At 44.4% G+C, this 57,438-nt stretch carries 54 protein-coding genes and 2 pseudogenes (1 of these 56 cut by a window edge); 32 read left to right on the top strand and 24 right to left on the bottom strand.

The genetic code is table 11. The features are described 5' to 3' along the window. Nucleotides 1–1,185 precede the first annotated feature (1,185 nt). Nucleotides 1,186–2,787 (bottom strand): mechanosensitive ion channel family protein, encoded by a 1,602-nt coding sequence (locus OCU46_RS16465; RefSeq protein WP_141270522.1) that lies wholly within the window; start codon nucleotides 2,785–2,787, stop codon nucleotides 1,186–1,188. A 428-nt stretch (nucleotides 2,788–3,215) separates the two neighbouring features. Between OCU46_RS16465 and coxB the strand changes: the two genes are divergently transcribed. The 4 genes and pseudogenes from coxB (at nucleotide 3,216) to OCU46_RS16445 (ending at nucleotide 7,475) form a co-directional block, all read left to right on the top strand. After that, nucleotides 3,216–4,319 (top strand): cytochrome c oxidase subunit II, encoded by a 1,104-nt coding sequence (gene coxB, locus OCU46_RS16460; protein WP_244311365.1) that lies wholly within the window; start codon nucleotides 3,216–3,218, stop codon nucleotides 4,317–4,319. Between the two features lie 68 nt (nucleotides 4,320–4,387). Beyond that, nucleotides 4,388–5,947: pseudogene (gene ctaD / locus OCU46_RS16455) on the top strand (cytochrome c oxidase subunit I); the annotation flags it as partial. 17 nt (nucleotides 5,948–5,964) lie between these two features. Continuing rightward, nucleotides 5,965–6,603 carry a cytochrome c oxidase assembly protein gene (locus OCU46_RS16450; protein ID WP_141270528.1) on the top strand — a complete coding sequence of 213 codons (639 nt, stop codon included), beginning with the start codon at nucleotides 5,965–5,967 and terminating at the stop codon, nucleotides 6,601–6,603. Further along, entirely contained in the window at nucleotides 6,600–7,475 is an 876-nt protein-coding gene (locus OCU46_RS16445; protein WP_141270530.1) for a cytochrome c oxidase subunit 3, read from the top strand. The genes OCU46_RS16450 and OCU46_RS16445 overlap by 4 nt, the downstream gene beginning before the upstream one ends. Before the next feature lie 17 nt (nucleotides 7,476–7,492). Here the strand turns inward: OCU46_RS16445 and OCU46_RS16440 are convergent, their stop codons facing one another. Next, on the bottom strand, nucleotides 7,493–7,714 hold the full coding sequence (locus OCU46_RS16440) for a DUF2909 domain-containing protein (protein WP_141270532.1): 222 nt from the start codon (nucleotides 7,712–7,714) through the stop codon (nucleotides 7,493–7,495). A 25-nt stretch (nucleotides 7,715–7,739) separates the two neighbouring features. On the opposite strand from OCU46_RS16440, the gene OCU46_RS16435 reads away from it, so the two are divergent. Genes OCU46_RS16435 through cyoE form a run of 4 tightly spaced genes read left to right on the top strand, consistent with a single transcriptional unit; the run spans nucleotide 7,740 to nucleotide 11,002 of the window. Beyond that, nucleotides 7,740–8,456 (top strand): SURF1 family protein, encoded by a 717-nt coding sequence (locus tag OCU46_RS16435; RefSeq protein WP_244311366.1) that lies wholly within the window; start codon nucleotides 7,740–7,742, stop codon nucleotides 8,454–8,456. Between the two features lie 2 nt (nucleotides 8,457–8,458). After that, entirely contained in the window at nucleotides 8,459–9,019 is a 561-nt protein-coding gene (locus tag OCU46_RS16430; RefSeq protein WP_141270536.1) for a hypothetical protein, read from the top strand. A gap of 40 nt (nucleotides 9,020–9,059) precedes the next feature. Further along, the gene (locus OCU46_RS16425) at nucleotides 9,060–10,109 is read left to right on the top strand and encodes a COX15/CtaA family protein (RefSeq protein ID WP_141270538.1); all 1,050 of its coding nucleotides are present in this window, start codon (nucleotides 9,060–9,062) and stop codon (nucleotides 10,107–10,109) included. Beyond that, the gene (cyoE, locus tag OCU46_RS16420; RefSeq protein WP_141270540.1) at nucleotides 10,106–11,002 is read left to right on the top strand and encodes a heme o synthase; all 897 of its coding nucleotides are present in this window, start codon (nucleotides 10,106–10,108) and stop codon (nucleotides 11,000–11,002) included. The genes OCU46_RS16425 and cyoE overlap by 4 nt, the downstream gene beginning before the upstream one ends. 116 nt (nucleotides 11,003–11,118) lie before the next feature. Here the strand turns inward: cyoE and OCU46_RS16415 are convergent, their stop codons facing one another. Then, nucleotides 11,119–12,063: an NAD(P)H-dependent oxidoreductase gene (locus OCU46_RS16415; RefSeq protein WP_141270542.1), complete on the bottom strand. Its 945-nt coding sequence runs from the start codon at nucleotides 12,061–12,063 to the stop codon at nucleotides 11,119–11,121. Nucleotides 12,064–12,182: 119 nt separating this feature from the next. Here OCU46_RS16415 and OCU46_RS16410 point away from each other — a divergent pair, with 119 nt between their 5' ends. From OCU46_RS16410 to OCU46_RS16390, 5 genes are all read left to right on the top strand, one after another. Further along, nucleotides 12,183–13,094 carry a LysR family transcriptional regulator gene (locus OCU46_RS16410; protein WP_141270544.1) on the top strand — a complete coding sequence of 304 codons (912 nt, stop codon included), beginning with the start codon at nucleotides 12,183–12,185 and terminating at the stop codon, nucleotides 13,092–13,094. A gap of 199 nt (nucleotides 13,095–13,293) precedes the next feature. Further along, on the top strand, nucleotides 13,294–13,680 hold the full coding sequence (locus tag OCU46_RS16405; RefSeq protein WP_141270546.1) for a VOC family protein: 387 nt from the start codon (nucleotides 13,294–13,296) through the stop codon (nucleotides 13,678–13,680). Between the two features lie 197 nt (nucleotides 13,681–13,877). Next, complete coding sequence (locus OCU46_RS16400; protein ID WP_141270548.1) at nucleotides 13,878–15,338, top strand: alkaline phosphatase family protein; 1,461 nt, start codon at nucleotides 13,878–13,880, stop codon at nucleotides 15,336–15,338. Between the two features lie 273 nt (nucleotides 15,339–15,611). Beyond that, nucleotides 15,612–16,373 carry a 2-dehydro-3-deoxy-D-gluconate 5-dehydrogenase KduD gene (kduD, locus tag OCU46_RS16395; protein ID WP_141270550.1) on the top strand — a complete coding sequence of 254 codons (762 nt, stop codon included), beginning with the start codon at nucleotides 15,612–15,614 and terminating at the stop codon, nucleotides 16,371–16,373. Nucleotides 16,374–16,515: 142 nt separating this feature from the next. Continuing rightward, nucleotides 16,516–17,151, top strand: coding sequence for an RpiB/LacA/LacB family sugar-phosphate isomerase (locus tag OCU46_RS16390; RefSeq protein ID WP_141270552.1), 636 nt, complete (start codon nucleotides 16,516–16,518; stop codon nucleotides 17,149–17,151). Between the two features lie 67 nt (nucleotides 17,152–17,218). Here the strand turns inward: OCU46_RS16390 and OCU46_RS16385 are convergent, their stop codons facing one another. After that, a complete protein-coding gene (locus tag OCU46_RS16385) occupies nucleotides 17,219–18,247 on the bottom strand; it encodes an NADP-dependent oxidoreductase (RefSeq protein ID WP_141270554.1) in 1,029 nt (342 codons plus the stop codon). 124 nt (nucleotides 18,248–18,371) lie between these two features. Next, nucleotides 18,372–19,097, bottom strand: coding sequence for a MipA/OmpV family protein (locus OCU46_RS16380; protein WP_141270556.1), 726 nt, complete (start codon nucleotides 19,095–19,097; stop codon nucleotides 18,372–18,374). A 288-nt stretch (nucleotides 19,098–19,385) separates the two neighbouring features. Here OCU46_RS16380 and OCU46_RS16375 point away from each other — a divergent pair, with 288 nt between their 5' ends. From OCU46_RS16375 to soxR, 3 genes are all read left to right on the top strand, one after another. After that, a complete protein-coding gene (locus tag OCU46_RS16375; RefSeq protein WP_141270558.1) occupies nucleotides 19,386–20,582 on the top strand; it encodes an iron-containing alcohol dehydrogenase in 1,197 nt (398 codons plus the stop codon). After that, nucleotides 20,579–20,809 carry a hypothetical protein gene (locus OCU46_RS16370; RefSeq protein WP_141270560.1) on the top strand — a complete coding sequence of 77 codons (231 nt, stop codon included), beginning with the start codon at nucleotides 20,579–20,581 and terminating at the stop codon, nucleotides 20,807–20,809. Before OCU46_RS16375 ends, OCU46_RS16370 begins: the two co-directional genes overlap by 4 nt. Before the next feature lie 68 nt (nucleotides 20,810–20,877). Continuing rightward, nucleotides 20,878–21,336: a redox-sensitive transcriptional activator SoxR gene (soxR, locus tag OCU46_RS16365; RefSeq protein WP_141270562.1), complete on the top strand. Its 459-nt coding sequence runs from the start codon at nucleotides 20,878–20,880 to the stop codon at nucleotides 21,334–21,336. Here soxR and OCU46_RS16360 read toward each other — a convergent pair. Continuing rightward, entirely contained in the window at nucleotides 21,333–21,686 is a 354-nt protein-coding gene (locus tag OCU46_RS16360) for a DUF4156 domain-containing protein (RefSeq protein WP_141270564.1), read from the bottom strand. The genes soxR and OCU46_RS16360 overlap by 4 nt on opposite strands. A 182-nt stretch (nucleotides 21,687–21,868) precedes the next feature. Here OCU46_RS16360 and OCU46_RS16355 point away from each other — a divergent pair. Both OCU46_RS16355 and OCU46_RS16350 read left to right on the top strand, forming a co-directional pair. Continuing rightward, nucleotides 21,869–22,369: pseudogene (locus OCU46_RS16355) on the top strand (GNAT family N-acetyltransferase); the annotation flags it as partial. A 57-nt stretch (nucleotides 22,370–22,426) separates the two neighbouring features. After that, nucleotides 22,427–22,879 (top strand): HAD family hydrolase, encoded by a 453-nt coding sequence (locus OCU46_RS16350; RefSeq protein WP_338155904.1) that lies wholly within the window; start codon nucleotides 22,427–22,429, stop codon nucleotides 22,877–22,879. A 7-nt stretch (nucleotides 22,880–22,886) separates the two neighbouring features. Here the strand turns inward: OCU46_RS16350 and OCU46_RS16345 are convergent, their stop codons facing one another. The 6 genes from OCU46_RS16345 to OCU46_RS16320 form a co-directional block, all read right to left on the bottom strand. Next, on the bottom strand, nucleotides 22,887–23,420 hold the full coding sequence (locus OCU46_RS16345) for a dihydrofolate reductase family protein (protein ID WP_141270568.1): 534 nt from the start codon (nucleotides 23,418–23,420) through the stop codon (nucleotides 22,887–22,889). Nucleotides 23,421–23,482: 62 nt separating this feature from the next. Then, entirely contained in the window at nucleotides 23,483–24,799 is a 1,317-nt protein-coding gene (locus tag OCU46_RS16340; RefSeq protein ID WP_141270570.1) for an ABC1 kinase family protein, read from the bottom strand. A gap of 229 nt (nucleotides 24,800–25,028) precedes the next feature. Next, nucleotides 25,029–26,480 (bottom strand): catalase KatE2, encoded by a 1,452-nt coding sequence (katE2, locus tag OCU46_RS16335; RefSeq protein WP_167495354.1) that lies wholly within the window; start codon nucleotides 26,478–26,480, stop codon nucleotides 25,029–25,031. Between the two features lie 188 nt (nucleotides 26,481–26,668). Then, the gene (locus tag OCU46_RS16330) at nucleotides 26,669–27,544 is read right to left on the bottom strand and encodes a radical SAM protein (RefSeq protein WP_141270572.1); all 876 of its coding nucleotides are present in this window, start codon (nucleotides 27,542–27,544) and stop codon (nucleotides 26,669–26,671) included. A 261-nt stretch (nucleotides 27,545–27,805) separates the two neighbouring features. Then, on the bottom strand, nucleotides 27,806–28,285 hold the full coding sequence (locus OCU46_RS16325) for a peroxiredoxin (protein ID WP_141270574.1): 480 nt from the start codon (nucleotides 28,283–28,285) through the stop codon (nucleotides 27,806–27,808). Between the two features lie 104 nt (nucleotides 28,286–28,389). Beyond that, nucleotides 28,390–29,241, bottom strand: coding sequence for a GNAT family N-acetyltransferase (locus OCU46_RS16320; RefSeq protein WP_141270576.1), 852 nt, complete (start codon nucleotides 29,239–29,241; stop codon nucleotides 28,390–28,392). A gap of 155 nt (nucleotides 29,242–29,396) precedes the next feature. Here OCU46_RS16320 and OCU46_RS16315 point away from each other — a divergent pair, with 155 nt between their 5' ends. Then, nucleotides 29,397–29,960: a sugar O-acetyltransferase gene (locus OCU46_RS16315; protein WP_141270578.1), complete on the top strand. Its 564-nt coding sequence runs from the start codon at nucleotides 29,397–29,399 to the stop codon at nucleotides 29,958–29,960. A 322-nt stretch (nucleotides 29,961–30,282) separates the two neighbouring features. Here OCU46_RS16315 and OCU46_RS16310 read toward each other — a convergent pair whose 3' ends face one another. Together OCU46_RS16310 and OCU46_RS16305 are read right to left on the bottom strand one after the other, a co-directional pair. Then, nucleotides 30,283–31,938 carry a cellulose binding domain-containing protein gene (locus tag OCU46_RS16310; protein WP_141270579.1) on the bottom strand — a complete coding sequence of 552 codons (1,656 nt, stop codon included), beginning with the start codon at nucleotides 31,936–31,938 and terminating at the stop codon, nucleotides 30,283–30,285. A 135-nt stretch (nucleotides 31,939–32,073) separates the two neighbouring features. Then, on the bottom strand, nucleotides 32,074–33,366 hold the full coding sequence (locus OCU46_RS16305; protein ID WP_208733527.1) for an extracellular solute-binding protein: 1,293 nt from the start codon (nucleotides 33,364–33,366) through the stop codon (nucleotides 32,074–32,076). 379 nt (nucleotides 33,367–33,745) lie between these two features. On the opposite strand from OCU46_RS16305, the gene OCU46_RS16300 reads away from it, so the two are divergent. The 6 genes from OCU46_RS16300 (at nucleotide 33,746) to OCU46_RS16275 (ending at nucleotide 39,963) form a co-directional block, all read left to right on the top strand. After that, a complete protein-coding gene (locus OCU46_RS16300; RefSeq protein WP_141270583.1) occupies nucleotides 33,746–34,627 on the top strand; it encodes a carbohydrate ABC transporter permease in 882 nt (293 codons plus the stop codon). Between the two features lie 3 nt (nucleotides 34,628–34,630). Continuing rightward, the gene (locus OCU46_RS16295) at nucleotides 34,631–35,548 is read left to right on the top strand and encodes an ABC transporter permease subunit (RefSeq protein WP_141270585.1); all 918 of its coding nucleotides are present in this window, start codon (nucleotides 34,631–34,633) and stop codon (nucleotides 35,546–35,548) included. 1 nt (nucleotide 35,549) lies between these two features. After that, entirely contained in the window at nucleotides 35,550–36,644 is a 1,095-nt protein-coding gene (locus OCU46_RS16290) for an ABC transporter ATP-binding protein (RefSeq protein WP_141270586.1), read from the top strand. A gap of 9 nt (nucleotides 36,645–36,653) precedes the next feature. Then, the gene (locus OCU46_RS16285; RefSeq protein ID WP_141270587.1) at nucleotides 36,654–37,469 is read left to right on the top strand and encodes an inositol monophosphatase family protein; all 816 of its coding nucleotides are present in this window, start codon (nucleotides 36,654–36,656) and stop codon (nucleotides 37,467–37,469) included. A gap of 10 nt (nucleotides 37,470–37,479) precedes the next feature. Further along, complete coding sequence (locus OCU46_RS16280; protein WP_141270588.1) at nucleotides 37,480–38,619, top strand: ROK family protein; 1,140 nt, start codon at nucleotides 37,480–37,482, stop codon at nucleotides 38,617–38,619. 120 nt (nucleotides 38,620–38,739) lie between these two features. Beyond that, nucleotides 38,740–39,963, top strand: a complete 1,224-nt coding sequence (locus OCU46_RS16275; RefSeq protein WP_141270589.1) for an MFS transporter — start codon at nucleotides 38,740–38,742, stop codon at nucleotides 39,961–39,963. A 403-nt stretch (nucleotides 39,964–40,366) separates the two neighbouring features. Here the strand turns inward: OCU46_RS16275 and def are convergent, their stop codons facing one another. Next, complete coding sequence (gene def / locus OCU46_RS16270; protein ID WP_141270590.1) at nucleotides 40,367–40,870, bottom strand: peptide deformylase; 504 nt, start codon at nucleotides 40,868–40,870, stop codon at nucleotides 40,367–40,369. Between the two features lie 385 nt (nucleotides 40,871–41,255). Beyond that, nucleotides 41,256–42,101, bottom strand: coding sequence for an enoyl-CoA hydratase/isomerase family protein (locus OCU46_RS16265; RefSeq protein ID WP_141270591.1), 846 nt, complete (start codon nucleotides 42,099–42,101; stop codon nucleotides 41,256–41,258). A 286-nt stretch (nucleotides 42,102–42,387) separates the two neighbouring features. Between OCU46_RS16265 and OCU46_RS16260 the strand changes: the two genes are divergently transcribed. The 3 genes from OCU46_RS16260 to OCU46_RS16250 all read left to right on the top strand — a co-directional run bounded on the left by OCU46_RS16260 (nucleotide 42,388) and on the right by OCU46_RS16250 (nucleotide 44,642). Further along, nucleotides 42,388–43,377: a zinc-dependent alcohol dehydrogenase family protein gene (locus OCU46_RS16260; RefSeq protein WP_141270592.1), complete on the top strand. Its 990-nt coding sequence runs from the start codon at nucleotides 42,388–42,390 to the stop codon at nucleotides 43,375–43,377. 126 nt (nucleotides 43,378–43,503) lie between these two features. Beyond that, nucleotides 43,504–44,409: a LysR family transcriptional regulator gene (locus OCU46_RS16255; RefSeq protein WP_141270593.1), complete on the top strand. Its 906-nt coding sequence runs from the start codon at nucleotides 43,504–43,506 to the stop codon at nucleotides 44,407–44,409. Next, nucleotides 44,406–44,642 (top strand): hypothetical protein, encoded by a 237-nt coding sequence (locus OCU46_RS16250; RefSeq protein ID WP_141270594.1) that lies wholly within the window; start codon nucleotides 44,406–44,408, stop codon nucleotides 44,640–44,642. Before OCU46_RS16255 ends, OCU46_RS16250 begins: the two co-directional genes overlap by 4 nt. A 55-nt stretch (nucleotides 44,643–44,697) precedes the next feature. On the opposite strand, the gene OCU46_RS16245 is transcribed toward OCU46_RS16250, so the two are convergent. From OCU46_RS16245 to OCU46_RS16230, 4 genes are all read right to left on the bottom strand, one after another. Next, nucleotides 44,698–45,183: a DUF3299 domain-containing protein gene (locus OCU46_RS16245; RefSeq protein WP_141270595.1), complete on the bottom strand. Its 486-nt coding sequence runs from the start codon at nucleotides 45,181–45,183 to the stop codon at nucleotides 44,698–44,700. A 58-nt stretch (nucleotides 45,184–45,241) separates the two neighbouring features. Continuing rightward, entirely contained in the window at nucleotides 45,242–46,834 is a 1,593-nt protein-coding gene (locus OCU46_RS16240; protein ID WP_141270596.1) for a CehA/McbA family metallohydrolase domain-containing protein, read from the bottom strand. Between the two features lie 290 nt (nucleotides 46,835–47,124). Then, nucleotides 47,125–48,666, bottom strand: coding sequence for a glutamate synthase-related protein (locus OCU46_RS16235; RefSeq protein WP_141270597.1), 1,542 nt, complete (start codon nucleotides 48,664–48,666; stop codon nucleotides 47,125–47,127). 101 nt (nucleotides 48,667–48,767) lie between these two features. Next, nucleotides 48,768–50,081: a ferredoxin reductase family protein gene (locus tag OCU46_RS16230; protein ID WP_141270598.1), complete on the bottom strand. Its 1,314-nt coding sequence runs from the start codon at nucleotides 50,079–50,081 to the stop codon at nucleotides 48,768–48,770. Between the two features lie 333 nt (nucleotides 50,082–50,414). On the opposite strand from OCU46_RS16230, the gene OCU46_RS16225 reads away from it, so the two are divergent. The 3 genes from OCU46_RS16225 to OCU46_RS16215 all read left to right on the top strand — a co-directional run bounded on the left by OCU46_RS16225 (nucleotide 50,415) and on the right by OCU46_RS16215 (nucleotide 53,234). After that, nucleotides 50,415–51,308: a homocysteine S-methyltransferase family protein gene (locus OCU46_RS16225; RefSeq protein ID WP_141270599.1), complete on the top strand. Its 894-nt coding sequence runs from the start codon at nucleotides 50,415–50,417 to the stop codon at nucleotides 51,306–51,308. Next, complete coding sequence (locus tag OCU46_RS16220; RefSeq protein WP_141270600.1) at nucleotides 51,305–52,846, top strand: BCCT family transporter; 1,542 nt, start codon at nucleotides 51,305–51,307, stop codon at nucleotides 52,844–52,846. Before OCU46_RS16225 ends, OCU46_RS16220 begins: the two co-directional genes overlap by 4 nt. Before the next feature lie 85 nt (nucleotides 52,847–52,931). Beyond that, complete coding sequence (locus OCU46_RS16215) at nucleotides 52,932–53,234, top strand: DUF1330 domain-containing protein (protein ID WP_141270601.1); 303 nt, start codon at nucleotides 52,932–52,934, stop codon at nucleotides 53,232–53,234. 38 nt (nucleotides 53,235–53,272) lie between these two features. On the opposite strand, the gene OCU46_RS16210 is transcribed toward OCU46_RS16215, so the two are convergent. The 4 genes from OCU46_RS16210 to OCU46_RS16195 all read right to left on the bottom strand — a co-directional run bounded on the left by OCU46_RS16210 (nucleotide 53,273) and on the right by OCU46_RS16195 (nucleotide 56,384). Next, nucleotides 53,273–53,923, bottom strand: a complete 651-nt coding sequence (locus OCU46_RS16210; RefSeq protein ID WP_141270602.1) for an START domain-containing protein — start codon at nucleotides 53,921–53,923, stop codon at nucleotides 53,273–53,275. Next, entirely contained in the window at nucleotides 53,920–55,083 is a 1,164-nt protein-coding gene (locus OCU46_RS16205) for a glycosyltransferase family 2 protein (RefSeq protein ID WP_141270603.1), read from the bottom strand. Before OCU46_RS16205 ends, OCU46_RS16210 begins: the two co-directional genes overlap by 4 nt. Before the next feature lie 184 nt (nucleotides 55,084–55,267). Next, entirely contained in the window at nucleotides 55,268–55,903 is a 636-nt protein-coding gene (locus tag OCU46_RS16200; protein ID WP_141270604.1) for an HD domain-containing protein, read from the bottom strand. Nucleotides 55,904–55,913: 10 nt separating this feature from the next. Then, complete coding sequence (locus tag OCU46_RS16195; RefSeq protein ID WP_141270605.1) at nucleotides 55,914–56,384, bottom strand: ASCH domain-containing protein; 471 nt, start codon at nucleotides 56,382–56,384, stop codon at nucleotides 55,914–55,916. A gap of 266 nt (nucleotides 56,385–56,650) precedes the next feature. Here OCU46_RS16195 and OCU46_RS16190 point away from each other — a divergent pair, with 266 nt between their 5' ends. After that, nucleotides 56,651–57,438, top strand: the 5' portion of a protein-coding gene (locus OCU46_RS16190) for a LysR family transcriptional regulator (protein ID WP_141270606.1). The gene runs 25 nt beyond the window's last position; only the first 788 of its 813 coding nucleotides appear in the window; it begins with the start codon at nucleotides 56,651–56,653; its stop codon lies off the right edge, out of view.

The following is a 57,438-nucleotide window of genomic DNA, read 5'->3' as shown; positions in this document are numbered from 1 at the left end:
TTGGCTCAGCTAGGTCAAGATATTCGCAAACTGTGACAATAAACCGGTGCCTTCCAAAGACATAAAGGTAAGATCTTCCACTATTCTTGTGCGAGATCTCTTACAAAGTCGTAGGAGAATAGGATTATCTCAACCAGAAAATAACGTATGAATATACTTAACTCATTGAATTTATAGTGATTGGTGGATAATCCAACAATTTTTCTGTTGAGTGAAAGTCTCACATCTATTGTTAGTAAGGCCAAAAACGACGAAACTTAAGTTGTCAGCAGGAAGCAGACACTATGGATTCTTCAGGATGGAGAGCAACGACTAGGATTGTCGTTGAAAAAGGACATAGGACATTGTACGGATACAGAAGTTACTAGGATGGTAACTTGCAAAGGAAAGCAATGGACACCTCTAGGATAGAGGAAAGGAACAAACATCAGGATGATGTAAAGGACACCGCTCAAGGAACAAGTGAGTGATACCAGTAAGGATATTGGTCAGCCAGGATAAGGCATTGGACACCGCTAGGAAGGCGAGAAAGGATTAAGCTTAGGATAAGCACACTATCATGGATTAGATGCATGGAGCACTTTTAGTAGCCGGACTGCTGCGAGTAAGACTATAACCCCGATGGGCGCAAGCCCTCGGGGTTTTTCTTTGTCTGGAGTTTGTGTTTTGTGACAATTAATCAAACGTCATCTCAGGAAATTCCATGGGAATTTATCTGGGACCTTAGAGAGTGCCTAATCGGGCAATGTGCATCCGAAGGTTCTGGATAAGCTCATTCGAGCTTTCCAGAATGACGGGTTTAGGTGATTCGCGTTGTGATCATAAATCAAACGTCATCACGGAAAATTTCGAAGAAATTTATCTGGGACCTTAGAGAGTGACTAATCAGACAATGTGCCCCCGAAGGTTCTGGATAAGCTCATTTGAGCTTTCCAGAATGACGGGTTTAGGTGATTCGCATCGTTATCATAAAGTGAACGTCATCCCGGAAAATTTCGAAGAAATTTATCTGGGAACTTGGAGAGAGCCTAATCGAGCAATGTGCCTCCGAAGGTTCTGGATAAGCTCTTTTGAGCTTTCCAGAATGACGAGTTTAGGTGATTAGCATTGTGATCATAATTAAACGTCATCCCAGAAAATTCCATAGGAATTTATCTGGGATCTTAACTCAAGCAATGATCGCCCTTACGAGTTCTCTGTCTTGAAAATATGCACATCGCGTTGAGGGAACGGTATGGTAATGCCATTCGCGTCAAACTGGCGTTTAATCTCTTCGGTTACATCCCAGTACACATCCCAGTAATCATCTGTTCTTACCCATGGGCGAACGATTAGGTCAACAGACGATTCGTTTAGCGTGTGCACCCTTACGTTCAACTCAGGATTTTTAAGTACTCTGTCGTGGTTTTCTAAAACTTTAACCGCAATTTCTTTTGCAAAATCAAAATCATCGGAATAGGCAATACCAAATACCATATCGACACGACGAACGCGCTCTGAGGTCATATTGTTGATGACATCACCCCAGATTTTGTTGTTTGGAATCACTAGGGTTTGGTTATCTAGAGTACGGATTGTGGTTGATACCAAGCTCATGTGACTGACGTTGCCTTGAATCCCTGCAACTTGAACTAAGTCTTTCACATCAAATGGGCGATAGATAAGGATCATAAGCCCTGATGCAAAGTTAGACAGGGTGTCTTGCAATGCAAAGCCAATGATGACACCTGCAACCCCGAAACCAGTAAGTAGAGGCCCAAGGTTGATGCCGACCTGAGACAGAGCGATCAGCAAGCCAATAAAGGTTACGGCTTTAGCAACGATGGAGATAAAGAAGTCTTGCATCAACACACTAAAGTCCATCTTCGAGTGCGATACACTTTTCTTGACTAGATTGGCAACAACCCTCGATAGGATTCGAGTTACCCACAAAATTGCCAAGAACACGAGTAACTTAACCACAATTGACGGAGAGTTATCTAGCGCCCAATCTTTAAATGAATCAAGCCATTCAGTGAGCAAACCAAATGCTACGTTCACATCCAGTACGTCCGCATTAATGTCACCTGTCATGGCAAATAAGGTTTGCTTGTACTCTGTAACATCGAGTCCAAAATCAGACATTAAGGTAACAGTGTTATTCATGCTTGAGAGCAAGAAGCGTTGTAACTGTGAAAGAGCAAAAATTTGCTTCTCTAGGTCTGGTTTATCCGCTTCAATGGTGTAGTTCATGCGCTCATCAAGTGCCGTTTTTCGGCTGTCTAAATAGATGACGATGTCGTATAGCACCTCACTACGTTTCTGAAGATCTTGCTTGAAGCCTGATTCGTCTAATTTTATGCCTAGGGTTTTAGCCCAACCAAAAGTAGTCGCGAGTTCAGTGTAATAAATATCGACACTACTGATCCTTTGTTGAGTTAAAAACTGGTATTCCGCCTTTTTGGCAGCATCAGCATCCCGAGTATTGCTAAACAGGGTTTCGGCTTGTTTATCTGCATGCACTATTAACATTTGTAGCATGCTCGCCTGAGCTGGGATAAGAGTTTTTAGCTCTTTTGCATCAGGAGATTGCGCTACTAAGTTTGAAATATTTTCCCTCAGTACAGCATTCTTGCGTCGTAAGACGTCTTCAAGAAAAAGCGCTTGCTCTCCTTTAGCTGCCTCTATCTTTTCCAGTTGAGCTGTAAATTGCTGTTGTTGCTGTAACAAATGGCTGCTATCAGCTGCTAGGGCAATACCAGCAAATAAATTGCACAGTAAAACCAACAATAGTAATCCTTTACGCATGATGAGATCTCTTTGAAATTGTTATAAAAAATATGAGGTTACAGATGAGCTACCTTAGCTGGGAGTATAGTTAAACTTTGGTCTGTTCGCTGTGTAATAACAGCGAATTTCGCTGATTTCTTGAATGTTATCCAATCTAAACTAGCATTTATTAACAATAATGTAACATGGTTGTATCGTAGGGTTGCTCAGATAATCCATCGAGTGTGTGATGAATCTTTTAGGGTGCGCATACCTGACCTCTGTCGTTCAGATATGCATTGACGTTCAAATGTTCTGATGAGCTGGGTAAATTCCGGCCTCAACATTGGCTCACCAGGAGGGTGATACGCCTAATGCGAGACCATAAAGTAATGCGATCATTCGTGAGAGTAGTCGACCGGCTACGCGTGTGGTTTTTCAGCTTGTGTTGCGGGGTGCTTTTGGGCATGCCGAGCATGGTTGCGGCTGAAAATACTGCTTCTTCCTTCAATATGACCCAAGGCGTAACAGAGATAAGTGGCAAGGTGTATCACTTACACATGCTTATTTTTTATATCTGTGTCGCGATAGCTGTCGTGGTATTTGGAGTGATGTTCTACTCCATCATCAAGCATCGTAAATCCAAAGGCGCAGTCGCCGCTAATTTCCATGAAAGCACCAAGGTCGAGATTATCTGGACCATCATTCCAATCCTTATTCTTATCGGTATGGCTATCCCCGCGACTAAGACGCTAATTGAGATGGAAGACACTAGCGAGTCTGATATTACGGTTAAGATCACCGGATCGCAGTGGAAGTGGCATTACAGTTACTTTGACCACGATGTTGAGTTTTTTAGTTACCTTTCCACTAGCAATGAACAAATTGAGGGTACGGACGAGAAGGGAGAGCATTATCTTCTTGAGGTGGATAACGCGTTGGTGCTTCCGATAGGCAAGAAAATTCGCTTCTTAATGACGTCTGATGATGTGATTCACTCTTGGTGGGTGCCTGATTTTGCTGTGAAAAAGGACACTATCCCAGGCTTCATCAATGAGGCATGGACCAAGATTGATAAACCGGGAATCTATCGCGGGCAGTGTGCAGAATTATGTGGTCGTAACCATGGCTTTATGCCCATCGTAGTTCAAGCTGTGGAGGCTGCAGAGTTTGATGAGTGGATAGCGGCTAAAGAACAAGAACTGGCGGCAGCCAAATTAGAAGAGCAAAAAGCCCTAGAAAAAACGTTGAGCATGGATGAGTTGATGGCATTGGGTAAAGACGTTTACGAAGGTCGTTGCGCAGTTTGTCACCAGAGCAATGGTTTAGGTGTTGCGAATGTATTCCCTGCGATGAAAGGCAGTGCAGTAGTACTTGGGGACGTGAATGGTCATATCGACATTATCGTTAACGGTGTCAATGGTACTGCGATGCAAGCATTTGGCACTCAGTTAACCGCAGAAGAGATCGCCGCTGTTGTAACTTATGAGCGCAACGCTTGGGACAACAATACGGGTGATATAGTGCAAGCTTCCGATGTTAGTACACAAATGAATGCAGAGGGTGAGTGATGAAAGAGTTCGATAAAACCTCTACCTATGAGAGCACTGCCACCGATGATCTTAATGCGGGTGGAAGTGCTGATCATGATCATCATGGACCTGCGAAAGGTTTAGCACGTTGGATTTACTCAACAAACCATAAAGATATAGGAACGCTATACCTATGGTTTAGCTTGATCATGTTCTTCACCGGCGGTGCGATGGCAATGGTTATTCGCGCTGAGTTATTTCAGCCTGGCCTGCAACTCGTTGATCCTCAATTTTTCAACCAAATGACCACAGTGCATGGCCTAGTGATGGTGTTTGGTGCTGTTATGCCTGCCTTTACCGGCCTGGCTAACTGGATGATCCCTATGATGATAGGGGCGCCAGATATGGCCCTTCCGCGAATGAACAATCTGAGTTTTTGGATTCTGCCATTTGCTTTCTTAATTCTACTTAGCTCGCTGTTTATGCCGGGAGGCGGTCCTGATTTCGGTTGGACTTTCTACGCGCCGCTTTCTACCACTTACGGCCCAGACAGTACCGCTTTATTTGTTTTCTCTGTCCATATTATGGGTATCAGTTCCATCATGGGAGCGATCAACGTCATCGTAACCATCTTCAACATGCGCGCTCCGGGTATGACGCTGATGAAGATGCCCCTGTTCGTATGGACTTGGCTGATTACCGCATTCTTGTTGATAGCGGTAATGCCGGTGCTGGCGGGTGCTGTCACCATGGTTCTAACGGATAAGTACTTTGGTACCAGTTTCTTTGATGCGGCTGGTGGTGGTGATCCCGTGATGTTCCAACACATTTTCTGGTTCTTTGGGCACCCAGAGGTTTACATCATGATTTTGCCATCGTTTGGCATCATTTCAGCCATTGTCCCTGCGTTTAGTGGCAAGAAGTTGTTTGGTTATCACTCCATGGTATACGCAACGTGTTCTATCGCACTACTGTCATTCTTAGTGTGGGCACACCATATGTTTACCACTGGAATGCCGGTGTTTGCGGAGATCTTCTTTATGTATTGCACCATGTTAATTGCCGTGCCCACAGGGGTGAAGGTGTTTAACTGGGTCGCAACTATGTGGCGAGGAGCGCTTACCTTTGAAACGCCGATGCTGTTTGCTATCGCCTTTATTGTGTTGTTCACCATCGGTGGGTTCTCTGGGTTAATGCTGGCAATTGTCCCTGCTGATTTCCAATACCATGATACCTATTTTGTGGTGGCACACTTCCACTATGTCTTAGTGTCAGGAGCGGTGTTTTCTATTATGGCAGCGGCCTACTATTGGCTACCAAAATGGACGGGCAATATGTACAACCAGAAGCTGAGTCTACTTCATTTCTGGACATCGATTATCTCGGTAAACGTGCTGTTCTTCCCGATGCACTTCCTAGGATTGGCAGGTATGCCTCGTAGGATTCCTGATTACGCCATCCAGTTTGCAGATGTGAATCAGATAGTCTCCATTGGCGGTTTTGCGTTTGGATTATCGCAGCTGATATTCCTATGGGTGGTTATCAAGTGTATCCGAGGCGGTGAAAAAGCCCCAGCTAAGCCGTGGGAACGGGCTGAGGGTCTAGAGTGGACGGTACCGAGTCCAGCACCGCATCACACCTTCTCAACACCTCCTAAAGTGGACTAAACGTTATGAGCAAGGGAATGTCGAATAGGAAATTAACACTGGTACTGTGTGGGGCCACCGTTGCTATGTTTGGCTTTGGCTTTGCTCTTGTACCCTTGTACGACATCCTTTGTGAGCAATTGGGGATTAACGGCAAAACGTCTACAGTGGCAGTGCAAGAACCCGAAGCGATGCAAGTGGATGAATCTCGAACCATTAAGGTCGAATTTGTCTCGCATATCCCCCCTGGCTTACCTATTACTTTTGAGCCTCAATCTAAGGTGATGAAGGTGCACCCAGGACAGGTGATTCGCACAGCCTACATAGCAACCAACGAATCAAAAACTGCGTTAGTTGCTCAGGCTGTACCTTCGGTGTCTCCCGGATTAGGTGCAACACATTTCAATAAAATCGAATGCTTCTGCTTTAACCAGCAACCACTTAGTGCCAAGCAAGAGGCTGAGTTGCCACTGATTTTCTATGTAGAGCATGACCTACCAGATTCTATCCATACGCTCACTCTGTCTTATACGTTATATGACATCAGTGATAGCGTTGATGACAGTGACCAGAAACTCGCTTCCCTAGCTGTGCCAAACAAATTAGCTGTGCCAGACAAATTGGCTGTATCGGAGCAATTGGCGCAGACACATGACACGCAAGGAGATGCGTTATGAGTGACAAACACGAAACGTATTACGTTCCAGCCCAAAGCCAGTGGCCTTTAGTTGCTGCTTTTGCATTGTTTTTTGTTGCCGTTGGAGCCGGACTGACTGTTCAGACCATGAATGAAGGTGGTTTATTGGGGCCTTGGCTCTTAGCCATTGGCTTAGTCGGTTTGTTGGTGGTGTTAGCAGGTTGGTTCACCAACGTGGTTCAAGAATCCTTGTCCGGTTATTACAGCGCACAAATAGCACGCTCTTTTAGACAAGGTATGAGCTGGTTCATCTTCTCTGAGGTGATGTTCTTTGGTGCTTTCTTTGGTGCACTCTTCTATGCACGAATGTTCTCTGTACCTTGGTTAGGGGGCGCAGACAATAATGTGATGACCAACGAAGTGTTGTGGCCGACCTTTGAAGCTATGTGGCCGTTAACCTTGACGCCCGGTGGAGATACAACGCAAGCGATGGGCTGGCAAGGTTTACCGCTAAAGAACACCGTTATTTTGCTGCTTTCTTCTGTGACGTTACATATGGCTCACATTAGCCTTGAGCAAAACAAGCGTATGGCGCTGGTGGTGTGGTTGGAGTTGACCATAGTGTTGGCAGGATTTTTCCTTTTCTTCCAAGCAGAAGAGTACATCCATGCCTATCAGGATATGGGACTGACATTGCAGTCGGGTATCTATGGCAACACTTTTTTCTTGCTAACGGGTTTCCATGGGATGCACGTATTTATTGGTACGGTATTTCTCATCGTGCTGTTATTTAGAATCAGTAAAGACCACTTTACTCCTAAAGATCATTTTGGGTTTCAAGCAGGAAGTTGGTACTGGCATTTTGTTGATGTGGTCTGGCTGTGTCTGTTTATCTTCGTGTACGTCATATAAATATTAAGCTGAATTAGCTAATACGGCCGCTGATTTGGAACCACCCATCCGAGTTTCAACGCAAGGATCAAAAATAGGATAACGACAGCAGATAGCGCGACACGACGACCAAGATAGCGACTCATAGGTACCTTAGAATCAGGCTCTTCTCGCACCATGTGTATCATTGCAAGAGCCAGATTGAAGACGATAAACAGCAGTAAGAGGATGATGATTAATTTGAACAGCAGTGGTGACATCAGGTCTCCTAGGTCTTCAGCAAAAGTGCTGTGGATAGTAGCGACTGTCTTAACTGTGGTTCTGTTTTTGGTTCTGGTCAAACTGGGTTTTTGGCAATTGTCGCGCGGAGAGGAAAAGTTGCATCTCGAGCAACAGCTGCAAGATAGGGAGCAGATGACTCCTATGGTGATTGAGCAATTAGCAGCAATGGACAGTGAATATACCCTTACTGGGTTCCCTTTGCAGGTAGATGTTAGACCGGAAGCATTGCCCCTTATTTATATCGATAACGTGACGCACGAGGGAAGGGTGGGTTATACCGTATTGCAGCCAATGTCTGTCTATTATCAGGGGGAAAAGCAAATACTGCTGGTTGAGTTAGGGTTTGCCAAGGCTCCTTCAACGAGAGATAGATTACCACCAGTCAACAGCATTGGAGCTTCAGAAAATTTGGTCGGTCGTGTGTACGAGAGAAGTATTAACCCGTTAAGTAGCGATGTGATGCAAGAACCAATGCTTGAAGGGATTCGCATTCAAAACCTGAATATACAGCAATTATCTGAGGTGCTAGACACCCCCTTGTTTGGCTTTGTCCTTCAGCCCTTCGCCTTGCCAAGTAATCATTTACCGAGGATTTGGTCGCCTTATCCAATGACCTCACAGAAGCACTTTGGGTATGCATTTCAATGGTTTGGTATGGCAGTTGTTTATGCCCTTCTTGTTGTCTTGTTTGTGGTAAGAAAAAGAAAAGTTAAGGAATGACTATGCATAGCCAAACGATTAATCCTCCGCAAAAACAAGGGCGCTTAAAGCTACTGGCTTTGATCCTGATATTTACCTTACCTGTTATTGCCGCTCACCTGATATTGAATCAAGGATGGTATCAGGCCGGGGTTACCAACAAGGGAGTGCTTATTGAGCCGAGGTTCACCTTTGAATCTGCGGATCTTGTGAGCCCTGTGTCTGAAACCTGGCAGCTAGCCTTCATTGTCCCTGATAAGTGCGATCAAACCTGTGAACAAAGATGGCACTTATTGAATCAGAGTTATATTGCACTTGGTGCTTACAGTGAGCGCGTGGTGGTGACTTTATATGTGTCAGAAACCGCTGATAAGAGTTGGCTTGCCACTAACCAATCTAACTACCCCATTTTACAGTTGAACTCGAAGCCTGTTCCTGTTGAGTCGCAAGATTATTTACTGGTTGACCCATTGGGACAGTGGGTAATGCGTTACCCACAAGCTGAAGCGAGTGCGCTTGTCGCGCAAAATAAAGGACTGATCGCCGACGTACGCAAAATCCTTAAGCTTTCACGAGTAGGGTAATAGTCTGAGTATGCCAAAACGAGATAGGTAAGGAGAATATATGCAAGGACGCATTTCAATACAAAGATTGACCTGGTTAGCCTTAGCTATGACTTTTGTGGTGATTGCATTAGGTGCATACACTCGACTAGCAGACGCAGGTCTTGGTTGTCCTGATTGGCCAGGGTGTTATGGAAAAATTGCCGTGCCAATGCAACCCGAAGACATCGCTAAGGCAGAGATGTTGTTTCCTGAGCGAGCAGTAGAAACACACAAAGCATGGCTAGAAATGATACATCGCTACTTTGCAGGTACATTGGGCCTCGTGGTATTTGCTCTCTCTTTTCTTCTTTGGAAAAGTTCAGCTACTGGTAAAGTTTTCCCTATCGTATTGAGCGCGGTGATTATCGCTCAAGCTGCCCTTGGTATGTGGACCGTGACGCTGAAACTCATGCCTGTGATTGTCATGCTCCATCTGCTCGGTGGATTTACGCTATTCAGTCTTCTCGCCTTGCTCATGTGCCGATTGAGAAATACACAGAACGCTTCGATAAACTTGTCCCATTCATCATTGTCCACCCTGCGAGGCTTTACGGTATTTGCTACAGGGGTCTTACTTCTTCAGATCATGCTTGGAGGCTGGACATCATCTAACTATGCCGCCCTGATGTGCACGTCTTTACCAATATGCCAAGGTGATTGGCAAAATCACCTCGACTTTGGCAATGCCTTTAACTTCATCCAAACAGGCTTTGAAAATTATGAATTCGGGGTGCTGGATTACGGGGCGAGAATGACCATACATGTAACGCACAGGGTAGGGGCACTGATTACAACTTCTGCCTTGCTTTCGTTAATGGTGTTGTTGTGGCGCAGTTCATTGCCAGCGGCAAAGGTCTATATAAGAGCCATTGGCTTTGGCCTTGCGGTTCAGGTCTGGTTGGGCATCGCTAATGTTATTTTCCATCTTCCTCTTATCAACGCAGTAATGCATAACCTAGGCGCAGCACTGTTATTGGTAACCTTAGTTGCAACCAATCATTTCGTATGGGCTAGGGTGACTGCTTCTAACCCACTGACACAGGATTCTGAAAGGGAGTATTCAGTATGAGCAATCTTGCCGGTTCGCAAACACTAACGAGAACCAGAAGCACCTTTCAGAGTTACTATCAACTGACTAAACCTAAAGTGGTTGCGTTAATGTTGCTCACGGCTGTAGTGGGGATGTGTCTTGCGATGCCCGGTGCTTTGCCATTGCAGCAATCATTGCTCGGCTTATTGGGTATTGGTTTGATGGCGGGTTCGGCCGCAGCCTTTAATCACCTTATAGATCAACGTATCGACGCCATCATGGCGCGTACTTACAAGCGTCCTTTGCCTTCTGGTGACTTGTCCTCAGCCAAGGTATTTCTATTTGCGACCTCAATTGGCGTGGTTGGATTTATAATATTGGTGGCAGGGGTGAATACACTAACAGCGGTGCTCACCTTTGCGAGTTTACTTGGCTATGCCGTTATCTACACTCTATACCTCAAGCGCGCCACTCCGCAGAACATCGTGATTGCCGGAATCGCAGGTGCAATGCCACCACTTCTCGGGTGGGTGGCAGTGACAGGTGAGTTGCACGCGAACGCGTGGCTACTGGTTATGATTATCTTTATCTGGACCCCCCCTCACTTTTGGGCACTGGCTATCCACCGCAAGGATGATTACGCTAAGGCAGACATCCCAATGCTCCCAGTGACACACGGTGTTGAGTACACCAAAACCAGCATCTTGTTGTACACCATCTTGCTTGCCTTAGTGTGTGCGATGCCTGTTTTAGTTGGCATGAGCGGTCAGATTTATCTCGCAAGCTCAACCATTCTCAGTGCAGGCTTTATTTACCATGCTTGGAAGTTGAAATACAAAGCTGATAACAAACAAGCAATGGAGACCTTTAAATTTTCTATCTATCACTTGATGCTGTTGTTTGTCGCTTTGCTGGTGGATCACTACATTTAAAAAGGAGTCTCCGTTTCCTTCACGTCGCCCCCGAAATGTTCAACCGAAGCGCCTTCGAACACCAATACTAAAGGGTTCCCAAGAAAACATCTTGGGAACAACCACAAGGCGAACCTTTATCCTTGAAGCGGCTCTACAAGATAGCGAGTGATTACTAACTTGCTATCTTGAACCGCTAAATTCCATGTCTCATTGACCAATAAGTTGATGGATTCTCCGTCAAAGGTCTCTGCAATCAAACGGATCCGCAGCTCGGCTTTGATGTCACTGCCATTCTCGAACACTTTTACATCTTCCACTATATGCTGGCAATCAGGCTTGAACATGCTGCGCACGGTTTGGTACCAGTCGTTAAAGCCCGCATGGCCATTAAACTCCCCTTCAGGAGCAAACCAAGCGATATTCGCAGAGAGATTTTCTAGGAAGTAATCTCCATTTTCAGGCAATACATCTAGCTTTGCGAACCATTCCTTCACCAATTTTCTGACACGGTTTTCAGTTGAATCAACGAGGGCATCAATACGTGATACAAGTGTATTAGCGTGCTCCATGGCCTTTGTCTCTACGTCCTCTTGTGTATTGTATACGCCTGGAATAAAGACCATTCCGTGCGTATAGAGTGGCTTCTGAAAGTTCATTCCCGCTAGGTATGCGGTTTGTTGTAGTGGCATCATTAGTTGCTCGATACTAAAGTGGTTATAACCTAGTGGTTCATATGATTCACTTGGCCCGCCAATGGTGAACGAAAGCAAAAAATCTTTACCTTTCAGTTTGTCGCCCTTTGAGCCGTAGGCAAAATTGTAGCTAAAGACATCATCGATCCATTTCTTGAGCAATGCGGGTACTGAGTACCAGTAAAATGGGAACTGCAGCACTATGACATCCGCGTTAAGCAGTGCCTGTTGCTCAGCCTCAATATTGATTCGATAGTCGGGATAAAGCGTATCGAGACGACGAACCTCGACGTTGTGCACATTTTTTTCTGCCTGCTCTAGGATGACTTTATTTGTATAAGAAGCTTCTAGATTTGGATGACCAGAAATAACTAAAACCTTGCTCATTGTTCTACTCCATAAAGGGTTAACGCTTGAATTAGGAGTATTCTAGGTCTTCACTTATTGCGTGAGTAGAGCTATTTATTCTATTATTTAATTAGATAAAGCCTAACAATAGAACTGTGATGAAAAGAACGACATACAATCAGCTAGTCGCATTTCAAAGTATCGTAGAAGAAGGCAGTATTCGTGGTGCTGCTCGAAAGCTGGAAATGACCTCTCCAACGGTGAGTCAGTCCCTAAAACTACTAGAGGCAAATGTAGGGCTCACGCTATTTAATCGCTCAACTCGACGAATGGATCTTACTGATGCCGGCACTCTCTTATATGAAAGAACCAAAGATGCCTTATCTTCGTTAAATCACGCACTAGAAAGTGTCAATGAACTCAGTGAGGCCCCATCGGGGACCGTGCGTATCACCGTTCCTCGTTTTGTTTATCAGGTCTATTTACGCCCGATTTATGCGCAGTTTTGTGCTCAGTATCCAGAGATACAGTTAGAGATTTCTGTGTCCGATGCAGCGGTGGATATTGTCAGAGAAGGTTTTGATCTAGGTATACGCTTTGGTGACAAAGTACAGCCTGATATGGTGGCGAAAAAGCTAACGGAACCGATGAAAGGAGCATTGTTTGCGTCCAAAGAATACCTTGAACAGTACGGTACACCGCAATCTATTGAAGATCTAAAGAACCATAAGTATGTGCAGTATCGCTACATCACCTCCAATCAACTTGCTCCGTTAGAGTTAATTCAAAACGGACAAAGGGTCGTAGTTGAAATGCCATGCGCTCTCATAGTGAATGATACTGATCTAGAGATAGATGCCGCTATTAAAGGTGTCGGAATTAGCAGTATCATAGAACCTTGCGTTAAGCCCTATTTTGATAGCGGTGAACTCATTCCCCTGATGAAAGACCAATGGGCTAGCTACCCGGGAATGTATCTATACTATGTGCAAAATAGTCAGAAAGTTCGTCGCGTAAAGGTATTAATTGATTATCTGGTTGAGAAAATATCAAGCAATGAAATAACCTAGGTAAATGTGCCTACAACACTAGAGCATTGACTTTTAGACGTCATCCTAGAATTTACGTAGTAAATATCTAGGATCTTAGAGAGCTCATCACCAACTCAGACACTCCCTAATTACAGTTACTAAAGTTGTAATTTAGACAACTAGACAAAGGTGTCTTATTACTGCAAATTAAATACTCACCAAACAGTAAAGGAAGCCTATGTTCAGTCACGTAATGATCGGTACCAATGATATGCAAGCATCAAAAAAGTTTTACGATGCTTTGTTGACGACCTTGGGATATCAGGCAGGCAATATCGACGAAAAAGGGCGCTGCTTTTATTTTTCTGACAGCGGCGTATTTTGCCTCACCAATCCCATTAATGGCGAGCCTGCTACTCATGGCAATGGTATGACTATCGGTTTCAAAGCCGCCAGTAAAGATTTGGTAGATAGTTGGCATCAAGTTGGACTGAATAATGGTGGAACTGAATGTGAAGAGCCTCCTGGGGTTCGTGGTAACGCCCAAACTCAGCTTTATATGGCTTACTTAAGAGACCCTGCAGGTAATAAAATCTGCGCGACGCACTTTATGCAAGTGACTTAGTCGACACTTTTTACTGCCACGCCCCATTAAGTTTCTTGATGGGGCGTTTTTGTCATAATCCGTTAATCAAAGATTCAAAAACACGTCATCATTGAGCACATTCTTGTCACCTGAACTGTGTAATTTAACATTGTCTCGAAGAGTCAGCAGTTATAAATCAATCCTTCGAATAATCTCAAAAATATGGAGAAATGAGAATGAAACGCAGTGGATTAGTTTTATCAGTGATAGCAGGATGTGCCTCTTTATCTGCCTATGCGCAGTTACCACAACAATCAGATCAGTGGTTCAAGGAAGGCCAAATTGCCCTAGAGCAAGCGAAGAAGGTCAAACCTATCAATGGCCCAGCGAAGAACGTGATCTTGTTTGTCGGTGACGGCATGAGCGTCGGAACTATTACTGCGGCTCGTATCTATGCAGGTCAGCAACAAGGTTTAGATGGCGAAGAATTTAAACTGAGTATGGAATCTTTGCCTCATACGGCACTGGCAAAAACCTATAACACTGATATGCAAACGCCAGACTCAGCAGGTACAGCAACCGCTATGGTCTCTGGAGTGAAAACTAGCTCAGGTGTGTTAGGCGTGAATGAGAAGGTCAAGCGCGGATTTTGCAACAACGTTGAAGAAAATAAAGTAAAAAGTGCGTTTCAATCCGCTGCAGATAATGGATTATCGGTTGGCCTAGTGACGACCACGCGTATTACTCATGCTACTCCAGCGGCTGCTTATGCTCATAGCCCAGACAGAGATTGGGAGAACGACTCGGCTATCTCAAGTTACAACAAATCTAATGGTTGTACCGATATTGCGTACCAACTGGTGAATTTTGAACATGGTGATGGCGTGCAAGTTGTGTTTGCTGGTGGCCGAAGAGAGTTTTTACCTGCTGATGTACAAGACGAGCAAGGCTTTTCTGGTCAACGCGGTGATGGCAAAAACTTGATTGAAGAATGGCAACAACGCTATCCAAATGCGAGCTACGTATTTGATAGAGACGGCTTTGACAAGTTAGATAATAAGTCTCGAGTGATGGGGCTGTTTAACCCTTCTCACATGGAATATGAGCTAGACCGAACTCAAGAGAACAAAGAGCCTTCAATTGCAGAAATGACGGAAAAGGCGCTGTCAATTCTAGAGAACAATAAAAAAGGCTATGTACTTATGGTCGAGGGTGGTCGTATTGACCATGCTCACCACGCAGGCAATGCTGCAAGGGCGTTAGAAGATACATTAGCCTTTGATAAAGCTATTCAGATCGCTTTAGAGAAAACAAATCCGAAAGATACTTTAGTGATCGTCACAGCTGACCATGCGCATAGCTTTGTGGCAAATGGTTATGCAGAGCGTGGTAATGATATCTTAGGTTTATCTATGAGTGGTGGCCAGCCAAACAAAGATGCGTCTGGTAAATCCTATACTACGCTGATCTATGGCAATGGTCCTGGTGGTATTGAGGGCGAGCGTCCAAATGTGACTGCTGAGCAAGTGGTTGATCCTGATTATATGCAACAAGCATTGATCAAATTAAGCTCTGAGACGCATTCGGGCGAGGATGTTGCTATCTTTGCTCGAGGACCACAAGCATGGTTGTTCCAAGGTGTTGTCGAACAAAACTACATCTATCATGTCATTGCTGATGCTTTGAAACTTAAGTAATTTTCTTTGACGGGGTTGCTTTGGCAACCCCGTTTTGCTCTCTTTTTGCTTCATACCCCACCTCCTCTATACTTCATATCATCGCTATTTCTTAGGTGTTACAAGGGCATAGGCTCTCTCCGAACCCACTCTAGATCATAAAAATAAGATCACGCTCATAATTAAATAAAATAATGTTTTAATTTTATTTGAAATGCAGTTTCAAAAATTGCTATAGTACTTGCAACAAAGAAATGACCTCGTTTGAACCATTACACTTTTTGAGGAAGCAACATGATTCTTGATTCTTTTAGCCTAAAGGGCAAGGTTGCCATCGTTACGGGTTGCAATACCGGACTTGGTCAAGGTATGGCTGTTGGGCTTGCAAGTGCAGGCTGTGACATCGTTGGGGTTAACCAGTCAGAACCGGCGGAAACGAAGCAAAAGATTGAAGAACTGGGCCGAAAGTTTATTGATGTACGCGCAGATCTTTCAAAAACGGATGGTATTTCTAACATTGTTGATCGCGCAGTGACAGAACTAGGTCGTATCGACGTATTGGTTAATAACGCAGGAATTATCCGCCGCAATGACGCTATCGACTTCTCTGAGCAAGATTGGGATGACGTGATGAACGTCAACGTAAAATCAGTTTTTTTCCTTTCTCAAGCGGTCGCTAAGCAAATGATTGCGCAAGGTGAAGGTGGCAAGATCATTAATATTGCTTCCATGTTGTCGTTCCAAGGGGGAATCCGAGTACCTTCTTACACGGCGTCAAAGAGCGGTGTAATGGGGGTTACGCGCTTGATGGCCAATGAATGGGCAAGTCACAATATCAATGTGAATGCGATTGCTCCTGGCTACATGGCAACAAACAACACTGATGCATTGCGTGCTGACGAAAAGCGCAACAAAGAAATTGTTGATCGCATTCCCGCTGGTCGCTGGGGCAAACCTGAAGACCTTGCGGGGCCTTGTGTATTCTTGGCCTCTTCAGCATCAGATTATGTCAACGGATACACCATTGCCGTCGATGGCGGTTGGCTGTCTCGCTAACAAGAACACTGGACAAATTCGGGCCACGCTAGAGTTCAAATATCGATAGCCGTGTGTCGAGAAGATGTGCTGACTGCAGCGTATCTTCAGCCCAAGACTTATAATTAGATTAATTTATTGCAGGGGACTGCAGGAGTATTCAATGAAAATCGCACTTATGATGGAAAACAGCCAAGCGCCTAAGAACGCAATGGTTGCTACTGAGCTTAACAATGTTGCTGGCGGTCTTGGTCACGACGTATTCAACGTTGGTATGACTGATGAAAACGATCACCACCTAACTTATATCCACCTTGGTATCATGGCTAGCATCCTTCTTAACTCTAAGGCTGTAGACTTCGTTGTAACTGGTTGTGGTACAGGTCAAGGTGCACTTATGGCAAGCAACCTACACCCTGGTGTGGTTTGTGGTTACTGCCTAGAGCCATCAGATGCATTCCTATTCAACCAAATCAACAACGGCAATGCTATTGCTCTAGCATTCGCTAAGGGCTTTGGTTGGGCGGGTGAACTAAACGTTCGCTACATCTTTGAAAAAGCATTTACAGGTGCTCGTGGTGAAGGCTACCCAATTGAGCGTGCTGCACCTCAACAAGCTAACGCGGCTATCCTAAGCGAAGTAAAATCTGCGGTTTGCAAAGACGTTGTTGCTTCTCTACGTGCTATTGACCAAGAGCTAGTGAAGCAGGCTGTTGGTAGCGCACAGTTCCAAGAGTGTTTCTTCTCTAACTGCCAAGATTCAGAGATTGCTGAGTACGTTCGCTCTCTAATCGACTAATTCTTAGTACCAAGATATTAAAGGCCAGCTGTGGTTAACAGCTGGCCTTTCTTTTTTGAATCAAGGCCTAAATAGGCTGATTGGTTTGTACTACCAGTTTGCCAAAGTTCTTTCCTTCAAGTAGCCCAATAAAGGCTTCTGGCGCATTTTCTAGCCCTTGTACGAGGTGCTCTTTGTAGGTGATCTTACCTTCACTTAGCCAAGTCATCATTTGCTGAGCAAATTCAGGGTAACGATGGCCGTAATCGTCAAAGATGATAAAACCTTGCATCTTGATGCGTTTCACCAATAGTTGTCCCATTAGCATAGAGAGTCTATCTGGCCCATCAGGCAGTGAAGTGGCATTGTACTGAGAGATTAGGCCGCACAATGGAATGCGAGCCGATGTGTTCAGCAGGGGCATCACAGCATCAAATACTTTACCACCCACGTTTTCAAAATAGACATCGATACCATCGGTGCAGGCGTTGGCTAATTGTTCAGCAAGGTCATCACTTTTATGGTCGACGCAGGCATCAAATCCTAATGTATCTACAGCAAATTGGCACTTCTCTTCGCCACCTGCAATACCTACAACACGACAACCCTTGATCTTAGCAATTTGGCCAACCATAGAACCTACCGCGCCTGTTGCAGCTGCAACAACGACAGTTTCACCGGCCTTAGGCTGACCTATATCTAGTAGCCCCATGTAAGCCGTAAAGCCTGGCATGCCCATCACTCCTAAGGCATAAGACGGTTGTTCGGGATTCATACCAAGCTTGATCAATCCCTCTCCATTAGATACACCATAATCCTGCCATCCGCTAAAAGAGAGTACCCACTCACCGAGTGCAAAGTCATGGTGTTTTGATTCAGTCACCTGACATACCGTACCGCCAACCATGACCTCATCAATCGCAACGGGGTCAGCGTAGGATTTTGTATCGCTCATTCGGCCACGCATGTAGGGGTCCAGAGATAAATAAACACTGCGAAGCAATACTTCCCCCTCACCAATAGAGGGTAAAGCAGTGGTATTTAAACGAAAGTTCTCTGGTGTAGGAGCGCCGACTGGGCGTGATGCGAGTACAAGCTGACGATTAACAGTTGTCATTAAAGTAATTCCCTTTTAGTGGTATAGATTTAATATCTAGTCTGACCAGTCTACGCTATTTTGTCTTAAAGCGTGCAGTTGCCGCTCTAATATTGCATTGGTTTTTTTATTGGAAGTCGGGTCACTACAAGCCCGCAAAACGGTAAGTTAACCCGATTTCTAGCGACCATCCTATATCCCTTTGGATGAGAGGACTGCTCGTATCGTGGTGAATCAATTCCATCTTGCTGATGCCAATCCAGTTTGGTGTGAACTCATAGAGTCCAATTAATCCTGCTTGATAAACAAAGGTTGACCCAGCATCAAATGCCTTTAATCCAGAAGAAGATGATTCGGTATTGGAAATACCATAGAGGTGGTTGGATAGCTTCTTGTCACGATAATCGACTTCTAAGTAGGGTGTGATGGTAAATGGCTGTGTCCATGTTTCTAACGTTCTACCTAAATGAAGCTGAACTTCGTAGCCATTATGTTCTGAAGTGACGTCGTGTAAGTAGGTGAGCCGAGCGCCTACCGTTCCCACGGTTATCCCGAGTTCTCCATTGCCGTCTCTATCTTGAATGCCATTAGGTAGGTCAACGATGCTGTCTGACACTTCAGCAAAGCGCCAATTTCCAGACAAACCAACATAAGGTAGCAACTGCCAATTGACTAGGCTGCCATCAATGAAACCCTTTGGGTCAGAATAGAATAAATTTGGGGTCGCGCTGAATTTGGGTGTACTTTTGGTTGAGAAAACACTTTCACTGTAGGTGATGCTGCCTCCAATAATTCCGTATTCTTCATCGGCGAAGGAAAGCTGAGTGCTGCCTAAAAGAATCGACAGTGCGAAAGCAACTCTACAAATCATTATCAATACTCCGTTATTGTAATAAATATCAAGAACGGAGTCGGTCGAATAAAATTTCATAGCGACTTTAGCGACTGGAAATAGACTACTTTAAGTGGCGCCAAAAAATTGAAGGGACTATTGGTGTTTTGCTCGTGGTCGATCGAGGCCGTTGATGAACTCACGAAGGTAGAGACGCGCACTTTAACGTTAATTTATCGAAGCTACATAACAAGTTGACCCTATTCCTGTTGAGCCCTGTGGTCGTTCACTTACTATGAGGTTGAGCTGAGCGACCAAGGATAGGGCATGCTTCACAAGATATTAGTTGGTGTAAAAAAGCCGTTTTTAAAGATGTTACCCATTCCGGAGCCAAAACTAGTGGCAGGGGAAGGTTCGGTGAGTCAAGTTGACGAGTTGTGTAAAGAACTAGGTATTACTCATCCACTCATAGTGACAGACAAAGTGTTGGTTAGGTTGGGGCTGATCGAGCCGGTATTGATCTCTTTACAGAGGGCGGGCTTACCTTTTGCAATGTTTGACGAAGTTGAACCAGATCCCGGCTTTGATGAGGTAAGAAAAGGGGCTAGCCAGTTTGTTGCCGCACACTGTGATGGCATTATTGCGATTGGCGGAGGCTCTCCAATCGATTGTGCCAAGGCTATCTCCGCTTGCGCTAAAACCAACAAGGATGTCAGTAAACTCCTTGGACTGATGCGAGTTCATAGGCCCATTTATCCCATTATCGCAGTGCCAACGACATCGGGGACAGGCTCAGAAGGGACCGTTGCTGCAGTGATAAGCGATCATCAATCACGAAAGAAGCGAGCCATTACCGACCCTTTTATTATGCCAAAGGTCGCGATTTTGGATGCAAACCTAATTGCTGGATTGCCACCTAAAATTACCGCTGAAACAGGGGCGGATGCTCTTACGCACGCTATAGAATCTTATATCAGTGGTTATTCGAACGCTTATTCACAGCAACTTTCGATTTCAGCAATCCAACGAATATTTAGATGGTTGCCCGTCGCAGTTGCTGATGGCAATAATTTAGATGCCAGGCAAGAAATGGCAATGGCGAGTTATGAGGCTGGCCTTGCCTTCACTCGCACTTACATTGGTTATGTCCATGCCATTGCACATCAGTTGGGCGCTTTTTATCACATCCCTCATGGCCGTGCTAATGCCATTGTATTGCCTTCGGTGCTGCATTTTACTGCGGTGTCTGACCCAAGCTCGATTGCATTGTTGGCAAAGGCTACAGGGTTCTCCACAGGTGATACGGATATGGCGAATGCGCAGGCTTTTATAGACAAAGTTGAGTTGCTTCTTCGTACCATCGAGATCCCAGAAACCATTGATGAATTAAAGATTGCCGATATTTCTAGAATAGCAAAGCAAGCTATTGATGAGGCGTTTGGCGATTATCCTGTTCCTGTCGAAATGAACGAAAAGCAGTGTCAGAGCTTGTTAAAAGGCTTAGTTAAGAGGTTTGAACAATGAGTAATCCTGCCCATAAGAGCCAAATCAGAATTATCATAGCCATGCTCATTGTGGCGTTTCTCTCTATTTTTGGACACATTATTCTGACTCCCGTATTAGCCAAAATGGGGTGGGTTGAATATGTTGCGGCTGCCATTCCGTTTACTATGATGGGACTTTGTGTGTGGGCCGTTCGTGATGCCTCAAAAGCCTTAGATGCGGAAAATGAAGATAGCGAATCTTCGTAGGAACTCTGTAATGTCTATTCTTTATAGGTAAGTAATTAAAGTTAACTCGAAGTTTAAAGGAGGATGCATTGGCTTTGAATACACGTTTCTTCACGGTAGGTGAGGCTGCTAAGCGTTGCGGGGTGGCTACATCAGCGTTACGTTTTTATGAGAGTAAAGGACTGATAGAAAGCATAAGAACAGAGGGTAACCAAAGGCGTTATCCCGCCAGCACAATTCGTGTGATCTCAGTGATTAAAGCAGCCCAACAAATAGGGGTTAGTCTGGAAGAGATTAAGCTCGCATTGGAAGCGCTTCCTAACCATAAACAACCCACTAAGAAAGATTGGGCTCGAATGTCTAAGCGGTGGGCTACCTCGTTAGATCAGAAAATACTAGAAATGCAGCGATTGAGAGACAATCTTGATGGCTGTATTGGATGTGGTTGCTTGTCGCTGAAAAGCTGTAAGTTATTTAACCCTGAAGACACTGCATCCGTTCGAGGAAGTGGTGCACGGTATTTAATTGATGGCCCGCCGGAAGATTAAAGCTTCTCTTTGGGGTCGGCAATGGGACAGTTGTAAGCGGTACCTACAAAGGTTGCCGAGGTTTTGAAATAGTGAGGGCTAAGTAAAACAACGGTATTGGCTTGAGATAGATAAGCATTGTTTTTTATCTCGTTTATTGCCCCTTGGATAAGTATATCGTTAGGATAAAAGAGGTATGAATACCAGTGCCCTTCGCTACCCGTCACTTCTCCTACCCATTCGCAGTGTCTTACCAATGGAGCGTTGTTGGTTCTAACGTGTACATCTTTTGCCTCTGGCATCAGCAAGGTTTCTGGTGTTGTGCAGCCCACTAAAGTAACTGAGGCAAAAAGTGCCAGCCAATGTTTCATTCGTTTCCTTTATCTGTAGACCTGTTCGATTCACAATTGAATTCTCTCTATGAATTGTTGACTAAGAATTATTTAAATTCAATTGTTTATCTGTTTTCTTTTCTCGTAAATCTATGATTAATTAGAGTGATAGAGAAAGTGGACTTGTCTGATGTGATGAGTTGAGAAATGAGAGCCCTTTAATGGAATTATCTACACAGCGCCTATCGCTTACCCCTTTATCTGAATCCGACTGGACACTCTTTCACAACTTGCATGTTGATAAGCGTGTTATCTCTTTGTGCTTTGATGAGCCTAGCCTTAAAGACATTCAATTGAAGTTTCAAGCGCGAATTCAACCATGGAATAAGAACTCACTTCACTGGCTATGTTTAGTGTTAACTGATCAATCGTCAGGGGAGAAAATAGGACTCACTGGCTTTTGTATGCAAGATGGTGTCGCTGAAGTCGGCTATATGTTGCTACCGGAGTTTCAGGGGCTGGGATATGCGACAGAATCGCTGCAATGTTTAATCGAATGGGCTCAAGAAACGCATGCTATTGATCACTTCTCAGCCACAGTCACTGAGGGGAATCTCAGCTCGGAGCGGGTGCTTGAAAAGTCAGGCTTTATTCTCAGAAAAACCATTCCTGGTACCTACGTGATCGGGGGTGTCTCCTACGCTGATCATATCTACCAATGGCATAAACCGAGTGCTTCAATTATCAACACCATTTTGTTTGATTGGGGGGATACCTTGATGGTCGATTTACCCAATCAGCAAGGAAAGATGTGCGACTGGCCAGAGGTTTACACGGTTGATGGCGCAACTGATGCACTAAAGGGTCTTTCAAAGAACTATCGATTGTATGTGGCAACAAATGCGGTCAACTCTGCCGAGAGTGATATTCAACAAGCCTTTCAAAGAGTGGGCTTAGATAGATACATAACTGGGTACTTTTGCAAAGCCAATCTTGGCATTGGCAAGGGGAGTGCAGAGTTCTTTCATAAGATTGTGGATACGCTGCACACACAGCCTGATTCTGTATTGATGGTAGGAGATACGCTAGATAAAGACATCAATCCTGCCATTGAGGCAGGGTTAAAGGTGGTGTGGCTAAATCGTCAAAGCTCGCATAAAGAGGGAGTTCAGAACATCCCTCAAATTGAAAGCCTGCACGACTTATCCAATACCATCGAAAATTTGCTATAAGCTGTGTTTATCGGGTACGAATGAAGGTGTTTTTTACCATGTGATCGGCCAGTCTTTCGCATTTTATGTGCTGGAACTTTAAAGGTGCAGTCAGGTCCGAAAACAGCGGGATCCCGCCTCCCAGTAGAATAGGTATTGTGGTGATAATCAGCTCATCAATCAGATCATGCCTTAGAAAGCCCTGTATGGTCTTTCCGCCATCAATATAAAGTTTGTTAAAACCTTTTTGATTAAGCGATTGAACAATTTTAGGTAGCTCACCATTCACTAAAAACACTTTCTCTTCTAGCCCTTCAGGCACCTTTGTCAGAGTGTTACTCAATACGAAGACCGGTTTTGAGTATGGCCAATCAATACCAAAACTCAGTACGATATCTAGAGTGTTTCGCCCCATTATCAGAGCATCGACCCGATCCATAAACTCGGCAAAACCAAAATCTGAACCTTCAGGATTTGGCACATCATGAAGCCAATCAATTTGATTATTTTTGTCTGCTATAAAGCCGTCAAGGCTAGTGGCGATGTAAACGATGTTCGACATGTGGCGCTCCGCTCTATGTGGTATTAAAAAAGAATACCTTATAGGTACTTAAGAGCAATAAATTAAAGGTCAACTCGATACGATTCGAACAGCTCAGCCACATCAACATTAGCATTGAGTCTTGCCGCGAGAAGATATAACCCGCCAATTTTTCGGTGCAGGAAAAGAGCATCTGCTGGTGGTGTATGCCAGTAATCTTGTTCCATGCTGAGTACAGTTCCAGCTTGGCTGAGTCTTTGAGCCAAGTTGCTCGAACCAAAGTCATACTTTCCATCACATTTGAGTGGCTCACAGGCGAGTTTGACTAGGTTGAAGATGGCTTGCTTTTGCTCGGGTATTATCTGTTGGCTGAAAAAGCCTATCTGAGTTAAGGCTTGGTCTAATCCTTTGTCGTCATTATTGATGACAGAGGTAAAGGCGAGGCGATAACCATCGCTAATGATTTCGTTGTAGGTTCGAGTTGCACCAAAGTCTAGAAGCACTACTTTCTGTTTCGTCTCATCGTAAAGGAAGTTGGCAAAGTTGGGATCGGTTTGCACGAGCTTAAAGCTAAATATCTCTTTGAACAGCAGGTCCAGCAGGAGTGTCATCACGCGATCGCGAGTGTTCTGATCGGCGTGCTGGAGTGACTCTATAGGCTTACCCGCCACGTGCGTCATCGAGAGCACATTGTCGGTGGTAATGTCCTGAAGCACGTCGGGAATAATAAAGTCAGGGCTATCTTCTAATAACAACTTATAGCGATTGAGTAGGTCTGCCTCCAAAAGATAATCGGCTTCCGCATGCAGTTGTTTTTTTGCTTCTTCAAGCAGGTCTTTATAATCCACGCCCTTTGGAATTAAGCCAACGACATTGAGTAGGGTACCTACATTGTCCACATCACTATCGATGCTTTGCTTGATGCCGGGATATTGGACCTTTATCGCTAGTTTAGTGCCGTCGTCGGCATGGGCTTGATGCACTTGTCCGATAGAGGCACTGGCTATTGGCTTAAAATTAAATTCAATGAAGTTCTGCTGCCAATCTTGCCCGAGTTCTTCAGACAGTACAGTCGCGAGTTGTTTGGTAGGCATAGGAGAGGCGTCTGAGCGGAGCCTAGATAAAATGTCAGCCAGTTCAGGGCTGATGAGGTCCCCTGCATCCATAGACATCAATTGCCCTACCTTCATGGCTGCACCTCGAAGATGGGCTAACTGATCGGCCACTCTTTTTATATTGGTAGGGGTGAGGAGTAGGTCTTTTGCCTTGGGCTTTTTGCCCTGTGCAAGCTGTTTTGCGCCTTCGGTTACCATAGCGCCGCCCACTCGAGTGGCGAGCGAGGCAAATTTACCAAAGCGAGAGAGGCGGTGAGTTGGTACTTTGCTTTCTTCAGAAGCCATGCGAGTAATATCCCTGGTTCAGATTCTTTTTAAATTAAAGACTTATACCAGAGCTGACAAGCTTAAGATCAATGATCCCTATGTAATTAAAAGCCCTGTGGCACAGATGCGACAGGGCTTTATAAGCGTTATAGCTAGAGCTGTTTGCTGAAGCTAGCTACCACATAATCAAATAGCGCTCCTCTAGGGAGAGAATTTGAAAGATACCTTCAAGCATGAAATAGCTCCTCTACTTGGTGACGTCTTCGATGTCTATCCCCATAGCCTTTGCAAGTCCCTCACCGTAAGCAACGTCCGCATGTAGCGCATGGGAAATATGCTTGTGCTTAATATGAGTTGAAACCCCATCCATAGCTCGAGCGGTATTGTCGAACAAGCGCTGCTTTTCATCCTCAGGCATGATGCGGAAAAGGTTGCCAGCTTGAGTGAAGTAATCGTCGTCTTCACGATGATCCCAGTGAGTAGCAACACCTTGCAGTTCTAGTGGTGGCTCAGAAAACTCAGGCTGTTGCGCCCATTCTTGATGTTGGTTTGGTTCATAGCCGATAGTCGAACCAAAGTTGCCGTCGGTACGCATTGCCCCGTCTCTGTGGTAGCTGTGTACAGGGCAGCGAGGCGCATTAACCGGAATTTGATGATGGTTAACGCCTAAACGATAACGCTGAGCATCACCATAGGAGAACAATCGACCTTGCAACATGCGGTCAGGAGAGAAGCCAATTCCTGGTACTACAGCTGCAGGGTTAAATGCTGATTGCTCTACTTCAGCAAAGAAGTTTTCAGGATTCTTGTTTAACTCTAGTACGCCCACATCATGCAGAGGATAGTCCTCATGTGGCCAAACTTTTGTAAGGTCAAACGGATTGTACGGGACGGTTTCTGCATCTTTTTCTGGCATCACCTGAACTTTAAGATCCCATTTTGGAAAAGCGCCGTTCTCAATATTTTCATAAAGATCTTTTTGGTGACTTTCGCGATCTTTACCAACCAGAGCTTCTGCTTCCTGATCCGTTAGGTTTTTAATGCCTTGCTGAGTTTTAAAGTGGAATTTCACCCAATATCTTTCATTGTCTGCATTAATGAAGCTAAAGGTGTGGCTGCCATAACCGTTCATGCAGCGGTAGCTTGCCGGAATACCACGATCACTCATTACTATGGTGATCTGATGAAGCGCTTCAGGTAATGAAGTCCAAAAATCCCAGTTGTTTTCAGCACTGCGCATGTTGGTTCTTGGGTCGCGCTTAACTGCGTGGTTCAGGTCAGGGAACTTCAGTGGATCGCGAAGGAAGAACACTGGTGTATTGTTGCCAACCAAGTCCCAGTTACCTTCTTCGGTATAGAATTTAACAGCAAATCCTCGGATATCTCGCTCTGCATCAGCAGCTCCTCGCTCACCGGCTACAGTGGTAAAACGAGCGAAAAGGTCAGTCTTTTTGCCTATCTCGGAGAAGATCCTTGCCTTTGTGAACTTTGTGATGTCGTGGGTTACAGTGAAGGTGCCGTAAGCTCCAGAGCCTTTTGCGTGCATACGGCGCTCAGGAATAACTTCACGATCAAAGTGAGCGAGTTTCTCAAGGAACCATACATCTTGTAAAAGTTGAGGGCCGCGTTTTCCCGCAGTAAGAACATTTTGGTTATGTGCGACAGGGCAGCCGCCAGCAGTGGTGAGTTTCTTAGTCATAATCACTTCCATTTGTTTACATCTGAGAACGATTATCAATCGCCAACAAACTGTTGTATTGATGTAAATCAAATGTTTGGTGTGAATTTGATGTTTGTTTGTCGTATTGTCTTATTTTGTGACATCAGACCAGTTTGTGGTGTAAGTCTTGAGAAATTAAAGCCTTGATAAACAAGGCTTTATTATGATTACCATGCGAATGTTTGTATGACATTCTCTTTGGTAATTGGGTTGTGCGCTATGTTGCTATTAATGCGCTCTAGAAATGCATTTCTTGCCGCTGGCATTACGCCTCGCATTGGCGAGATGTTATTGCCGTGGTCGCCCCAGTAGTAGCAATGAAAATCATCCATGTTCTCTAGAAGATATTTTTCCTCTTCTAGGATCTGCAATGGTGTTGGCAAGATAAACTCGCCGCGATGCAGTTCTTTTTCAAGCTCAGAGCCAGGCTGAATGGCAAGGGCCATTGGTGCAATAGCATCTGGCTTCATGATGTTGAGCAAACTGGTGGTATTTATCGCGTGCTCCATAGAGCGCTCTTTACCACCTAAGCCAAAGATAAAGGAGGCTAATACACCAATCTTTGCTTCACGAGCCATCTCCATACCCTCGATTGCGTGCTCTCGAGTCATGCGTTTTTTAATTCTTTCAAGTACGACAGGATCACCAGACTCTAAGCCGGAATAGGCCATACTTAGCCCCGCTGACTTAATCTCTTTTAGTTCAGCAACACTTTTACGACGAAAATCGTTGAAACCAGAGTAGAGCGCAATGTTCTTGATCTCCGGAAACGTGGTTTTGATTTTGTCTAAGATCTTCACCAGCATCTCAGTGCGCATTGCCATCACGTTGCCATCGGTCAAAAAGATAGATTCAACGTGCGGATATAATCTGCGTGCTTCTTCAATATCTTGAAAAATGCCTTCAATGTCTCTGATTTTGAAGCGTTTATCATCAAACATGGTACAGAATGTACATTGATTATTGCTGCAACCAAGAGTGGCTTGAATCAGTACGCTCTCAGCTTCCATCCATGGACGATAAATTTTACCTTCGTAATGCATAGAAAACTCCTTAGTGTTGGAGCGCAGAAGTCTACTGCTGAGAAGAAGCGAGATAAATGAGGTGCTGGCCAAATCAGTTTTAAGAAAATATTAATAATTGCATCAAGACAATGAAAAGCTGTCAGTATCGCAGCCTTTGCCGTTGCGCTAGGTAAAAAATGGGGCGATTGCTCGCCCCATAACAGTTCTAGTTACTTATGGCTGGATGACCAGCGCTATCTCCCATCTGAAATGAGTTGCCTCTGAGGTCGCTATATTTATTTAGGCTTTTAACGCGCCCAATATGGTTTCTGCGTTACTCACTTCAAACTCACCGCCTTTCTCGACATTTAGATGGGTGACTACACCATTGTCTACGACCATGGCATAGCGCTGAGAGCGGATGCCACCGAAGCCGGCCGTATCCATCTCAAGTCCAAGTGCTTTGGTGAAGCTGGCATTCCCGTCACCAAGCATGAGTATCTCGCTGGCATTTTGTGCTTCACCCCATGCGTGCATGACAAAGGCATCATTCACAGCGATACAAGCAATGGTATCAATACCCACCGCTTTAATTTGATCGGCATAAATAACATATCCAGGTAGGTGAGCCTCTGAACAAGTAGGTGTGAATGCCCCTGGCACAGCAAACAGGACCACGCGCTTATTAGCAAATAAGTCATCTGTACTGTGACTGACCATGCCTGAATCCGTGAGCTCACTTAGGGTCGCCGCAGGTATTGCTTGTCCTTTCTGAATCATTTTTGTTCTCCGTGTCATCTAGTACAGATGAGTTTAGCCTACAGTTGGATTCAGCCTAGGTTGAATTGGTCAGTTTGTTTTCTGGCTGATGCAGTTAGTGGACTCTAGCCAATCTCAAAGGAAGCAACGCCATAGGTCCGTTCTAGAGGTAAATCGGGAAACGAATCGGTATACATACGAGCCGTTTCAAAGGATTTAGTCATCTGGCAGTTCTCTACCAATGCAACTGCAGACGGATTGATCTCTGGTGTATCAAGAAAGATGGCATCAGAGTCGGTGACCCTTGCTTTGAGCGCTAAGAAAAGCTGTTCTGCTAGATCAGGGGAATCGGCAAACAGAGGACCAATTTTGTAGCCATTTCGACACTGCCTAATCACGCCATAACCAACAAGTTTATCTTTAATCATGACCCCAAGTGCGTGGCTGTCTGGTTGGCTTATCCATGCCTTAGTAAATTCAGTTCTATCGGCAGGAAAGAAAGGTTGGTCATAGGCATTCAAAGTATCGAAAGGAATCGATGAAAGCTCAACAATATCAGGGTTTTGGGGAACATCCCCACCGCCCGTCCCCTCATAGCGAATATTTCGGTAAGCCAATCTGAAACCAGACTTTTTATAGTTCTCTTGCTGATCAACCACACCATCAAGGCCAATATTCAGCCCCGATAACCGCTTAATTCCCGCATCCCAGATCTGTATCCCATAGCCTTGACCGCGATATTCTGGTTTGACGATATAAAAACCAAGAAAACCGAACGATTCATCGTATTTGACCACTGAGATAACGGCGATGGGTTCATCATCAAGATACCCAACTAGAAAAGCGCTGGGGTCAGCAATGCAGTAGCAATCGGCATCATGTAACCCGGGGTTCCAGCCTTCACTGGCAGCCCAGTCAACCGCAGTGTCTATCTCTGCGCGACTCATAGTTTGTATTGAGTAAATATGCTCGCTCATGGTTTCTCCCTAAGCTGTCAGATTGACCTATCCATGTCAGTCACCGATATCAGTATAGACCTGAGTTAAAATGAAATATGGGCGAGCACCGCTATTGAACGCCAAATTTTACAGGTATAGTTCACGACGTATTTCGTTGGAAGACTGGATGTAAGATGACCGAATTTGAAAATATGCTTGAAGGACAAGATTTTGATGGTGGTGACAAAGAGATCAATAAGATCCGAGATACCGCCGCAATTCTGCTCCAGCAGTTAAATCAAACCATAGGTAGCCAACAGCGCACCGATATCTTGCAACAGCTGATGGGTTCAATGCCAAACTCGAGCATTATCCGCTCCCCATTTAGCTGTGAGTTTGGCAAGACCATATTTATCGGTGAAAACACCTTCCTTAATATGAACGTGGTCATGTTAGATGGCGCTAAGATTTCAATTGGTAATAACGTCTTGGTAGGCCCGAGCGTCCAGTTCTATTGCGCTAGCCACTCTCTGAATTTTCAATCTCGCAGAAAATGGGAAACCTTCTGCAAGCCTATCGCAGTGGAAGACGATGTCTGGATCGGCGGCAACGTGGTTATCAACCAAGGCGTAACGATAGGCGCACGTTCAGTTATTGCTGCAAATTCAGTAGTGAATTCAGATGTTCCACCTGACTCTTTATATGGCGGAACACCAGCGAAGCTGATTCGTCGGATTCATGAGAGTGAGCAAGAATAGGCAATTACAAGTCCCTGATTGATTGCTCAGACTATTGGGGGATAAAGGAATAGAACGTGCTAACTCATAAGTGGACAAAAACGAGTCAGTGATTTTACTAAATTAGCTAACTACGGATTAATTGGATTATGGCAAAGCTCTATTCATAGCAGCTTAGGCTGCTTATCAAAAGGTGTCTATCAAGTCGGTGGCTATTCAGGCTTTTTTCAATCTCATCGGCTAACCGGCTTCGCAGAGAACGCAAAAAAGCCAGCAGGCTTGCCTGCTAGCTTAACTTATGTCCACTCAAGTTTAATAATTCAGCCTGATCTTGCGATTAATTTCACCCACAAATATCTCCGTTGATATGTGGGATTTGGTGGGCATTACCCTGCTGTTTCTTACCTTGGATGCCAAACTCCACCGTTTGTCCAGGGAGAATCAAAGCATTCCACTCAAGGTCTTTCGCAGTATAAGGGTTGTTCCCACGCAAGTTGGCATTCCACACGCTATCGGCTTTGGCTCCATCTGTATAGTTCCAGTCAACTTCCCAGCCATAAATGGTTTCATGGCCCAGGTTTTGAATACGAACATTGGCAATAAAGCCGTTATCCCATTCGCTCGAGATATGGTACTCACAGCTTGCAGTTGGCAATGACATATCAACCGGTTCAAACATGAAATAATGGACGTTGAAATTATTGTTTGAAGCGCTGTTATCAACTCGGAATGTAAATTCCTGCTTACCTGCATCTAGATAAACTTCGCCCACATTGTCATGCATCATGACATTATGAGTACTGGTGTTCATTACCTTATGCTGCAAATTGCTTGCCCCTTCCCCGAATTCAAGAAAGAAAGCACCTGCATTTTGCTGCCTTGATGAAACACGTGCTGAAACATCGTAGTAACCTGTCTGCGGGATAGTTACTTCATACTTTACCCATTCATCATTGCGGATATTACACATCAAGTGGGTTCCGTTTTTATCACAGAACTCGATCGCATCAGCTGGACGAGTAGGGCCATTTGAAGGGCTGGCTACAGAATCAAAATATGACACTCCAAAGCCTTCCATTCCAAATTCATCAGCCATCACAATCACAGACTGGTTATCGAGATGAGGCAGCGATTTGTTATCGAGCCAGTATGTCATTTCATCAATATTATCGGTTTGGATAATATCTGCACGCATATGGCGTATCAGACGCCCCCAGCCTGCATCAGGGTTAAAATGACTGACCTCATCGGTTGCATCAGGCGTCTGCCCGTACCACAGGGTGTTGTACATCACTTTTGTACCATTAGCCTGAATACGTTCAAGAGTATCTGGTTGGATGTGCGGCTCAAGATAATCATTATAATTTAGTGAATACGCATATGGGACATAGTTTAGGTCTTCAAAATGCGGGATATCATCAACATTATTCGCGCTAATCCGGTATAGCTGTTGAATGCGATTATCTTTTCTACCAAACTCAGCCACAGCATCAGGTCCTGAGCTGGTATCAAAAATAACGTAATCAAGCATATCCATAGATTTGACCAATTCATAGGCTTCTTCACGCAACGGCCACCCCTTATCAAGGAAGATCATCGCTTGCCCATCAATTAATTCCAGAGCTTCTTGCAATGTCGGCATATGGAGATCAGTTACTGTGGTTTCACCACCAAGGTATTCTCTCAGACGTAATTGCAAAATATCATCATACGTCATAGATGATATTGAACCACTACCATCCGTTGTACGGTTAACTGAGGTATCATGGGATAAAACAATAACCCCATCAGAAGTCATACGAATATCAACTTCAATAATTTCAATACCCTTATCCAACGCAGATTGAATAGCTGGTAAAGAGTTTTCCGGAAATGCCCGCCAATCAGCACGGTGAGCCATGATCATTATGTCATCACGGGCGATATCTTGAGCGTTCACTACACCAATAAAACAGCTTGCCGAGATCAATGAGATCCCGAGCATTTTTACAAGTTTCATTATTAATCCTTAAAATACTATATGAGGGAGTTGAGTAACTATTTGTTGCCAAATATTCTTTGATGAACAGACAAGTAGATTATTTTCTTTATCCGATAATTTATATTCAGTCTTGTCTATATTCGGCAGAACAATTTAACTATTGTGTCGGTATGTACGTTCAAATCGGCGCAGTAGCTGGTCGCCACGACGCTTAGCGTTATCAAGTGCTGTTTGCATGCTGATATCTCCCGAGAAGGCTTTTTGTGTCTCTTCTTGGAACACACTGCGGAACTGGGTGTAAAATCCAAGGCGGATACCACGTGAGTTAGCGTTACTTGGCTGATTTAGTGACTCAAAACCTGCATGGATTGAAGCAAATTTAGGATCATTTTCATCCGTTGTATCAATGATATATTGGTAGGCATCTTGTGTTACTGGCAGGTAACCTGTCATTTCTGTTAGTGTTTTTTGCGTTTGCGGTTTACGCACGTAATCAAGGAACTCTTTTGCCACGGTTTCTTCTTTCGTCTTATGACCATCAAGCATCCATAAAGAACCACCACCAACAAAGGTATTATATCGGTCATAGCCTTCGTAAACTGGAGCCATGCTGATCTCAAGATCTGAGCCTAATGCAGAAGAGGACGCGTTATACGCTGACAAAGACGCTTCCATCATGGCACATTCATTGGCTGTAAAAGCACTCGTATATCGGCCTGCGCGAGTTTGTGGGTCCAGCTTGACCAAACCTTTTTGGTTCCAGTCATAAAGGTTATTTAGATGCTGAACAATCAGCCCTTGGTTCACCGTGTATTCTGCATCTAGACCGTCAAAGCCATTGTGCTTGGTTGCAATGTCAACACCATGTCGCGCGGCTACTTGCTCAAGTATGCGCCAAGCTCCACCATCAGTAGTATAAGGACATTCATGACCACTTTCTTTCAGCTTAACCATTGCAGTGTGAAGCTCTTCGTATGTGCTTGGCGTTTCAGTAATTCCTACCTCAGCCAATGCACCTTTGTTTACGTAAAGCACAACTGTTGACGCATTCCACGGCTGAGACATCAGCTTATTGTCCGCATCTTGGTAGTAGCCACGTGCACCAGAGATGTAGTCGCTCCAGTTTACGTCCCTATAGCTCTCTTCTAGTGGCTTAGAGATGCCCGACATCATTAGGTCTGTTGTACCAACATCAAAAAACTGCATCAGTACTGGGTGGTTGTTCGAGCGAATCGCAGCAACGGCTTTTTGCATCGCCGTGTCGTAGTCCCCTTGATAAATACAGTCAATACTGTTTTTTGACTGTTCGTTAAAAGACTCACATACCGCATCAATCGCGCCATTATTAAGTGAGTGCCAAAATTCAATTGACGCAGACTCATCGGCATTTGCTATCGATGCTAACCCTGTAACACCCAATGCCAGTACAGATTTATTAAGTTTCACCATTTACTCCTAACCATTTCAATTACTCTCAATGTGTGAAAATAGTCTAACATTCAAATTATTACAAAAAGATGTATACGTATATTAAGTTTTTAATGCAACCAGTTACTAATTCACCAATATGAAGGGATAGCTAATTTGAAGCCAAGCAATAAAAATAGAATCGTTAGATTAAAGAAAGTGAGTATTGTGGGGGTTTTACATAGAAGTCGCGGAATTTAAATCAAATCAAACTCATTAAAACACTTAAAGTGTAATATCTGCGTCACATTTTGCTTCTAGAGTATCAATTGATTCGTTAGTTAGTTAGTTAGTTAGTTAGTTAGTTAGGCTGGATTCCTATCCAGAATTTATAAATATTTGTCGTTCAAGGAATGTCATGCAGGCAGTATATAAAAAGCGTTGGCTAACCCTATGGCTAGCAGGCCCACAGTTAGTGCTTTTATTCTTATTCTTCTACTTACCGATTTTTAAATCGGTAGAGTGGTCACTCACACTACAGCCACCATTTGGGGGTGAGAGCATATTTGTTGGATTAGACAACTATCGGTATGTCTTTTCTGACCCAGAGTTCTACCGTAGCTTCTGGTTAACAGTGAAATTCATGGTGATTGGCTCTTCTCTCTCGGTATTAGTGCCATTGATTCTAGCTATCGCGGTTGATAGAAAACTCAAGCTTTCTAATCCAGCTAGAAATTTTATGGTATGGCCTAAAGCGGTAGCCGGTGCCTCTATTGGTGTTGCATTCGCATTTATTTTTAACCCCTTTGTTGGTGTGCTTTCGTTCTTAAACGATATCTACCCAGGGCTTTGGGAGCCAGGAATGAATGGCTCTCACGCGTTTAGCATGCTGATCATTGCGCACGTTTGGGGTGGAATACCATTTAACTTTGTTATCTTCCTCGGTGGTCTTCAAGCGATTCCAACAGCGCTGACACACTCAGCCGCAATGGATGGCGCTGGCCCTTGGCGACGTATCCTTGATATTTATATCCCGCTATTAACACCACAACTGTTCTTAGCTCTTGTTCTTGAGGTAACAGACTCCGTTGTCTCAGCCTTTGCTCTTATTGCCAGTATGACTCAAGGTGGCCCTGGCGGATCAACCAAGCTGCTGGTGTATAAAATCTATGAGGATGGTTTCCTAGGACGCGATTTATCAGGTGCGTCAACCCAAACTGTAATCCTAACCGTGATGGTACTGAGCTTGGCTCTACTCCAGTTCTTGTACCTAGAAAAGAAAGTTAAGTATGAGCGTTAACCCATGATTGAGAATTCTAAATCTATTGATAGAGTGGCGAATGCCATACTGATAACTGGCATGCTATTTGTTTTGCTGCCGATTTACATTGTTGTTATCACCGCTACGCATTCTTATGAGACCTTCCTCCGTGAAGGCTTGCAATACCTGCCAGGCACAGAGCTAATGACAAATCTCCGATTGGTTATGGATGAGACCTCGCTTATTCCGCAAATCGCGAATAGCATCGTCATCGCACTGATATCGGCATCAGGTAAAACCGCATTCTCATTTTTAGCTGCATTTGGCATTGTCTATTTCCGCGTTCGATACGGCACTTTGATCTTCTTTATGATTCTAATGTCAACTATGGTTCCGCTGGATCTACGTATTGTTGCAAGCTATGAAGTCGCTTCCAATATCCTAGAGCCTATCAATAGCTTGCTCACAATTACAGGCATTAATAGCCTAGTAAGTGCCTACTATGGCACGCCGCTTAAACTAGAGTTTAGCATCCTAGACACCTACTTTGGTATGGCTGCACCAATTTTAGCTTCCGGAACAGGCACTTTCTTATTCAGACAGTTTTTTAAGACTATTCCACCATCATTGATTCACGCAGCCACTATGGATGGTGCAGGGCCAATTCGATTTATGATCGACATTCTGTTGCCGCTTTCCAAGACTAGTATCATCTCACTATTTGTTCTGATGTTCATGGGTGGGTGGAACCAGTACATGTGGCCACTGGTAGCAGCCTCAAGACCAGAGATGGATACAGCACTGGTTGGCTTAGTCAAACTTAGTACCGTGGTAGACGGAGCGACACCTAACTACCCAATGATCATGGCAGGTGCCATCTTGGTCAATATTATTCCAATTATCATGATAGCGGTGATGCAAAAATACATCGTTCAAGGCTTAACGCTCTCGGAGAAGTAACATGAGCAATTTACTAAACAGCATACGTGATCACGCTGAAGGCATTAGCCTAAAAAACATCAAAAAATCGTATGGCACGAACACAGTCATAGAAAACCTGAGCATTGATATCAAAGCGGGCGAATTTATTGTTATTCTCGGCCCATCAGGGTGTGGTAAATCAACCACAATGAACATCATTGCTGGGCTTGAGGAGTCCGACTCAGGCACCATTCATATCGGTGATAGAGAAGTGCAGGACCTTGAACCGAAAAAACGTGGTTGTGCAATGGTATTCCAAAACTACGCCTTATACCCTCATATGACGGTGGCTGACAACATTGGTTACTCACTAAAAATTCAGGGGCTAAAGAAGCAGCAGCGTAGAGAGCGAGTTGAAGAAGTCGCTAAAGTTGTGTCACTCGGTTCTTACCTTGAACGCCAACCAAGCGAACTATCAGGTGGTCAGCGCCAACGTGTGGCTATTGGTCGCGCCATCGTTCGTGAGCCAAGCGTTCTGCTTTTTGATGAGCCGCTGTCGAACCTAGATGCGAAATTACGCCAAGAGATGCGTATGGAGCTATCACAACTGCATAGCCGCATCGGCTCTACCTCAATATTCGTTACTCACGATCAGATTGAGGCCATGACGCTGGCTGACAGAATCATCATTCTCAATGGTGGTCACCTTGAGCAGTTTGATACACCCTCTAAGATCTATGAAAAGCCTGCATCAACGTTCGTGGCAAACTTTATTGGCTCACCGGCGATGAACCTTTTCGACATGACACCGACTACCTCGGTATATATGAATGATCTCGAACCGGACTGTATTGAAGAAAACACAATTGTAGGTATCCGTCCTGAGCATATTGAGATATCAGAGAGCCATGGAGAGTTGACCACTGTCAAATACATGGAAGATCTTGGTTCACATAAGGTGGTTACGGTTGTATTGACGTCTGGAGAAGAGCTGCTAGTTGCGACTCAATTAGGTCAATATATCCAAATAAATAACAGAATTCGTATTTTTTTTCCGGCAGAGAAGCTGCATTTCTTCGACAAGACAACCAATAAAAGAAAAGAGATCAACCTAAAAATCACTGTGGCAGAGTAGAGGAATATTATGATAGATAAACAAACTGCCAAACAGATCTTCGATATTGTTCAGGCCCAATCTCGAGATACAATTCGCTCTAATTTCAGACGATTACAACAGAAACAGATCCAAACCAAAACCTCAATTACGGATTTGGTCACCGACTGTGATAAGAAGGTAGAGCGCGACCTCATCACGCATCTTAAGCCACTCTTCCCTGATTTTTTCTTTATGGGAGAAGAGATGATGGCCGATGAAGAAAGCTTCAACCCAGAACAATACGACAAACTGGTTATCATTGACCCTATTGATGGTACTTACAATTTCGCTCACGGGATTAGTGTCTTTGGGGTGATGGTAGCAATACGAGTCAATCAAGAGACCTTGTTTTCAATGATGTATGACCCAATCAACGATGACTGGGTCTGGGCGCAAAAAGGTGAAGGCTGCTACTGGCAAAGCAGCGATGGAGAAACAAGAAAGATTGAGATCGAAGAGAAACAGGGCGACTTTGGCTTTATCTCGCCTTTCTTGTTCGACAAATCTCAAAAAGAGACCATATTAAACCTATTATCGACCTACGACCGAGCCATCTCATTTGGCTGCTCGTGTCACGAGTATCGAGGTATCCTATTTGGTGCGGGCAATTTCTACCTCACTCAAAAAGGGACTAAGCCTTGGGATCACTATGCTGGCCTGCTTGCCGTTAGTGAAGCTGGCGGATATTCCGCTTATCTAGACGGTGATTCTGCTGATGTTTTTGTCACTGGCAAGAACCTACTAGTGGCAAGTTCGGCACAGAAATGGCACGATTTGTCGATAAACATGAAAGGTCTACTGTAGAGCAATACTAATGACACTACCTTTATCTCAAAACCACGCACCAATTGAGCTTTCAGATAATGAAAAACTGGTGGTTGCTATAGTCTGGCACGATAAACAGCTCTCTCGTGGTGAAATTACAACTCGAGTCCCCTTTACTCAACAGTCGACGCATCGCATTGTTGAAGCGTTGCTAGAGAAAAAGGTGCTAGTCCTTGGTGATCCTATAGCAAAAGGGCGCGGAAAACCAAGCCCCTCCGTTCGTATCAACGCGAGGCAGTACTACTCCCTAGGCTTGAGCTTCATTAAAGGTAAAGGGATTTATCTTCGTATCTCAGATCTAACGGGTGAAGCGCCTCCCGAAACCCGATTAGCCATTGATAACCAGTACAGTGAGAAGGTATTTGAACAGCTTCATTTGGCAGTCAAACACCAGCTAGAAATGAACAATATTGAGATTGATCAAGTTCTTGGCATAGGTGTCGCTTTACCCAGCTATCGACAGAAGGGTAATGGTGAAGACGAGGTCTTTGAAGCGTTCGGCAATTGGCCAAAGCTTGATTATGCCACAGTACTTAGCCAGCAATTCTCACTTCCAGTATGGGTCGATAATAGCGCCAACTGTTCGGCTATTGCAGAGTTGATGCTGGGTCGAGGGAAAGAGTTTGATAGCTTTGTCTATCTCTCTTTTGGCTATGGCTACGGTAGTGGTTTGGTATGGCGTAACGAGCTGATGTCTGGCGGTTTAGGTAATGCAGGGCAAATCGGTAGAACCTTCACCTCAGATGAAAGGCCTTATCGTCCTGCTATGGCTAACTTGGTTCAATACCTCAGTGACCACAACGTTGACGTAAACGAAGATCTTGAACAAGTCGCTGCCAAAAATATGCCACTGGTCGTCAACTGGTATCAAGAGGTGGAACCAATGCTAATTCGATCCTTACGATCATTCTTGGGTGTCTTTGACCCGAGCGCCGTTGTTATTGGTGGTCACGCTCCTAACTCAGTAAAGCAGTTGTTTGAGATAACTATTAACAAGGTGATCGGCGAGCAGATATTAGTGGGTTACCCAACACCTGAACTCTACTACTCAAGCATAGCTATCGAAGGGGAAGCGAAAGGCGCCTCACTGTTACCAATTAAAAAGATCTTAATGGTCGGCTCACAATAGAGTCATCAATGGGTTCGGTGATTTGCGCAAATTGATTCACTACTGCCCTTCTAAAAATAGCCTAGAGCAGCTTAGATAGCTGCTCTCTTTTTCGCCCGTTATTCTGAGATAACCACTTTCATGAAACCAAACGCTTTTTCAGTAAGCTCCCTAAACGCACTCTCTTTAGCTAGCCTAGCTTGGGGGCTGCTCACCGTATACATCGTCACAGTGGCTCCCTATATTGCGAACATTTTTGATATCAGTCTTTCCGCTGCATTAACGGTTAGTCTACTCTATTTCTCACCAAGGCTACTGGTTAGCATTCCAACAGCGAGGTTAATTCGCGCATTCGGATACCTAGTGGTACACCGATTATCAACACTACTTGTTGCGTTTTTTTTTGGTCTATTTGTCTTCTCTATTGCCATTGAGCAATTTTGGTTGCTACTCTGCTCGACCTTTTTCCTAGGTAGTGCTGCGTGTGCCTGCCAAGTGGTCGGATTCCCACTGATTTCGCTAACTGGAGACAGCACCAAAAGCACACAGCGTCAGCGTTATGCATCGGCGTGGAACGGATTGGGTAACGTGATTGCACCCCTATTAATCGGTGCGTCTATCTGGATAGCTCCAATTGTAGGATCTGATTCTATTTTGATTAGCACGGTGATTGCGGGCGGCCTTATCACTTCATATATGGTGGTTCTTTTTATAATCTCCTGCCAAACTGAGTTCTCAATTCAACGTTCTGATGCTTCATATACGTCACCTCAAGGGAACAATAACTACAGGCAATTGCTCACAAACGGTGGATTTTTGCTTAGTCTAGTGATGTTGTTATTCGGTTGGGGGCTAGAGTCCGGAATGGGCACCATGGTGGTCGCTGTATTCCAAGACGAGAGTATTGCCAATAGGCTGCTTGGTTATGAAGTCATAGCCACGAGCCTTTACTGGGTTTTTATCTTCTTTGGCCGATTATTTATTAGTCGCTTTGGAAAAAACTGGAGTGCGGAATCGGTCATCAGCCTGTTCTCAATGATGGGCATAGTGATAACCAGCCTATTTTTAGTGCTAGAACTGCCTTTTATTGCGCTTTTAGTTACCCTCCTGGGTTTGTGCCACGCTGGCCTCTATCCAAACCTTTATGCGCTCTCGCTAAATAAATCTGGCCCTCATTTATCACAGGCTGGAGCTTTAATAACAATGTGTTCAATTGGTAATGCTATTATTCCATTAAGTCAGTCTTTTCTTGTTGAAGCAATAGGGCTAAAGTTTAGCTTTGTTCTACCACTAACCCTCTATACAAGTATTTTTTTCTTCATTAATTACTCCAACCTCACTAAAGAAAGGCCTTTAATAACTTAGGTTTTAGCTGCTTGATATAGGAAAGTGCCACACTTCGGAGCAGAACTCTGGAGTAGTCAAAATTAATAGGGGAAAACAAAGCCACCCTATTAAAGTTCATTTTGTTGTGGTCAACAAATTCCGGACACTGATTTAAGCCGATTTTCGGCATTAACCGGCGACAGCCCATCATTAACTTGGTGCGGCCGTTATCGGTTGTAATAGTCCTGTAGTGGATTAGCAAATCTGGCCACAGAGTTAGAGCTCTAGACATGAGGAAAAGTAAGCCAAAATGCAGACTCTTCAAATCATGGTCAATCGTGTTCTGGCTTGCTTTGGGGCAAAGGTGCGTTGCACAACAATAACCATCTGACTTGAGTTGAGGGCAACCTTCCCTTAATGAAAGCTCGAACTACTATCCGCTTTAGGAGTGCGCTTTAACGTACTTCTTAACTTTTTTCATCGCCATTTGACGCTTGAGTGGTGAAAGGTAATCAATAAACAAGTTACCAGATAGATGATCAATTTCATGCTGCATGACAACAGCTAAAAATTCATCACTCTCAACCGTAATTGAGTTTCCCTCACGATCTAAAGCAGAGACGGTAACAGAAGAAAATCGCTCAACATCAGCATAATAGTCCGGAACTGACAAGCAACCTTCTTGACCCAAAGCTTTATCAGAGCCGTCAATCACCTCTGGGTTAACAAGAATCAATGGCTGGTCTCTACTTTCTGACAAATCGATAACAACAACAGCCTCTTTCCGACCGACTTGAGTTGATGCCAAACCGATACCATTTTCAGTCGCATATAATGTGTCTAGCATATCGTTGATTAACGTTTGCACAGAAGAAATGTCTGTTACCTTCTGGGCTTTAATTTTTAGCTTAGGATTTGGTGCGGTTAGAATGTTTAAAACTGCCATTTTTGCCTTTCTACATATAGAGGTGTGGTTTCAATACGGCCGCGTGCCGCTTTTTCGGGCGACATGATGCAACCTTTATGCATTCAGTTCAACATGTAACTTGCTGAGTGCCCTACCAACAATTACTACTGTTCTATAGGGTTTTACTTCCGTGTCAGTTGAGATAAACCAGTTTTGTAGGTCAAGACTGGCTGATGGCATCTACTCTAAGAAAGAATGGGGCATAAATGCGTTAGCACAATTACCCTAAAATGCCTGCGTTAGATTTTATCACGCCCTTATGGAAAAGGAGCTCAATAATGAACTCCTTTTCAAACTAGCATCACCAAAGCGCAACAGTTTACCGGTGTTGACCATTCTTAAAACGCATAGAGAAAAAGCTTGATCAGTTAATGTCTTGCACATTCATAACCAAGGTATTCCAATTGCGTTGGTTTTCAATATCGTGTTCCAAACCCTGTTCATCAGCAATGGTGAAGCGTTTTACGGCTGCTGTTTTGCTGGTGGCTTGGTAGAGCCAATAAGCTTCGGCTTTGAGTGCTTCATCGATAGGTTTATCTATGGATTCATACACCATTTGTTTACAGGCATTAATAGATTCAGCAGGAAATTTGGAGATACGTTTTGCTAAGGTATCGACATACTCGCCGATTTCATCTGGCTCCAATGCCTTATTGATTGTGCCGTAGGCTTCGGCTTCATCAGCATCAAAGTCTCGCGCGCTCAAGATGATTTCTAGAGCTCGGCCTAAACCTACTTGCCTAGCCATACGAGAAGCGCCACCGCCACAAGGCAGAATTCCCATACCCACCTCCATTTGCATGAACTTAAACTTGCCACGGGCGGCAAACCGCATGTCACAAGCAAGGGCAAATTCATGACCACCACCACGTGCAAACCCTTCTAATTTGGCGATAGTCGCTTGAGGGAGTTTACTGATGCGTTCGAGCACTGATTGAAGGTCTAGTAGTTTTGCCTCTTCTCTAGAAACTGCCTCTGTAGACATTTCTTTCAATAGATTTGTGTCGTAGTGGCAGACCCAAATCTCAGGGTTAGCAGATTGGAATACCACCACTTTAACTTCTCTGTCTCGCTCAAGCCTTAGAGCTAATCCATTGAGGTCGGCAAGCATCTCCTGACCTTGTACATTCACAGGGCCGAAGTCAAAAGTGATAGTTAGGATTCCATCTTCTTTCTTTGCGGTAAAGGTTGTGTAGCCGTCATAAGCCATGGTGTTGCTCCTTAAAAATTGGGCTGAACAGAAATTAAACGTTCAACCCAACTCTATGCAGAGTCCCTTCAGGCAACAATATGTACTTTTTCACAACAGTATTAAGGAAAACTAAATAATCAATCTTGAATTTTCTGCTTAGGACCATCGATGTGGATTATTAAAGAATGCTTAATTCTCTTTCATGTAATGCTTGAAGATGACTGAGGTGAATTTGTCTAGACTCTAAGGCTAGACACAAGATCAGCGTTAGCTTGATGAAAGATAATTGCAAAGGTGAGAGTAAATGAAAGCAACAATCGTACGTGAATATGGTGGTGTGGAAGCATTTGAAGTAGCAGAAGTGCCTAAACCAGAAATTAAAGCTGGTGAGGTATTGGTTCGTGTAGCTGCAACGAGTGTCAATACCGTCGACATGATGATACGAGAAATGGGCGAAGGTCTTCCTTTCTCTCCTAAAACGCCTGCTATTTTAGGTATGGACTTTGCTGGTACGATTGAAGCAGTAGGTGAGGGTGTATCTGACTTTGCTGTTGGTGATGAGGTATATGGTTGTGCAGGTGGCTTAGGTGAACTTCAAGGTACGCTGGCCGAGTTTATGCCTGCCGATTCCAAATTGATTGCTCATAAACCTAAAAACCTTTCAATGCGTGAAGCGGCCGCCATTCCCCTTGCTGGTATCACCGCATATGAAGGCCTAGTTCGTGCAGGAACAGGTGCAGGCCAGAAAGTCTTAGTACACGGTGGTTCTGGTGGCGTTGGTCACTTAGCACTACAGCTCGCAAAACACATGGGGGCAGATGTTTTTGCTACAGGTCGTGCGGGCGAGCAAGCGCAACTGATGGAGAAACTTGGTGCAACGGCGATTGACTTCACCTCTGAAACAGTTGAAGACTATGTAGCCAAGCATACTCAAGGTGCAGGGTTTGACGTCGTTTATGACTCTGTTGGTGGAGAAAACTTAAAAAACTCCATGGATGCAGCAGCGCTGAACGGCCAAATAGCGACAACGGTTTCACTATTGGAGTTAGATTTGAGCACGGCGCACTTTAAAGGTTTGTCATTACATGTGGTGTTTATGCTGATTCCAATGATTCACAACTTCAAACGTGAAGAGCACGGACAGATCTTGGCAGAACTAGCCAAGGTTGCTGAAGCGGGTGCGCTGACTCCCGTTGTTGATCCTAAAACCTTCGACCTTAGCCAAGCGGGTGATGCACACGCGCATTTAGCCTCAGGCAAGGCGATTGGCAAGGTTGTGATCAGCGTTATCTAAGCCTCGCACAAGCTCCGCTTCTCTTCAATAAGGCTCACTTTTCTAAGTGAGCCTTATTTATGTCCAAAATTAGCGTATATTTACCTTTATCAAGAAGCAGATGCTGAATCAAAGCAGGCCAATTAAGTGAATATAGAGCACCTCAAATTGTTCGTCCGTGTGGCGTCTACTCATAATATTAGTCAAGCAGGTCAAGAACTTGGTCTGTCCGCTCCCGTTGCCAGCATGCACATTAATCGCTTAGAAGATAGTGTAGGTGCCCGCTTAATTCATCGCACTACTCGTAAGGTTTCTTTGACTGAGGAAGGCGAGGTTTTTTTGCCTCATGCTGAAGAGCTACTGTTAGGCGTTGATGCAGCGCTAGCGTCAGTGGGTAAGGGAGCAGAAAGGCCGCAAGGTACGCTGCGAGTTACTGCCCCCGCTTCGTTCGGTCGTATGCACTTGATGCCCGCTTTGAAGGGGTTTCTTAAAGAGAACCCTGACTTATCTGTCGATATTCAACTTACCGACTCTATGATCGATCTTATAGATGGTGGCTTTGATGTGGCGATTCGAGATGCAGAACTACAGGACTCTAGCCTAATAGCTAAGAAACTCGCGGTTGATGAACGCATTATGTGTGCCTCACCCGAGTACATTGAAAAGTATGGCCTACCTGAGAATCCTGAGTCGTTGCGCCAACATCAGTGTATTGGGCAATCCGGCCTTAAGATATGGACATTTGATACCCCGCAAGGACAGGTCAATATTAAGGGGACGGGTAGTATACGGGTTAATCATGGTGAGGCAGTCAGAGATGCATGCTTAGACGGGCTAGGTATCGCCAAGTGCGCTACATGGCTTGTGCATGAGAACCTCAAACGTGGTGAGTTGGTGCAAGTGCTCCAAGACTACCGCTTAGTTGATGGAGCGGCAATTTGGGTCGTTTACCCTAGCGCTCGCTTGGTTGCGCCAAAGGTGAGAGCTTTCGTTGATTACTTCTCTCAGTATTATGGAAAACCGCCATACTGGTCATTAGAGCTAAACCAATGAGTAAAGTGAAGATAAAAGTTTGTATTGCTCTTTTGGCCGCCTATGTATTGGCTTGGGTGCTGATTATCCTAGTTCCTACTATGGGCTTTGAGCCGCAACAAAGCGACCTGTATACCTCGTATCTATTGATAGCAGAAGAGGTGTTGCTGCTGGCGTGCGTCATCATTATCGGGCCCATGTTCATCATGGACATGAAGTCTAAATTGATGGGGAGTGACCCGAATAATAAGTAGTAACAGCTATTATCCCTCGATAACGATTAATCATTTTTGTTGCGAATGCATTGAATTATCGAGTGCTGATGCTACTGCCATCAATTCTGTAACCCACGCTCGCTAGGTCATGCTTGAAAGTTTGAGTCGTTAGATTTCCTGTGACATAAACGACTTCCCACATTCCTTTTATTTCTGCGAAATCTTCCATTACAACATGAATTAATTGATTTTGAGGTGGGGGAGGCACATGTATACATGCGCCGTAGAAAGGAACGAGCAAGAATTCTTTTACAGCCATGCTAGTGCCTTCAATTGGGATTACAAAGCCTGGGATTTTGACCATAGTGTTGTTGAGTTCATTACGGACCGTACCTACCAATGTTTGCTCTGCGGTTTCAGTGGATGTTTCGTCATGATTATTCATGTTCATTTGTTGCTTTACAGATAACATGACCTGTTCTTTTTCATGTTCAGGGACTAGATCTAACCACTTTAAATCTAGGATCTCTGCTTGCACTGAAAAAGAAAGAAATAGAAATATCAGTTTGATGATTTTCATTAAAATACTCACAAAAGGAGCAGAAAAACTGCTCCTTGGATAGTGCTAAATAAAGGGGTTACTCAACGTTCAGGTAGATTGGACTAGAGTAGAACCATAGGCTGTTGTAATTGTCTTCATTAGACGCACCTGAGGCTCTTCTAAAATCGACATTTGGATTGCCATCACGATCCATTCGCTCACTGTTTAGTTCGATATCAGTGCCACGGATTCGGAAGTACATGTCTTTGTCTACATTTTCAATTGTGTGGGTTAGGGTATAGTAACCGTCGTCATCAATTTGATAGTCATCAATCATAAAGCGGTGATGCAGGCGTGTGGTGCGGTTGTATGCCAGTGAATACTCAAGTGTACCTGGCTTAGCAGGCTCTACCATTTCACCGCCAATCAGGTCGATATGATCAACTACAGGAGCATCAATGCTGTGCTCATCAGTGTAGGGATTGCCCTCTGATGGTTTGAAGCGGATCGTCAACTCTACATCTTCTCCCTTTTGAGTGTATAGGGAGTCACCCATCATTTGTTTGTCGTACTTAGACTCAGCATAGTAATTAAGGTCTTCAATTAAGTTGCCATACATAGCAACGGTTTTGCCTGAACAAACAGCCTGCATTATGTTTGGTACATTAGCCTCCTGTTGTTCATCTAACCAAACTAGAGTTTTATTGTATTGACCTGGGGCGTAGGCATCATGGAAATCAGAGTTTGATGTCAGGTAAATTTTATGACCCTCTGCAAGCAATGCATCCCATTCACCACCCAATTCGTTGACCGAGTAATCAACACCACCATAGACAAAGGCTCGAATATTTCCGTTGTACTTATCGTATTCGTATTCCGCCCTTAGGTCTGTTGCTTGGTTACCAGGAAGACCTTCATAGGCACACATTAGTCCAGGTGCTGCATTCAAAATGTCGCGATAATCAGAGACAGTGTAATTATCACCCTTTCGGTTAGGGTGGTTGAACTGAACCAGCCCCTGCCCAGTTGGTATGTTTGCCTTTAACCACTTAATGGCTTCTAGGCCTTCGGTTGATGTGTCAAAACGTTCGCCTTCATCTAGCCATTTAGCAACATCTTCAGCAGGGTAATAGCTCTCAGAGTAGTCTTGAGCGTAAAACTCAAACTGTCGCATAAAGTCGATGCTTTTATCAGAATTGGGCTCGTCATCAAACATCCAAACGTTTGTGTGTTCGAAGTTGTCATTGTTCCACTCGGTGCCAGCAATAATGACCTTTCCTTGATCTAGGTATTTATCGAAGTGCTGAAGTTGATATTTCTTAATGGCGTCGAATACAGGTAGTGGTGTGTCATGCTGTATGTTCTGGTCATCACGATGGGTGAGCCTTAAGTGATCGGAAAGGAATACGAAGTCTAAATCGTGAACTTCAAAGGCGCGTCTTAAGCCTTCATCGACTGGAGTATGAGCATCCTCAGAAACAGCGGTATGTACGTGAAAATCACCAGCAAGGAAGCGGCCATTTTTCAGTTCAGGCTTAGATTCAGGAGGTACTGGGCCTGGTTGCCCAGGGAGAATAGGAAGAGTTGGGATATCGGTGGAACTATTGTCACTGCTAGAGCTATTACAACCTGCTATCGCAAATGCGCAACTTAATGCCAAGGTAGTCATTTTATAAGTATTCATTTTCATCTAACTCATTGTTTAAGAATGTAAAAAGTCATTAGTATTTCTTCGGTCCATTCTAGGTATCAAGATGAAGGTAAAACGCGATATTGATGAAGGTTTAAAGTCAGAAGAGCTTTTTAGCGAGGGTTTGAACGTTAGTAATACCAGTGGTTTCTACATGTAAGATAAGATTTTAAATGATTGGTATGTAACGAAAATACTCATGTACAAAAACATTATGGAAGTTTGTATGCTCTTTGGTAGGAATAGCTCTTAAACAACAGGTTCAAGAGCTATCAGAAACTGCTATCGGTTTACGGCTTGTCATAGCCGGAATATCTAACCCCAGAAAGCAAAGCCATTTCTCTATGCCAAGTCGCAAGATCCTTTTTGTTGAAATCACTGAGTTTATGGTGACCACAGGCTCTAGCCATTACTTGCATTAGTTCTACTGAGGCATTGAAGAAGTTATGTAGTTGCTTGGAAGACTTATCAACGTTGAGCCTTTGTCTTAAGTCGGCTTTTTGCGTGGCAATGCCTGCTGGACAATTGTTGGTGTTACACATTCGAGCCGCCACACAACCGATGGATTGCATCGCGCTATTTGAAATAGCAACGCCATCCGCTCCAAGGGCCATGGCTTTGACAAAGTCCATAGGCACGCGAATTCCACCAGTGATGATCAGCGTGACTTTGCCACTCATACCTTGCTCATCCAGATAGCGACGAGCTCGAGCGAGCGCCGGAATGGTAGGCACACTAATATGATCGCGGAACATCTCTGGGGCCGCGCCAGTACCACCGCCTCTCCCGTCTAAAATGATGTAATCGGCACTGGCATCAAGGGCAAACTGTATGTCCTCTTCTATATGGTTAGCACTGAGTTTAAAACCAATTGGAATTCCGCCGGTTATCTCACGCACTCGGTTGGCAAAGGCTTTAAAGTCTTCAGCAGTATTCAGGTCTTTAAAGGTGGGGGGTGAGATAGCAGGCTCACCCTCAGGTATGCCACGCACCTCGGAGATCTTCCCTGTGTTTTTATTTCCGGGTAGGTGACCACCTGTTCCTGTTTTAGCGCCTTGCCCACCTTTAAAGTGGAAGGCTTGAACCCCTTTTAGGAGTTCTTCTTTGTAGCCAAATTGAGCACTAGCCAACTCATAGAAGTAGCGTGAGTTAGCCGCTTTTTCCTCAGGTAACATGCCTCCTTCGCCAGAGCAAATACCCGTACCAGCAAGTTCAGCGCCAGTAGCTAGGGCAATTTTTGCTTCTTCTGATAAGGCACCAAAACTCATATCCGAAACAAACAGTGGAATTTTCAGTTTCAGAGGCTTTTTGGCTTGCGGACCAATAACCAACTCTGTGGCTACTGGCACTCCCTCCATCAAGGGTTTTGTTGCCATTTGTGCGACCATTATTTGCAAGTCATCCCAGTGCGGAAGAAGATGACGAGGTACGCCCATTGATGTCATTGGGCCATGGTGACCCAGTTTGGATAGACCATCTCTTGCCAGTTGGTGAATGAACTCAACGGTTGGCTCTTCGGTCGTTGCCACAGCAATGGGGATCTCCGATTGCTGTACTTGAACACCCGGTCCTTCCTTACCAACCTGTTCAGCGGTGAATTGCTTGTGAGAGCCATCGCAAAATGGTGCATTTGCAGTGTGCTTGCACTGGCATAGATAGCCATCGCCACTTTCTTCTGCTGTAAAGCTCTTTGGCTTGAAACCTGTACCCGCATGAGAGCCGTCACAGAAAGGCTGATTCTTAGAACGCCCACAGGTGCAGAAATAGTATTCTTCACCCTTAGTAAGTTCGACTTTTTTTGGTTTGTTGTCAGCAACTACAGGTTTGTTCATCACTCCACCAATTGATAGGCCATTGAATACCTAATAGCTTAGTTCGCCAGTGTAGCACTGCCCAGAAATCAGCGAGATCACGTGTGACAATGCCATTAGCGCTAGCGCAGATTAAACAACTCAGCATGAAAGCGGTTCTCGGGAACTCCCATGCTTACTAGCCCACTAGATAATTTATGACTAAAGCTCGCAGGGCCACAAAAGCAAACCTCGACATCGAGATCATTACAGGTCTCTATTATTTGTTTACTGCTGAGTAGTTGGCCCTTGCCCGCATCAACGATGTGTAATTCAACAAAACTAAGATGCGAAAGAAGGGTAAGGATTTCTTTGTGGAAGAACGCCTCTTTTGATGAATTTACACAGTAGAATAACCAGACTTTCTTTGGTGCTGATGACTGCCGTGTTCTCTTGAGCCAGTATAAATGGGATAAAAATGGCACAATCCCAATCCCAGCGCCCACCCAGACTTGTTGCTGAGCCTTTGGTATATGAAAAGAGCCATAGCCACCTTCAACGGTCACTGTCTGGCCTTGCGACAATGAGTTCACCATTTTAGAGGTGTAATCACCCAGATTCTTAACGCCAAACACTATAGTGTTGGTCTCTGAATTAAAATCGAGTATTGAGAATGGATGAGGTGATTCGCCGTCGTGAAAATCTAGGTAGGCAAATTGCCCTTCTCGATAATGTAATTCTGATTGCAAGCGAACCGGAAAACGAATCACGAGATTGTTACCATGGTTATCTGTAAATCTCTCAACGTTACCAACCGTTCCTTGCACCTTATTTTGTTTTCCTATCTGGCCGGTCAGCGAGATCCCTGCACATATGACACCGATTATTGATATGACAAAAATCGCGAGATTCATAGGCATTGCTGCTGTATTCCAATCGAGCAGAAACACTGCGTGGAAAACTCCAGCAATCATTAGTAATCCACCCACTTTATGAGTAAACCGAAATCGGGTGTAGCTGATGGCTTGAATTAGACTGATTAGGCAAAAGATTAGAAAGAGCTTAAAAGATACATCGCCAACTTGCTCGGCTAAAGCACGCCAATTAATGCCCACAATTTCAGGTCTTGGTCCTCGGTTTGGTCTAGTAAGCATTCCCGACATCACCAGCCATTTCGCACTTTGTATGATCAACCAGTGCAGACATAAAGCGACCAGCGCTCCGATACCAAGGTGCTTATGTAGTCGATAGCTTTTATCTAGGCCATTGATTTTGCTTTCAATCCATCGAAAGCGTGCTGCCAATAGGACGGCAAAACCCATATAGCCCAAACCTAATAGTCCGGTATACATAGTCAATTGATGACGCCAAAAGAAGAAGTTAGTAGGGTTGTCCCAATCAATCACCAATAGACTAGGCAACCACAATATCGTCAGTACCAATGTGAATCTAAGCATACACACCAACCTAATATAACCTTACTAAATACAAGGTTATATTAGGTGCTGTAATTTTAAGCATAAAGAGCATTTACACAGCTTTACCTAGAGTCATCTTTTGTATCTTACTTACTCCATGTAGACAGTAGGTAAAGTCCTTATGGTTCGCGCTAAAACTCAGTCTGTCTGCAAATTACACGCAATAGGCCAGGTGAGGGGACGCTGTTATTTACTATTCTTGTATAAACGTGAAATTTCTTCATATAGCTGTTGAGCAGCTTTCACTACCAATTGCTCTACTGCTCGTATTCAATGTGATATATCCAAGTAGAGTTGTATGGAAGCAAAAAGATGACAGACGTAATCATCCTAGATGGTGGCATGGGACGCGAACTAAAACGCATTGGCGCGCCTTTTACTCAGCCACAATGGAGTGCTCAAGCACTTATCGAATCTCCAAACCATGTTGAGCAGGCTCATCGTGGTTTTATTGAGGCGGGTGCCCAAATAATCACGGTAAACAGCTATGCGTGTGTGCCATTTCATTTAGGCGAAGCCTTGTATCAAGAGCGAGGCGCAGAGCTAGCGCGCACGGCTGCAAAGCTTGCAAGAGAAGCGGTAAATAAAAGTAATCAGAACGTTGTTATTGCAGGTTCTATTCCTCCTGCATTAGGTAGCTACCGCCCTGATCTATTTGAACCAGTAAAGGTAAAAGAGATCACTCAAACTCTATTTGAGGCACAAGAAGAGTATGTTGATTTGTGGCTAGCTGAAACCGTAGCGAGTATTGCCGAGTTTGAAGCCATCAACCAAGTGTTATCTCAAACCGAAAAACCTTGTCACTACGCATTTACCTTGCAAGATGACGTGACTGATATTCCCAAGTTACGCTCCGGAGAAACGGTTCAAGAAGCGACGATAAAACTCTGCCAGTCTGGGGCTAGTGGCATCTTTTTCAATTGTTCAATTCCTGAAGTGATGGAACAAGCAATCGCTGAAGCTAAAGCCATTATTGATGCTCAAGATATTGATGTGGTGATAGGAGTATTTTCCAACAGTTTCACGCCTATTGGTGCCACCCATGAAGCTAATGACACCATTCAATCTATGCGTGAACTCTCTCCCCAAGACTATCTCGAATTTGCCAAACAATGGCATCAAGCTGGGGCCACTATCATTGGTGGCTGTTGCGGGATCTACCCTTCACATATTAAAGCCCTGGCTGAGTGGAGAGACAGCAAATGAGAAACCTAAACTATGGACTAGCAATTCCTGCGGTGGTGATGGTGATTACTTTACTATTTGTCTCGTCTTTGTTTCCAGCGCAGTCACAGGCGATGGCTGGTGGGGCAATGACCTTTGTGACTAACTGGTTTGGCTGGTTAGTTCAGATTGCAAGTTTGGCACTGGTAGCATTCCTGTTTTGGCTCGCCTTTTCTAAATATGGCGATATCAAGTTGGGCGAAGAGGACCCTGAGTACAGCAATTTTACTTATGGCGGCATGATTTTTACCGCAGGTGTAGGCGCTTCCTTGATTTATTGGGGAATTGGCGAACCTATGTATTATCTGCAATCCCCACCTTTGTTTGCTGAGGCGAATAGTTTCTCTGCAGCCGCGTGGGCGGTGACGTATTCTATTTTTCATTGGGGCATTACAGGGTGGGCGATATATTGTTTCCCAGCTATCCCTTTTGCATACGCGTTTTACGTAAAGAAGCAGCGCACACTAAAACTATCCACCCTGTGTGAATCTGTGGTTGGTACCAATCCGGTCGTTGCCAAGGCGATAGATTTGCTGGCTATCTTTGGCACCTTGGCAGCCTTTGCTAGCTCGTTATCGCTGACAGTGACACTGCTTAGTACGGGTGCTTCCAAGCTACTGGGCATAGAAAATGGATTGCTTTTGCAGGGCGGCATCATTTTGTTGTTTGTCGCCGTATTGATGTGCGTGATGCTGGTGGGCTTTAATCGAGGGATCAGCAAGGTATCTGATTACACCGTGTTGATGGCCATTGGTTTTGCACTGTTTGTATTGTTCTCATCCAACGCACAGTTTGTACTCAACAACTTCACCGACTCTATTGGCGTGATGCTTGATAGTTTTTTCAGAATGTCGTTGTGGACTGATCCAGTTCAGCAAAGCGGCTTCCCACAAAGTTGGACTCAGTACTACTGGTTCTGGTATTACGCTTACCTCATCATGATGGGCTTGTTTATCACACGCATATCGCGCGGACGTACTATTCGCCAAGTAATCTTGTGTACCATCTCTATGGGCTCACTTGGATGCGCCTTCTTTATCTCAGTTTTTGGTGGCTATGCAGTATGGGCTCAAATGCTAGGGGGGTTCCCAGTCCAGCAATGGATGAGTGATGGTGGGTTAACTTATGCAGTGGTTTCTCTTATCGAGACACTACCAGCAAACTCGCTGGTTCTGGGCATATTTTTGCTGATTCAGTTCTTCCTAATGCTAACCACTATGTCTAGTGCCAGTGTGGCAACAGCAATGCTGACGACTAACCGATTGGAGCTCAATGGCGACCCTGACAACAAGGTAAAACTACTATGGGCCGGCGCTATCGCGATCATCAGCTTTAGCGTGTTCTTAGCCGGTGGTGGAATCAATACCATCAAGTCACTGTGTGTTGTGGCTGGACTACCTATGATGTTCATCTATGCCATACTTGTTAAGCATTTGATGCAAGAACTTGGTGCAATTCAGGTAGCGAGCAAACAAGAAGACACAATGTCATTGCAGAAAGTTGCGACTGAATATTCCTAAGATTTTGCCAGTGTTATCAATGCCAAGAGGGGCTTTATAAAAGAGACAAAGATTACTCATTAAACTCATAGGCAAGGACAGCACTATGGCTTATTACTCTGTACTTGAAGTGACACCCACTACCGATGCTTGGATTGCCGACTACATCGCACCAACCTATGCTGCGGTGGCTAAACATGGTGGCAAATATTTGGCTCGAACGGGCAGCCATGAACGCTTGGAAGGTAAGGGGGAGGATCCTGCACTGCGAGTTATTATTGAGTGGCCTTCTAAACAAGCTGCACAGGCTTTCATGACCGAACCTGATTATGTTCCTCACTTCAAGGCCCGCAGTGAGGGCTCGATCAGTCATCATTTCTTAATTGAAGGAACCGATGACTTAGCCTAAAAAAACAAAGCCCCTAATAGGGGCTTTGTGTCATTCAATTACAGGTTGTAGATGCCTTCGACTGGTGATTTTTGGTAGTCCGGCTTTTGCGACATTTCACGCAAGCCTTGGAAGGTTTTATAAGGCTGTGAAATAGCCACTTTATTGACTAACCAAGCAGGTAAACTACCACCAGGTTCGGTGAACACTTGATAGGTAACGCGTGTTTCCTTTTCACTGATAGGCGTAAATACCCAAGTGCTATGCAAGGTTTCTATACGCACCTTGTTCTTAGTGCGAGGCAATTCATCTGGAACCGCTTGTTGTTTGATAGTCACAGCTAAGGTTTCAGGGTCTTGGCTAATGTGGTTATGAACAACGGAGTCTCTATCGGCTACAGGCCAAGGCGCTTTAGTCATAGCGTAGGTTACGTTATCCATGTTCGAGCTTGCTTTCACTAGGCGCATTTCATCGACATTCTCGACCCAAGTGGTACCCACATCCACATCGTTAAAAACGGCCATTAGCGTCGTTAGGTCTGACTCAACGGTCATCTCAGCTCTAAACGCTTTAAAGCTACTACCCTCGATACTGCGGTTGTAGACAGTAATACCGTGGCTGTTTTTTACTTCTTTCCAGCTGGTCGTGTCAGCAAAAGCGTTGAAGGACAGTGTTGCAACAAGCAGTGCAATCACGTTTTTGATGTTCATTGTGGCAAACTCCTATTTTTCCAAACCACACGGTTTAACTTTTGTAATCGCCAAGCATTGAGCGCAAGAAAACCATTCATGCTAATGCCAAAGGGAACGAATATCGCATGACGAATAGGTACAGAGAGCTCCCTAACTAGCCCTGTGAAAGTACCAAGCAGGACAAGGCTCGTAATCAGGTTTATCCCGAGCACTAAAGTACTAATCTGTGAAGGTGTTTGTTGATACTGAAGTAGCGATACAATTAGCAATGTTGGTGCCATCCAAGCGATCCACTGACACTTAACCCAATACCAAGTTGCTAGCGGTAAGGTTTCCGCTTTCACAATTCGGTTCATGTTTTTTGAGAAGCCCTGCCAAATTTCATTGGCACTGGTGTACATGCGGGTGCGCATCAGAGAGTCTGCAAATGCCCAGAAAATACGAAAGCCACGCTGTTTCATTTTCTTGGCAAACGCCAAGTCTTCGGAAACATCGCTTTTAACGAGTTCATGCCCATTAACAGCCCGGTAGCTTTCTGCCTTAAACAACATAGCTTGACCGTTAGCAATAGCTTCTTGCTGTGTCGGGTCATTAGAAGCGACAAAATCCATCGAGTTGGCTGTAGAGAGGAAGATCCCAGGTAGTAGAGATTTTTCACCCTTTGATACCATCACTTGCTGAGGATTAAATGACAGCATCTCGATATCTCGAGCCTGCGTAAAGTCGATAACACTCTTGATCATATGTGGTGAAGAGTGTGTATCAGCGTCAATGAAAAACAGGTAATCACCCGTCGCGTGAGTCGCTCCCCACATGCAGGCGTTACTTTTTCCTAGCCATCCTTTTGGAAGCGCTCTTCCTTGAATGCATTGCGCTGAAAACTCAGACTGAGCCATCAATCCTTCGGCAATTTCTTTAGTGCCATCATCAGAAAAATCATCAATAACAATGATTTCTAGCTTATCGGAGGGGTAGTCTTGTTGAAGTACGCTTCCAAGTGAACCGGTGATATTTTCGGCTTCATTGCGCGCAGGGATAATGATTGAAACCTTAGGCCAATCGTTTCTATCTTGTGTAGAGTCGGGAATGTGGATGCGCTGTTTAGCAAGTCGAAGTAACCTGAAAATAAACACCGCAACCGTCAGTAAACAAAAGACTGACAGAATAAGTAGTAACATGAAATAACCTTTAAGCACCCTAAAATTTAAGCGGCTCCAAGTTTGAAAAACAGTTGCTTATCTTGGCATCCATGCAGCAAAAAAGACGGTGCAGATACGCTATCAAGTTATGTGATGTGGTTCTAACTTTTACTGTCTGTTATTTTCATTTGCTTACAGTTTTATTGTTGGTAGGGGGGGAGGGTTACCCAATCTCTTGTCTAAGTTGGTTTAAATACTGACGCATGAAGATGACCCGCTTATTGGCTTCTTTTATTGCCGATTTGGTATTCATGGTTTCAGGTAGCTTGAACAGCTTTTCAAAGAAGTGATCAACCGCATAGGCTTTGTCGTCTAATTCGCGCTGTTCGGCGAATGGATCAACTGGCGAGTAGAGCGCAGCGTTGAAACTGTTGCTTACTTGGATGCAGCGGGCAATGCCAATAGCACCAAGTGAATCGAGTCTATCAGCATCCTGTACGACTTGGGCTTCTATGGTTTTGGGTGGGATATTGGCGCTATAGCTATGTGCGCTGATGGCGTGGTAAATATCTTCGTAAGTGTCGGTAGGGTATTTAATAGAGGCAAGAAATTGCACCGCTTTATCTGCTGCTAATTGAGAGCTAAGGTGCCGCTCTGGATGGTCTTTAGGAAAAGAAAAGCAGTCATGGAGATAGGCCGCAGGTAATACAACCCAAAGGTTTGCTTTTTCTTGTTGAGCCAGAAGCTTAGCGGTAACCACGACTCGTTGCACATGGCTCAGATCATGGGCAGCATCGGTTTTCATCTCTTTTCGGATGAAAGATTCGAATTGCTCCTCAAAGTCAGTGGGTAGTTTCATTTAACATGCTCTATTCAATCGGGAAAACCTTCTCAAAATACTCTAGCACTATTTCAGAATCTTCATTGAAACTAACACTGATCTCTTTGGCGTATTCTGAGAAAAAGTGGGTGTGTTCTTTCTGCCACCATTCAAAACTGCCATCACCTTCTCCCTCTAACGCAGCAAACTCCGCATCAATCTCCTTGAAGGGCCTGGTCTCAACCTTATGGGTTTTAATAATGCAGACAGGGTTTTGAGACCAATCCAATACGATAGTGAGATCACTTTGTTTCGGAAGGGGAACATTCTCCTTGTCATAACCAACTTTCAAGCTACACGTCGCGCGCTTCTTTCCCTTGGCGACTAATTGAGCACATTCGTTGGCATTGAATTCATCGGCGCAGAAGTGATCAGCGTTGATCGTGCCTATGCTTTGTCGCTGTGCATCATTGAGTGTCGCGAGATATTTATTAAGCAGAGTATCGTGTTTGTTCGGCATAGTTGAGCTCTCAAAAGTAATCTACAACTAGCTTATCTAGCCAGTGACAGTTGAACAGCTTGATTGCAATTTTTAGTGAAGTGTATTTCGGTTTTATACTCTTTTTTCAGTATGTTATGTGACCTGTGCACGATTGAAACCTGATAGTAACCAGTATAGATTGAGCTAATGACAATGTGCTGGTTTGCCAGCTTACAGTCGCACTAAACTATCACTGCTATGATGAACAGATTGGCTTACGACTTTGCACACGAACGAGGAATGCGATGCTGGAAATTAAAATGCTAGACATGTTTCTTTTGTTAATGGAAACACGTTCTACTTCTGCTGCGGCCAAACGCAGTGGTTTTTCACAGTCCTACGTATCCAAAATCTTAGCGCAGTTAAGAGAAGAGCTAGAAGATCCTCTGTTCATTCGAGATGAAAATGGATTTAGTCCGACCGCTTATGCGATTGAGATAGAGCCAAGGGTGAGCGAAGCACTGGACGCTTTGACTAAGGCTGTACAACCAACAGTCTTCTCTGCAAAGAACATAGAAAGAATTACCATTCATATGATGGAGCCTTATATCATTGCTTATGGCAGAGACGTCATAAGTGCTATTCGCCAACACACCAATGCGCACATTGAGTTATTGCAATGGAATAAACAGAGTGAGCAGTTGATCCTTGATGGAGCTGTTGATATTGGTGTCACAACAATGAATGGTCGAAACCAAGCATTTCATGAGCAATACTTGCACTCGGGTACAGGGAGCATTATTGGTCACGAGAGTGGTGAGTTTGTGAAATACCTTGTTCCTGGATTCAATGATTACACCAATTTGTATCAGCAGCTAGCCCCGAGACTTGAGCCAACCATTGTGGTGGATAACCAAGTGCTACTCACACAGTTAATGGATGAGTATCAGACGTTGCGCTATCGAGTTTGTGATCCCGCCAAAGCCCCAAAAATAAAGCTAGATATGGCGCTAGTGACAAAATCTGCGACGAGACGAAGCGCTAAAATGAAATGGCTTACAACGCTATTGCATCCCATTATTGCGCAGCCACG

Source organism: Vibrio comitans (genome assembly GCA_024346835.1).
Lineage (GTDB): Bacteria > Pseudomonadota > Gammaproteobacteria > Enterobacterales > Vibrionaceae > Vibrio > Vibrio comitans.
Note: the sequence above shows the minus strand (reverse complement) of the source record. Positions and strands in the feature narration are given on the sequence as shown.

Bases quoted from the DNA above. Each gene is read 5' to 3' on its own strand.
- kduD (WP_141270550.1), top strand. From the start codon at position 15,612: ATGATTCTTGATTCTTTTAGCCTAAAGGGCAAGGTTGCCATCGTTACG.
- OCU46_RS16310 (WP_141270579.1), bottom strand. From the start codon at position 31,938: ATGAAACTTGTAAAAATGCTCGGGATCTCATTGATCTCGGCAAGCTGT.
- OCU46_RS16245 (WP_141270595.1), bottom strand. From the start codon at position 45,183: ATGAAAATCATCAAACTGATATTTCTATTTCTTTCTTTTTCAGTGCAA.
- OCU46_RS16330 (WP_141270572.1), bottom strand. From the start codon at position 27,544: ATGCATTACGAAGGTAAAATTTATCGTCCATGGATGGAAGCTGAGAGC.
- OCU46_RS16240 (WP_141270596.1), bottom strand. From the start codon at position 46,834: ATGAAAATGAATACTTATAAAATGACTACCTTGGCATTAAGTTGCGCA.
- OCU46_RS16465 (WP_141270522.1), bottom strand. From the start codon at position 2,787: ATGCGTAAAGGATTACTATTGTTGGTTTTACTGTGCAATTTATTTGCT.
- OCU46_RS16405 (WP_141270546.1), top strand. From the start codon at position 13,294: ATGTTCAGTCACGTAATGATCGGTACCAATGATATGCAAGCATCAAAA.
- OCU46_RS16195 (WP_141270605.1), bottom strand. From the start codon at position 56,384: ATGCCGAACAAACACGATACTCTGCTTAATAAATATCTCGCGACACTC.
- OCU46_RS16275 (WP_141270589.1), top strand. From the start codon at position 38,740: ATGAAACCAAACGCTTTTTCAGTAAGCTCCCTAAACGCACTCTCTTTA.
- OCU46_RS16285 (WP_141270587.1), top strand. From the start codon at position 36,654: ATGATAGATAAACAAACTGCCAAACAGATCTTCGATATTGTTCAGGCC.
- OCU46_RS16430 (WP_141270536.1), top strand. From the start codon at position 8,459: ATGCATAGCCAAACGATTAATCCTCCGCAAAAACAAGGGCGCTTAAAG.
- OCU46_RS16200 (WP_141270604.1), bottom strand. From the start codon at position 55,903: ATGAAACTACCCACTGACTTTGAGGAGCAATTCGAATCTTTCATCCGA.
- OCU46_RS16220 (WP_141270600.1), top strand. From the start codon at position 51,305: ATGAGAAACCTAAACTATGGACTAGCAATTCCTGCGGTGGTGATGGTG.
- OCU46_RS16205 (WP_141270603.1), bottom strand. From the start codon at position 55,083: ATGTTACTACTTATTCTGTCAGTCTTTTGTTTACTGACGGTTGCGGTG.
- OCU46_RS16400 (WP_141270548.1), top strand. From the start codon at position 13,878: ATGAAACGCAGTGGATTAGTTTTATCAGTGATAGCAGGATGTGCCTCT.
- coxB (WP_244311365.1), top strand. From the start codon at position 3,216: ATGCCGAGCATGGTTGCGGCTGAAAATACTGCTTCTTCCTTCAATATG.
- cyoE (WP_141270540.1), top strand. From the start codon at position 10,106: ATGAGCAATCTTGCCGGTTCGCAAACACTAACGAGAACCAGAAGCACC.
- OCU46_RS16250 (WP_141270594.1), top strand. From the start codon at position 44,406: ATGAGTAAAGTGAAGATAAAAGTTTGTATTGCTCTTTTGGCCGCCTAT.
- OCU46_RS16425 (WP_141270538.1), top strand. From the start codon at position 9,060: ATGCAAGGACGCATTTCAATACAAAGATTGACCTGGTTAGCCTTAGCT.
- OCU46_RS16210 (WP_141270602.1), bottom strand. From the start codon at position 53,923: ATGAACATCAAAAACGTGATTGCACTGCTTGTTGCAACACTGTCCTTC.
- OCU46_RS16325 (WP_141270574.1), bottom strand. From the start codon at position 28,285: ATGATTCAGAAAGGACAAGCAATACCTGCGGCGACCCTAAGTGAGCTC.
- OCU46_RS16450 (WP_141270528.1), top strand. From the start codon at position 5,965: ATGTCGAATAGGAAATTAACACTGGTACTGTGTGGGGCCACCGTTGCT.
- def (WP_141270590.1), bottom strand. From the start codon at position 40,870: ATGGCAGTTTTAAACATTCTAACCGCACCAAATCCTAAGCTAAAAATT.
- OCU46_RS16290 (WP_141270586.1), top strand. From the start codon at position 35,550: ATGAGCAATTTACTAAACAGCATACGTGATCACGCTGAAGGCATTAGC.
- OCU46_RS16380 (WP_141270556.1), bottom strand. From the start codon at position 19,097: ATGATTTGTAGAGTTGCTTTCGCACTGTCGATTCTTTTAGGCAGCACT.
- OCU46_RS16360 (WP_141270564.1), bottom strand. From the start codon at position 21,686: ATGAAACATTGGCTGGCACTTTTTGCCTCAGTTACTTTAGTGGGCTGC.
- OCU46_RS16370 (WP_141270560.1), top strand. From the start codon at position 20,579: ATGAGTAATCCTGCCCATAAGAGCCAAATCAGAATTATCATAGCCATG.
- OCU46_RS16265 (WP_141270591.1), bottom strand. From the start codon at position 42,101: ATGGCTTATGACGGCTACACAACCTTTACCGCAAAGAAAGAAGATGGA.
- OCU46_RS16390 (WP_141270552.1), top strand. From the start codon at position 16,516: ATGAAAATCGCACTTATGATGGAAAACAGCCAAGCGCCTAAGAACGCA.
- OCU46_RS16350 (WP_338155904.1), top strand. From the start codon at position 22,427: ATGGTCGATTTACCCAATCAGCAAGGAAAGATGTGCGACTGGCCAGAG.
- OCU46_RS16295 (WP_141270585.1), top strand. From the start codon at position 34,631: ATGATTGAGAATTCTAAATCTATTGATAGAGTGGCGAATGCCATACTG.
- OCU46_RS16345 (WP_141270568.1), bottom strand. From the start codon at position 23,420: ATGTCGAACATCGTTTACATCGCCACTAGCCTTGACGGCTTTATAGCA.
- OCU46_RS16230 (WP_141270598.1), bottom strand. From the start codon at position 50,081: ATGCTTAGATTCACATTGGTACTGACGATATTGTGGTTGCCTAGTCTA.
- OCU46_RS16215 (WP_141270601.1), top strand. From the start codon at position 52,932: ATGGCTTATTACTCTGTACTTGAAGTGACACCCACTACCGATGCTTGG.
- OCU46_RS16260 (WP_141270592.1), top strand. From the start codon at position 42,388: ATGAAAGCAACAATCGTACGTGAATATGGTGGTGTGGAAGCATTTGAA.
- OCU46_RS16280 (WP_141270588.1), top strand. From the start codon at position 37,480: ATGACACTACCTTTATCTCAAAACCACGCACCAATTGAGCTTTCAGAT.
- OCU46_RS16445 (WP_141270530.1), top strand. From the start codon at position 6,600: ATGAGTGACAAACACGAAACGTATTACGTTCCAGCCCAAAGCCAGTGG.
- katE2 (WP_167495354.1), bottom strand. From the start codon at position 26,480: ATGACTAAGAAACTCACCACTGCTGGCGGCTGCCCTGTCGCACATAAC.
- OCU46_RS16225 (WP_141270599.1), top strand. From the start codon at position 50,415: ATGACAGACGTAATCATCCTAGATGGTGGCATGGGACGCGAACTAAAA.
- OCU46_RS16235 (WP_141270597.1), bottom strand. From the start codon at position 48,666: ATGAACAAACCTGTAGTTGCTGACAACAAACCAAAAAAAGTCGAACTT.
- OCU46_RS16415 (WP_141270542.1), bottom strand. From the start codon at position 12,063: ATGAGCAAGGTTTTAGTTATTTCTGGTCATCCAAATCTAGAAGCTTCT.
- OCU46_RS16440 (WP_141270532.1), bottom strand. From the start codon at position 7,714: ATGTCACCACTGCTGTTCAAATTAATCATCATCCTCTTACTGCTGTTT.
- OCU46_RS16300 (WP_141270583.1), top strand. From the start codon at position 33,746: ATGCAGGCAGTATATAAAAAGCGTTGGCTAACCCTATGGCTAGCAGGC.
- OCU46_RS16315 (WP_141270578.1), top strand. From the start codon at position 29,397: ATGACCGAATTTGAAAATATGCTTGAAGGACAAGATTTTGATGGTGGT.
- OCU46_RS16320 (WP_141270576.1), bottom strand. From the start codon at position 29,241: ATGAGCGAGCATATTTACTCAATACAAACTATGAGTCGCGCAGAGATA.
- OCU46_RS16340 (WP_141270570.1), bottom strand. From the start codon at position 24,799: ATGGCTTCTGAAGAAAGCAAAGTACCAACTCACCGCCTCTCTCGCTTT.
- OCU46_RS16410 (WP_141270544.1), top strand. From the start codon at position 12,183: ATGAAAAGAACGACATACAATCAGCTAGTCGCATTTCAAAGTATCGTA.
- OCU46_RS16375 (WP_141270558.1), top strand. From the start codon at position 19,386: ATGCTTCACAAGATATTAGTTGGTGTAAAAAAGCCGTTTTTAAAGATG.
- OCU46_RS16385 (WP_141270554.1), bottom strand. From the start codon at position 18,247: ATGACAACTGTTAATCGTCAGCTTGTACTCGCATCACGCCCAGTCGGC.